This window comes from Desulfatitalea alkaliphila, assembly GCF_022968795.1.
Taxonomy (GTDB): Bacteria; Desulfobacterota; Desulfobacteria; order Desulfobacterales; family Desulfosarcinaceae; genus Desulfatitalea; species Desulfatitalea alkaliphila.
The window spans coordinates 1-57,075 of sequence record NZ_JALJRB010000022.1 but is presented as its reverse complement, the minus strand read 5'-3'; the positions used below and the strand labels follow the sequence as shown (position 1 = coordinate 57,075).

The 57,075-nt window shown below is 60.4% G+C and carries 57 protein-coding genes, 1 tRNA gene and 1 riboswitch (1 of these 59 only partly in view); of the genes, 20 read left to right on the top strand and 38 right to left on the bottom strand.

Annotated elements, in window-relative coordinates; translation table 11 throughout:
• The 17 genes from MRX98_RS16690 to MRX98_RS16605 all read right to left on the bottom strand — a co-directional run.
• Positions 1-713: the 5' portion of a hypothetical protein gene (locus tag MRX98_RS16690; protein ID WP_246912644.1), read on the bottom strand. It extends 508 nt beyond the left edge of the window; the window shows 713 of its 1,221 coding nt (coding positions 1-713); it begins with the start codon at positions 711-713; its stop codon lies beyond the left edge, outside the window.
• Complete coding sequence (locus tag MRX98_RS16685) at positions 710-1,273, bottom strand: DUF3341 domain-containing protein (protein ID WP_246912641.1); 564 nt, start codon at positions 1,271-1,273, stop codon at positions 710-712. The genes MRX98_RS16690 and MRX98_RS16685 overlap by 4 nt, the downstream gene beginning before the upstream one ends.
• Positions 1,263-2,576 carry an NrfD/PsrC family molybdoenzyme membrane anchor subunit gene (gene nrfD / locus MRX98_RS16680; RefSeq protein WP_246912639.1) on the bottom strand — a complete coding sequence of 438 codons (1,314 nt, stop codon included), beginning with the start codon at positions 2,574-2,576 and terminating at the stop codon, positions 1,263-1,265. The genes MRX98_RS16685 and nrfD overlap by 11 nt, the downstream gene beginning before the upstream one ends.
• 81 nt (positions 2,577-2,657) lie before the next feature.
• Entirely contained in the window at positions 2,658-5,591 is a 2,934-nt protein-coding gene (locus tag MRX98_RS16675) for a 4Fe-4S dicluster domain-containing protein (protein WP_246912637.1), read from the bottom strand.
• Positions 5,581-5,835 carry a hypothetical protein gene (locus tag MRX98_RS16670; RefSeq protein ID WP_246912635.1) on the bottom strand — a complete coding sequence of 85 codons (255 nt, stop codon included), beginning with the start codon at positions 5,833-5,835 and terminating at the stop codon, positions 5,581-5,583. The genes MRX98_RS16675 and MRX98_RS16670 overlap by 11 nt, the downstream gene beginning before the upstream one ends.
• A 77-nt stretch (positions 5,836-5,912) precedes the next feature.
• A complete protein-coding gene (locus MRX98_RS16665) occupies positions 5,913-7,202 on the bottom strand; it encodes an N-acetylmuramoyl-L-alanine amidase (RefSeq protein WP_246912633.1) in 1,290 nt (429 codons plus the stop codon).
• A 124-nt stretch (positions 7,203-7,326) separates the two neighbouring features.
• Complete coding sequence (locus MRX98_RS16660) at positions 7,327-7,824, bottom strand: GNAT family N-acetyltransferase (RefSeq protein WP_246912631.1); 498 nt, start codon at positions 7,822-7,824, stop codon at positions 7,327-7,329.
• Positions 7,825-8,110: 286 nt separating this feature from the next.
• Positions 8,111-8,746: a peroxiredoxin-like family protein gene (locus tag MRX98_RS22085; RefSeq protein WP_263657639.1), complete on the bottom strand. Its 636-nt coding sequence runs from the start codon at positions 8,744-8,746 to the stop codon at positions 8,111-8,113.
• Between the two features lie 55 nt (positions 8,747-8,801).
• Positions 8,802-8,978, bottom strand: coding sequence for a hypothetical protein (locus MRX98_RS16645; protein ID WP_246912623.1), 177 nt, complete (start codon positions 8,976-8,978; stop codon positions 8,802-8,804).
• Positions 8,979-9,022: 44 nt separating this feature from the next.
• A complete protein-coding gene (locus tag MRX98_RS16640) occupies positions 9,023-10,399 on the bottom strand; it encodes a sensor histidine kinase (RefSeq protein ID WP_246912621.1) in 1,377 nt (458 codons plus the stop codon).
• 199 nt (positions 10,400-10,598) lie between these two features.
• Positions 10,599-11,291: a response regulator gene (locus MRX98_RS16635; protein ID WP_246912599.1), complete on the bottom strand. Its 693-nt coding sequence runs from the start codon at positions 11,289-11,291 to the stop codon at positions 10,599-10,601.
• A gap of 23 nt (positions 11,292-11,314) precedes the next feature.
• A complete protein-coding gene (locus MRX98_RS16630; protein WP_281432397.1) occupies positions 11,315-11,626 on the bottom strand; it encodes a response regulator in 312 nt (103 codons plus the stop codon).
• Positions 11,627-11,728: 102 nt separating this feature from the next.
• Complete coding sequence (locus MRX98_RS16625) at positions 11,729-12,121, bottom strand: hypothetical protein (RefSeq protein ID WP_246912587.1); 393 nt, start codon at positions 12,119-12,121, stop codon at positions 11,729-11,731.
• 60 nt (positions 12,122-12,181) lie between these two features.
• Complete coding sequence (locus MRX98_RS16620) at positions 12,182-12,526, bottom strand: hypothetical protein (RefSeq protein ID WP_246912584.1); 345 nt, start codon at positions 12,524-12,526, stop codon at positions 12,182-12,184.
• Between the two features lie 152 nt (positions 12,527-12,678).
• The gene (locus tag MRX98_RS16615; protein WP_246912581.1) at positions 12,679-14,424 is read right to left on the bottom strand and encodes a sensor domain-containing diguanylate cyclase; all 1,746 of its coding nucleotides are present in this window, start codon (positions 14,422-14,424) and stop codon (positions 12,679-12,681) included.
• Between the two features lie 150 nt (positions 14,425-14,574).
• On the bottom strand, positions 14,575-15,213 hold the full coding sequence (gene trhA / locus MRX98_RS16610; RefSeq protein ID WP_246912579.1) for a PAQR family membrane homeostasis protein TrhA: 639 nt from the start codon (positions 15,211-15,213) through the stop codon (positions 14,575-14,577).
• Between the two features lie 270 nt (positions 15,214-15,483).
• Positions 15,484-16,623 carry a (Fe-S)-binding protein gene (locus tag MRX98_RS16605; protein ID WP_246912577.1) on the bottom strand — a complete coding sequence of 380 codons (1,140 nt, stop codon included), beginning with the start codon at positions 16,621-16,623 and terminating at the stop codon, positions 15,484-15,486.
• 737 nt (positions 16,624-17,360) lie between these two features.
• Here MRX98_RS16605 and MRX98_RS16600 point away from each other — a divergent pair.
• A complete protein-coding gene (locus MRX98_RS16600) occupies positions 17,361-17,687 on the top strand; it encodes a hypothetical protein (RefSeq protein WP_246912574.1) in 327 nt (108 codons plus the stop codon).
• A 90-nt stretch (positions 17,688-17,777) separates the two neighbouring features.
• Here MRX98_RS16600 and MRX98_RS16595 read toward each other — a convergent pair whose 3' ends face one another.
• The 14 genes from MRX98_RS16595 to MRX98_RS16530 form a co-directional block, all read right to left on the bottom strand.
• Entirely contained in the window at positions 17,778-18,233 is a 456-nt protein-coding gene (locus tag MRX98_RS16595; protein WP_246912572.1) for a VOC family protein, read from the bottom strand.
• Positions 18,230-19,051 carry a 4Fe-4S double cluster binding domain-containing protein gene (locus MRX98_RS16590; RefSeq protein ID WP_246912561.1) on the bottom strand — a complete coding sequence of 274 codons (822 nt, stop codon included), beginning with the start codon at positions 19,049-19,051 and terminating at the stop codon, positions 18,230-18,232. Before MRX98_RS16590 ends, MRX98_RS16595 begins: the two co-directional genes overlap by 4 nt.
• Before the next feature lie 132 nt (positions 19,052-19,183).
• Positions 19,184-19,936: a class I SAM-dependent methyltransferase gene (locus tag MRX98_RS16585; protein ID WP_246912557.1), complete on the bottom strand. Its 753-nt coding sequence runs from the start codon at positions 19,934-19,936 to the stop codon at positions 19,184-19,186.
• A gap of 118 nt (positions 19,937-20,054) precedes the next feature.
• Positions 20,055-20,474, bottom strand: a complete 420-nt coding sequence (locus tag MRX98_RS16580; protein WP_246912555.1) for a type II toxin-antitoxin system VapC family toxin — start codon at positions 20,472-20,474, stop codon at positions 20,055-20,057.
• Positions 20,475-20,714, bottom strand: coding sequence for a type II toxin-antitoxin system Phd/YefM family antitoxin (locus MRX98_RS16575; protein ID WP_246912554.1), 240 nt, complete (start codon positions 20,712-20,714; stop codon positions 20,475-20,477).
• Positions 20,715-20,919: 205 nt separating this feature from the next.
• Positions 20,920-21,324, bottom strand: coding sequence for a dihydrofolate reductase family protein (locus MRX98_RS16570; RefSeq protein ID WP_246912552.1), 405 nt, complete (start codon positions 21,322-21,324; stop codon positions 20,920-20,922).
• A 137-nt stretch (positions 21,325-21,461) separates the two neighbouring features.
• Positions 21,462-21,737: a Txe/YoeB family addiction module toxin gene (locus MRX98_RS16565; protein ID WP_246912550.1), complete on the bottom strand. Its 276-nt coding sequence runs from the start codon at positions 21,735-21,737 to the stop codon at positions 21,462-21,464.
• Between the two features lie 10 nt (positions 21,738-21,747).
• Positions 21,748-22,026 carry a type II toxin-antitoxin system Phd/YefM family antitoxin gene (locus MRX98_RS16560; RefSeq protein ID WP_246912737.1) on the bottom strand — a complete coding sequence of 93 codons (279 nt, stop codon included), beginning with the start codon at positions 22,024-22,026 and terminating at the stop codon, positions 21,748-21,750.
• Between the two features lie 147 nt (positions 22,027-22,173).
• On the bottom strand, positions 22,174-22,674 hold the full coding sequence (locus tag MRX98_RS16555; protein WP_246912548.1) for a hypothetical protein: 501 nt from the start codon (positions 22,672-22,674) through the stop codon (positions 22,174-22,176).
• A gap of 95 nt (positions 22,675-22,769) precedes the next feature.
• Complete coding sequence (locus MRX98_RS16550) at positions 22,770-23,642, bottom strand: rhomboid family intramembrane serine protease (protein ID WP_246912547.1); 873 nt, start codon at positions 23,640-23,642, stop codon at positions 22,770-22,772.
• Between the two features lie 76 nt (positions 23,643-23,718).
• Positions 23,719-27,318, bottom strand: coding sequence for a DUF3683 domain-containing protein (locus MRX98_RS16545; protein WP_246912545.1), 3,600 nt, complete (start codon positions 27,316-27,318; stop codon positions 23,719-23,721).
• 460 nt (positions 27,319-27,778) lie between these two features.
• A complete protein-coding gene (locus MRX98_RS16540; protein ID WP_246912543.1) occupies positions 27,779-29,209 on the bottom strand; it encodes a DegQ family serine endoprotease in 1,431 nt (476 codons plus the stop codon).
• Positions 29,210-29,367: 158 nt separating this feature from the next.
• Complete coding sequence (locus MRX98_RS22200) at positions 29,368-30,762, bottom strand: sensor histidine kinase (RefSeq protein ID WP_246912539.1); 1,395 nt, start codon at positions 30,760-30,762, stop codon at positions 29,368-29,370.
• A gap of 1 nt (position 30,763) precedes the next feature.
• The gene (locus MRX98_RS16530; protein WP_246912536.1) at positions 30,764-31,441 is read right to left on the bottom strand and encodes a winged helix-turn-helix domain-containing protein; all 678 of its coding nucleotides are present in this window, start codon (positions 31,439-31,441) and stop codon (positions 30,764-30,766) included.
• Between the two features lie 250 nt (positions 31,442-31,691).
• Here MRX98_RS16530 and MRX98_RS16525 point away from each other — a divergent pair, with 250 nt between their 5' ends.
• The 3 genes from MRX98_RS16525 to MRX98_RS16515 all read left to right on the top strand — a co-directional run bounded on the left by MRX98_RS16525 (position 31,692) and on the right by MRX98_RS16515 (position 34,431).
• Entirely contained in the window at positions 31,692-32,090 is a 399-nt protein-coding gene (locus tag MRX98_RS16525; protein WP_246912533.1) for a GatB/YqeY domain-containing protein, read from the top strand.
• A 142-nt stretch (positions 32,091-32,232) separates the two neighbouring features.
• Positions 32,233-33,078, top strand: coding sequence for a poly(ethylene terephthalate) hydrolase family protein (locus MRX98_RS16520; protein ID WP_246912531.1), 846 nt, complete (start codon positions 32,233-32,235; stop codon positions 33,076-33,078).
• Between the two features lie 282 nt (positions 33,079-33,360).
• Positions 33,361-34,431 carry an NAD(P)H-dependent oxidoreductase gene (locus MRX98_RS16515; RefSeq protein WP_246912529.1) on the top strand — a complete coding sequence of 357 codons (1,071 nt, stop codon included), beginning with the start codon at positions 33,361-33,363 and terminating at the stop codon, positions 34,429-34,431.
• On the opposite strand, the gene MRX98_RS16510 is transcribed toward MRX98_RS16515, so the two are convergent.
• Together MRX98_RS16510 and MRX98_RS16505 are read right to left on the bottom strand one after the other, a co-directional pair.
• The gene (locus MRX98_RS16510; RefSeq protein WP_246912527.1) at positions 34,423-35,946 is read right to left on the bottom strand and encodes a B12-binding domain-containing radical SAM protein; all 1,524 of its coding nucleotides are present in this window, start codon (positions 35,944-35,946) and stop codon (positions 34,423-34,425) included. The genes MRX98_RS16515 and MRX98_RS16510 overlap by 9 nt on opposite strands.
• Before the next feature lie 264 nt (positions 35,947-36,210).
• On the bottom strand, positions 36,211-37,515 hold the full coding sequence (locus MRX98_RS16505; protein WP_246912525.1) for an MFS transporter: 1,305 nt from the start codon (positions 37,513-37,515) through the stop codon (positions 36,211-36,213).
• 193 nt (positions 37,516-37,708) lie between these two features.
• Between MRX98_RS16505 and MRX98_RS16500 the strand changes: the two genes are divergently transcribed.
• Positions 37,709-38,170: a chemotaxis protein CheX gene (locus MRX98_RS16500; RefSeq protein ID WP_246912517.1), complete on the top strand. Its 462-nt coding sequence runs from the start codon at positions 37,709-37,711 to the stop codon at positions 38,168-38,170.
• An 83-nt stretch (positions 38,171-38,253) separates the two neighbouring features.
• Here MRX98_RS16500 and alaS read toward each other — a convergent pair whose 3' ends face one another.
• The 5 genes from alaS to MRX98_RS16475 all read right to left on the bottom strand — a co-directional run bounded on the left by alaS (position 38,254) and on the right by MRX98_RS16475 (position 45,234).
• Positions 38,254-40,890 carry an alanine--tRNA ligase gene (alaS, locus tag MRX98_RS16495; RefSeq protein WP_246912515.1) on the bottom strand — a complete coding sequence of 879 codons (2,637 nt, stop codon included), beginning with the start codon at positions 40,888-40,890 and terminating at the stop codon, positions 38,254-38,256.
• A 49-nt stretch (positions 40,891-40,939) separates the two neighbouring features.
• On the bottom strand, positions 40,940-41,980 hold the full coding sequence (gene recA / locus MRX98_RS16490) for a recombinase RecA (protein ID WP_246912513.1): 1,041 nt from the start codon (positions 41,978-41,980) through the stop codon (positions 40,940-40,942).
• An 83-nt stretch (positions 41,981-42,063) separates the two neighbouring features.
• Positions 42,064-42,645, bottom strand: a complete 582-nt coding sequence (gene thpR, locus MRX98_RS16485) for an RNA 2',3'-cyclic phosphodiesterase (RefSeq protein WP_246912508.1) — start codon at positions 42,643-42,645, stop codon at positions 42,064-42,066.
• 30 nt (positions 42,646-42,675) lie between these two features.
• Positions 42,676-43,851, bottom strand: coding sequence for a homocysteine biosynthesis protein (locus MRX98_RS16480; protein WP_246912504.1), 1,176 nt, complete (start codon positions 43,849-43,851; stop codon positions 42,676-42,678).
• Positions 43,852-43,863: 12 nt separating this feature from the next.
• Positions 43,864-45,234 (bottom strand): M23 family metallopeptidase, encoded by a 1,371-nt coding sequence (locus tag MRX98_RS16475; protein ID WP_246912501.1) that lies wholly within the window; start codon positions 45,232-45,234, stop codon positions 43,864-43,866.
• Positions 45,235-45,361: 127 nt separating this feature from the next.
• On the opposite strand from MRX98_RS16475, the gene kdsA reads away from it, so the two are divergent.
• The 15 genes from kdsA (at position 45,362) to MRX98_RS16400 (ending at position 56,900) form a co-directional block, all read left to right on the top strand.
• A complete protein-coding gene (kdsA, locus tag MRX98_RS16470) occupies positions 45,362-46,195 on the top strand; it encodes a 3-deoxy-8-phosphooctulonate synthase (RefSeq protein ID WP_246912498.1) in 834 nt (277 codons plus the stop codon).
• A gap of 4 nt (positions 46,196-46,199) precedes the next feature.
• Positions 46,200-46,724, top strand: a complete 525-nt coding sequence (locus tag MRX98_RS16465; protein ID WP_246912495.1) for a KdsC family phosphatase — start codon at positions 46,200-46,202, stop codon at positions 46,722-46,724.
• A complete protein-coding gene (gene lptC / locus MRX98_RS16460) occupies positions 46,717-47,292 on the top strand; it encodes an LPS export ABC transporter periplasmic protein LptC (RefSeq protein ID WP_246912492.1) in 576 nt (191 codons plus the stop codon). Before MRX98_RS16465 ends, lptC begins: the two co-directional genes overlap by 8 nt.
• A complete protein-coding gene (gene lptA / locus MRX98_RS16455) occupies positions 47,270-47,812 on the top strand; it encodes a lipopolysaccharide transport periplasmic protein LptA (protein WP_246912490.1) in 543 nt (180 codons plus the stop codon). The genes lptC and lptA overlap by 23 nt, the downstream gene beginning before the upstream one ends.
• Positions 47,813-47,870: 58 nt before the next feature.
• The gene (lptB, locus tag MRX98_RS16450) at positions 47,871-48,593 is read left to right on the top strand and encodes an LPS export ABC transporter ATP-binding protein (protein ID WP_246912488.1); all 723 of its coding nucleotides are present in this window, start codon (positions 47,871-47,873) and stop codon (positions 48,591-48,593) included.
• 2 nt (positions 48,594-48,595) lie between these two features.
• Positions 48,596-50,032, top strand: a complete 1,437-nt coding sequence (rpoN, locus tag MRX98_RS16445; RefSeq protein WP_246912486.1) for an RNA polymerase factor sigma-54 — start codon at positions 48,596-48,598, stop codon at positions 50,030-50,032.
• Between the two features lie 120 nt (positions 50,033-50,152).
• Positions 50,153-50,689, top strand: a complete 537-nt coding sequence (gene hpf, locus MRX98_RS16440; protein ID WP_246912484.1) for a ribosome hibernation-promoting factor, HPF/YfiA family — start codon at positions 50,153-50,155, stop codon at positions 50,687-50,689.
• 209 nt (positions 50,690-50,898) lie between these two features.
• Entirely contained in the window at positions 50,899-51,357 is a 459-nt protein-coding gene (locus tag MRX98_RS16435) for a PTS sugar transporter subunit IIA (protein WP_246912475.1), read from the top strand.
• A gap of 85 nt (positions 51,358-51,442) precedes the next feature.
• Positions 51,443-52,315 carry an RNase adapter RapZ gene (rapZ, locus tag MRX98_RS16430; protein WP_246912473.1) on the top strand — a complete coding sequence of 291 codons (873 nt, stop codon included), beginning with the start codon at positions 51,443-51,445 and terminating at the stop codon, positions 52,313-52,315.
• Positions 52,316-52,444: 129 nt separating this feature from the next.
• Positions 52,445-52,864, top strand: coding sequence for a PTS sugar transporter subunit IIA (locus MRX98_RS16425; RefSeq protein ID WP_246912470.1), 420 nt, complete (start codon positions 52,445-52,447; stop codon positions 52,862-52,864).
• Between the two features lie 199 nt (positions 52,865-53,063).
• Complete coding sequence (gap, locus tag MRX98_RS16420) at positions 53,064-54,068, top strand: type I glyceraldehyde-3-phosphate dehydrogenase (RefSeq protein ID WP_246912458.1); 1,005 nt, start codon at positions 53,064-53,066, stop codon at positions 54,066-54,068.
• 118 nt (positions 54,069-54,186) lie between these two features.
• Positions 54,187-54,948, top strand: coding sequence for a triose-phosphate isomerase (gene tpiA, locus MRX98_RS16415; RefSeq protein ID WP_246912449.1), 762 nt, complete (start codon positions 54,187-54,189; stop codon positions 54,946-54,948).
• A gap of 14 nt (positions 54,949-54,962) precedes the next feature.
• Positions 54,963-55,334 (top strand): preprotein translocase subunit SecG, encoded by a 372-nt coding sequence (secG, locus tag MRX98_RS16410; RefSeq protein WP_246912440.1) that lies wholly within the window; start codon positions 54,963-54,965, stop codon positions 55,332-55,334.
• Positions 55,335-55,410: 76 nt separating this feature from the next.
• A tRNA-Leu gene (locus tag MRX98_RS16405) sits at positions 55,411-55,496 on the top strand.
• A 592-nt stretch (positions 55,497-56,088) separates the two neighbouring features.
• Positions 56,089-56,189, top strand: a riboswitch (cyclic di-GMP riboswitch).
• A gap of 84 nt (positions 56,190-56,273) precedes the next feature.
• Entirely contained in the window at positions 56,274-56,900 is a 627-nt protein-coding gene (locus tag MRX98_RS16400; protein ID WP_246912438.1) for a PEP-CTERM sorting domain-containing protein, read from the top strand.
• The last annotated feature ends 175 nt before the right edge of the window (positions 56,901-57,075 follow it).

Here is a 57,075-nt window from a genome sequence, read left to right as displayed (position 1 = left end):
AAGGCGCCGAAGCCCACATAGATCGCCTTGACAAAGCTGTAGGCCCCGAAAAGGGTGGAAAACCAGTGCGGGTCCATGCTCATCACCAGGTCGAACCCCAAAATGGACAAAACGATGGCAAAGGCCAGCATGTAGAGGAATGCCGCAACGGTCATGCGCCTCCGATACAGCGCACTGTCCGGCGGCTGCCGCTGCCACCGCCGCAGCAGAAACAGGGCCAGCGGACCGCTGGCGCCACGGGCGCTGATCTTGAACCAGAGGGCGTGGTAAAGATAGTAGAACCCCAGGCCGTAAAGGACCAGCAGGCCCACCGCATTGCGTGAGAAAAGAAACGGCAGGTTGAGCCACGGCTCCTTGCCGTGCAGATCCTGCCCGACCCATGGGAAGAGGTGGCCGTGGCCGATGAACAGCACCAGAAACAGCACGAAGGAGACCGGAAAGAAGGCGCTGAAAGCCTCGGCCAGATCGGACAGTGGTCCGCTCCAGCGGGCGTGCACCGCGTGCATCAGGGTGGAGAAGAGCACCGCCCCGTGAGCGATGGCCGAGAAAAGCAGGAAGCTGATCAGGTAGGTCTGCCAGGCCCTTGCCGGTTGGCTGCCGACGGCCTGCAGGATGAAGGCGGCCGCGCCGGCGCCCACCATCAAGGTACAGAAATAAGCGATGGCCGTCGGCCGTTTGCGCAAGGATGCGGGGCTCGTCACGGAAGGGCTCATGATGGGGCACCTCCCGTTACCGGCGCAGCGCTTTCGGCGACGCCGCCACTCGGATCGGTGGTCGCCAATTCGGCGCCCTTGGCCTCGAAAAACCGCTCCAAACCGCCACGTTCAGCGGCCCCGCAACTGGCCAGCACACCGAACTTATGGCCCGAAAAACGCGGGTCGTAACGGTCCGGCATGCGCAATCGCGGCAGGCGCGCCTGGGAAATCAATCCCAGCACATTGCCGAACACGGCGAAAAGAATGGTGAACTCGAAACCCACGACGATGAACGGGATCCAGGCCACGATGGGTTTGCCGCTGACAATCAGGTCCCAGCGGGTGGCGGTGAAGGCGGCCAGCAAAAACCCGCACAGGAAACCGATAATGCCGCCGACCAGGGTGAACCAGCCCACCTTGCTTTTGGGCAGGTCCAGGGCATCGGCGATGATGTGGCTCGGAATCGGGCTGTGCACCCGCTCCAGGGTGTAGCCGGTGTTGCGCAACCCGCGAATGGCCGAAGCGGTCTGCGCTTCTGTGTCGAACAGGGCCATGAGGGACACCCGATCAGTGGTCATGGGCGCCTCCGGCATGCACGGTTTCCTTCATCTCGGTCATGGAGACCGAGGGCATGTGTTTGACGAAGAGCACGAACAGAAAGAAGAAGAGGCAGAAGCTGCCGAACATGATGCCGAACTCGATCAGTGTGGGCCGGTACAACCCCCAGGCATGGGGCAGAAAGTCGTGGGCCACCGAGCCGACGATGATCACGAACCGCTCGTACCACATGCCGATGTTGACTAGAATGGAAATGGAGAAGAGCCATACGATGCGGGTGCGCACCTTCTTGAACAGCAGCAGCAGGGGCACCACCGTGTTGCACACCACCATGATCCAGTATTCCACGGCGTAGTCCCCGAAGGCGCGCCAGCGAAAGGCCTCCATCTCCGCCGGTACCCGGCTGTACCAGGCGATGAACATCTCCGTGCCGTAGGCAAACCCCACGATCAGGCCGGTGAAGACGATGGTCTTGGCCACGCTTTCCAGCACGTGCAGGGTAATGATCTGCTCATAGTGGAAGATCCGGCGCAGGGGGATCATCAGGGTGAGCACCATGGCCAAACCCGAGTGGATGGCGCCGGCCACGAAGTAGGGGGCGAAAATGGTGGTGTGCCAGCCGGGAATCACTGCCAGGGCGAAATCCCATGAAACCACGCTGTGCACCGAGATCACCAGCGGCGTGGCCAGCGCGGCGAAGAAGAGATAGCCGCGGGCGTAATGGCGCCACTGCTCGTGCTCGCCGGTCCAGCCCATGGAGAGCACGGTGAAGATCTTGCGCCGCACGCCGCGGGCGCGGTCGCGCACCGTGGCCAGATCGGGCAGCAAACCGGTGTACCAGAACAGGGAACTGACGATCAGATAGGTGCTGATGGCCACCACGTCGAACATCAGGGGCGACTGGAAGTTGGGCCACAAGGTGCGCTGGTTGGGCAGGGGAAGCATGTAGTAGACCATCCAGACCCGACCCAGGTGGATGAAGGGGTAGAGGCCGGCCACGCAAACGGCGAAAACGGTCATGGTCTCGGCGGCCCGGGCGATGGGATTGCGCCACCCGGCCCGGAACAGATACAAAATGGCGGAAATTAAAGTGCCCGAGTGGGCGATCCCCACCCAGAAGACGAAATTGATCAGGTAGGTGCCCCAGTGCACCGGGTTGTTCTGCCCGCCGACGCCGATGCCCACCAGAATCTGATAGCCCCAGCAGGCGGCCCCCACCAGCACGCCGGCGAACAGCAGCGCGATCACCATCCAGTAGGTGCGATCCGGCGGCCGCAAGGTATCCAGCACGGTGTTGTCGATGGATCGATAGGTCAGCGCCACGGGTACCCTTTCCGCATAGCGATCAATTTCAAAAACCCGTCAATCAAACAAGTTCCTCAACCAACGCTTCCCGAATCAAAATCAAAGCGCTTGCACCACTTTCTTCAGATAAATCACCGCCGGCTTGGTGTTCAAATACCCCATCACCTGATAGGCCCGCGGGCTGTCCACCATTTTGCGCACCGTGCTCTCCGGGTCCATCAAATTGCCGAACCAGAGGGCCTGCGTGGGGCAGGTCTGCACGCAGGCCGGCACCACCTCGCCGTCGCGGATCTCGCGCTTTTCGTTCTTGGCCCGGGTGCGGGCCGTCTTGATCCGCTGCACGCAAAAGGAACACTTCTCCATCACTCCCGCGCTGCGCACCGTCACATCGGGGTTGAGCTGCAGGTTCAGCGGCTCGGGGAACGGCCAGGTGAACCAGTTGAACCGCCGCACCTTGTAGGGGCAGTTCTGGCCGCAGTAGCGGGTGCCGATGCAGCGGTTGTAGATCTGGTTGTTGAGACCTTCCACCGAGTGGTGCGGGGCGTAGACCGGGCAGACCGACTCGCAGGGGGCGTTGTCGCAGTGCTGGCAAAGCATGGGCAGGAAGATCAACCGGGTCGGATCCTGTTCGTCCTGGTAGCGCTCGATGCGGATCCAGGCCATCTCCCGCCCGGCGATCACCTGCTCCTCGCCCACGACACCCACGCTGTTCTCCGCATAACAGGCCGCCACGCAGGCGCTGCAGCCGACACAGCGGTCCAGATCGACCACCATGGCCCAACGATAGGTGTGGTGGTCGTGGGGCGGGTAGAAATCGCGCTTGGGATCGTATCCTTCGGGCAGGGGCAGGGTCAGCGGGAAGCTGTCCATGTCCAGGTATTTGCTTTTCGGCGGCGGTATGTCCGCCCTTTCCAGCGGAACGCTCACGGCGATTTTGCGGCCGTGCTGGAAGCGGCTGCCCGACACCGATGCCAGCGCCTTGCCGGGCCCCGCCGCCGTGAGACGCACGATGGGCGCGGCCCCGTCGGGCGCTCCCGACAAGGGGTCGCGCCCGTCGCCCAACAGGGCGATGGGGTTGACCCCCTGGCCCCGGGCGTAACGGCCCATGTGGGTGTGCCCCTGCCCCGCGGGCACCACGACGCCGACCGGAGAAACCCCCGGATGGCTGTAGGCGTGCACCTGCACTTGCCCCCCATCGGTGGCGATGGCGATCCGGTCCCCTTCCCTGGCACCCAAATCGGACAGGGTGCGGGGGTGGACCATGGCCACCGTCTGCCAGGCCACCTGGCACACGGGATCGGGAATCTCCGGCATCCAGGGCCGATCGGCCGTGCGCCCGTCCAGAAAGCGCAGGGAAGGCGCCACCAGCAGCACCGGGTCTTGTGCCGGCGCCGGCAACCGGTCCAGTGAGCGCCGCAGCCGGTCCACGGCTTGGCGGTCCACCCGCGGCGCATCGGCGAGCGAGGCCTCGATGTCGAAGCGCCCCCCTTGTTGCAGAATGGCAAGCCAGGCCGCTTCGGTATCGGCCGCCGCCGCTGCCTGCACCGTCCGGGCCGTCAATTGGCGGTATTCGGTGGCCGGTCGTTCCTCGATGGGCAACAGGTCCAGCCACAGGTCTCCCAAACCCGGCGCGGCGCTGATGCGCCCCATGGTGGGTTGCAAGGTGGTGATGGTGCGGCTGGTGGCCTCGTAGGCGTCCCAGGTTTCCAGGGCGTTTTGCACCGGCACCACCAGATCGGCACGGGCCGCCGTCTCGTCCATCGTGTTGCCGAAGACCACCGTGAACCGGTCGCCATGCGCCAGAAGGTCGCCCAGGCGATCGCCGCCCGGCAAAGCGAAAACCGGGTTGACGTTGTTGAGCAGCACCAGCGCTGTATCGTTATCGGCCATGGCCTCGAAGGCGTTCAGCACCGTGTCGCGGCGGTCGGCCACCTCCACCCGGTAACGGTCGCCGCGATCGATCAAGGAGAGCGCGGGATCCAATACCAGATTGAGAAAGAGCGCCGCCATCTCGGCCGCGGCAGCCGAGGCACCCCAAACGCCGGCGCCCGTGCCCAGCACCAACGGGCGTTCGGCAGCCAGCAAGCGATCCGCGACCGCCGCCAATGCTTCTTCGGGCACGCCCGTCAGCCGCGCCACCGCATCCGGCGTGTAATCCGCGGCCAGCGCGGCCAAATCCCCGCGCCACGCCACACGGCCGGTGTCCGCGGCCAGCACCATGCGCAGCAAGCCCATGATCACCGCCGCCTCGCCGCCCGGACGGCACCCGACCCAGCGGTCCGCGTTGGCGCCGGTGAGCGACTGGAAGGGACTCACCTCGATGAAAAACCCCTTGCGCCCTTCCCGCCAACGGTGCATCTCCTTGAACTTGCGCGCATACGCCACCGGCGACAGCCATGTCTCCAGGAAATCGGCCCCGAAGCCCAGCAGCAGATCGGCCCGCTCCATGTGCAACACCGGCAGCATGGGCGCTCCCAGGACCTGCGCATAGGCGAATTTGAGCGCCTCGTAGGCCCGGGGCTCGAACACCAGCGGCGACCCGGCGCCGTAGTGGGCCAGCACTGTTTCGAACAGCGCCATCTGGGTGCGCCCCACCGTTTCCGTGACCATGGCGATCCGTCCGGGGCCTGTGGCGGCGGCAGCCGTCATCTTCTCCCGGAGCAGAGATGCGGCCTGCGCAAAAGAGATCTCCCGCCAATCGTTGCCGTCGCGGAGCCGGGGCCGGTGCAGCCGATCAGGGTGGTAAAGCCCCTGCAACGCCGCCTGGCCGCGCATGCACAGCGCCCTGCGATTGACCGGGTGCAGCGGATTGCCCTCCAGCTTGATCACCCGCCCCTCCCGGTTGGCCGCCAGTACGCCGCAGCCGGCCGGGCACTCGCGGCAGGCGGTGGCATAGAGCGTCGCCTGTCCGGTGACCATGTCCTCGTTGGCGCGGACCATGGCATGGAGGCGGTCCTCACCCTTGGCGGAACAACCGACGGCGAAAGCGGCGGTGCCGATGGATGACAGCTTCAGGAAGGTTCTACGGTGCATGGCCGACACTCGTTCCGGTGGTCTTCCCTTTGCCGGTGATGCGATATGCCGCATCCGGCGCCCCATCCGGCAACCGCCGGACGGGTTGTGGTGGCTGAAAATGCGCAGCAGGCATCGACGTTCGTGAAGAACCGCCCGCTGCAAAAACGATCCACGAGGCTAATGTTGCGTGGAAAAAGATGTTATCTGAAAATAGCAAAGAGACTTTCGAATTGTCAATCGCGGATCCAAGGTGCGGTTCCAAGGTGGCGATCCTTCCCGGCGGCATTCCGCAACCGGGAGGCGTCCGCAAGGCTGTCGCTCCCGCGCCGTCCGTCCGGATCACCAATCGGCCGGGCGGCCGCGGGTGTCGATGTGCACCACGCCGGCGGCGGAGGCGCCGATGCCGCCGACAAAGCGCGGGTCGCTGTCGCGGAGATGCGCCGCCACCCGGCGCCAGATCTCCGGGGTGCCCGTTCGGCATACGAAATCGATGGCATCGAAATGCAAATGGCGGCTGTCGGCCGCACCGCCCACGCAGCGGTTGTACGCCGGCGACCGGTAACAGGAAGTGATCCGGATCGGAGCGCCCAGCTCCGCGCGGATGGCATCGACCATCAAGGCCGTGTGGATGATGTTCCGCCACAGGTGGGGCGGCGGATAGGTGTTCAAGCCGCGGCAACGTCCCGACTGATGCGCCTTGCCCATGAAAAGAAATTCGTCAGCGGTGAAATGGCGCAACCGCAGCCCGTCGATGAACTGCACGAAGTCGGACAGATGGGGCCATTGCGCCTCGTTGGCGATCAATGCCAGGGGTGGCCCGGTGTTCTCCACGAAGGCCCTGGAGAAGGTGCCGGCGGGAATACCGGGCGCCTCCTCGACATCGGCCGCCTCCGGCTCCGTCAACGCTCCGATCGCCCCCTGGACATCGTCCAGGCCGAGCAACGCCTCCACCGTGGGTTGTCCGGGCGCTTCCAGGGCGGCCAGCTCGATGGCGTCGCCGGCCTCCACCCGATCCTGCGGCACACTGCTGACCGCCGGCCCGACAAAGGCCGCGATGCCATCGGCCAGGGCGCGGGCGATCCGGTCGCGGTAGGTGGGGTCCTGCAACCGGCGTTCCTCGTCGGCCCGATCCAGGAAACTCACCTCTACCAGGCACCCGGCCGTGGCCGGATCATGACGATCCGGGCGCAGCACCCCCAGGGACATGGGTTTGATCCGCGACGGGCTGTAGGCGCGGTTGCGGTCGGTCAAACCGGTGGCCCCAAGAACTGCGTCCTGCACCGCCAGGCTGAGCGCCGCTGAACGGGGCGAGTGGTGCGTGTGCACCAGGGTCTCCGTGCCTTGGGCGTTGTGCCCGCTGGAGGCGTTCAAATGGATCGAAACGAATGCATCGGCACGAAACCCCTTGGCCGCCGCCGCCCTTTCGCGCAACCGCAAATTGACATCCGCCGCGCGGGTCAACCGCACATCGTGGCCCGCCGCCTGCAACAGATCGCCGCAACGCTGCCCCAGGTCCAGCGCCAGGTGCTTCTCCAAAGTACCGGCCGGCCCCACCGCGTTGTTCCACGACGAATCACCGGCAATCGTCCGGTCGCCGCCATGACCGGGATCCAATACCACTCGCGCCATCTTCGCCTCCTGTCTCCCCCCGGGATGTTCGCGGTTTGCACCGCGAATGAAAAGGCGAGCAACAAGGAATCGGTGAAAAGGTCGTCAGCGCAATAACCGCGCCTTTGCACATGGCCATGCACATCTACTGCGTCAAGGCACACTCGAATCGCTGTTCGTTCACCTCGGTGCCCCACTGAATGCCCCTGTGCTGCTCAACAAGGTTGAAACCCCATTTCTCGTAAAGATGCCTGGCGGGACCGAGCCCCTCGAAGGTCCAGAGGTAAACTTTCTTGTACCCCTTGCCGCGGCAAAAACGCAAGGCGCTGTCCATGAGCCGGTTACCCCAGCCCTTGCCCCGAAGGGCATCCGACATGATGAACCACCGCAGGTGCGCGCCTTCGCCGTCGGCATGAATGCCGTCGATGGCGAGAGCCCCTTCGATGCGACCGTCCGCCGCAATGGTCCAGAAACCGTCCCGGCCCGCATCATAACGTTGCAGAAATGCCGCCAGCTCGGTCGCGACCTTTGCTTCGAAGAAAAGACCGAATCCCCAATGCGCATGGTAATAGCCGCCGTGAAGCTCGGCAACCCGTCCGAGGGAACCCGGCACATAACCATCGTTGATCTCGATCCGCGCCATGCAATACCTCCGCGCAACAGCTCCGCACGTTAGGAGGGGTTGCGAATTGCTCCATGCTTCGGTGTGTACGTAAACCGCAGTTCGGTAATGGCGTTACCCATAAATTTAGCATCGAACGAAGCGTTTGTGCAAATAAAAGCATTTTCAGCGTTTGCACCCTGCGGGACAGCGACAGGGCGGAATGCGCCCCCTGTTTCTTCCGGGTATCGGGCGCGATTGACGGCTTTGTCTCGCCCGGGAGAAACAGGGAACCACACCCGATCGCCCCCCTCCGCAGGTGCGGCTGTCAGGGAGCGGTTGCAGCCGCCAGAACAGCATTGAGATCGGCCTGTTTGCCGGCAGCCGGGTTGCGATGCTGAAACAGCAACTGTTGTCCAGGGCCCAGGACAAACAAGCCGCCTTGCTGCCACAGGTCACCGGCGCTGCCGCCCTGGCGGAAGCCTCGGGTCATGGCCTTGAGCCCGCGCCCCACGGATGCCGGCCCCAGCGTTTTCCAAAATCCCCGTTCCAGCCCGAAGGCTTTGTACACCGACAAGGAGGGATCGACGTACATCTCCCCCGGGAATTTGAATTTTGCCATGAACTCCCGGGCCTGCTCCGGCGTGCCGCTACCGATGGCCGCCAGGGCCACCCCGGCCTCATCGAGTTCGGCCACGATTTCGGTCAGGTCAGCCACCTGCTGACGGGCGAACATTCACCCATAATGTCGCAGGAATACCAGCACCACCCGACGCTCTTCCCAGAGGGAAGCGACGGCCAAAGCCTCATTGTCCAAGTTGTTCACCGTCAGGTCCGCGGTCATCGGGCCCAACACCTCAGTGGCATTGTCTTGCATGGCTCCTCCCCCATTAGCGATACATCCGGTCAACAGCACCATCCACATCAGTAAAACCGAAACACTTATGATGATGGAAATTTTCATTCCACGATGCTCCTTGTAATTACGGTACGGTTGGACGATGATTTGCCGCTGCGCATCAGAATTGGCGGCTGTGCTTGAGATAGCGGTGAATGCTGAACGCGACATAAGACAACAGGATGGTGCTTGCGGGCGCAAAGGAGCACAGGGTTCTGTAACCGAGCATGGACACGTCGATGGCCCCGCCGATGGGCAGCAGGGTCAAACCCGCGCAAACAGCCATCAACATTGACATGCGGTGAAGCTTCTTCCTTCTTGTCGCCGGCATTTTCAACCTCCTTAAGATCTGTTGCGCTTGTGCAGCCAAAAATAGAACCCGGAATCGCTTCCGTTTCCTCGGTATTGAATCTCTCCTTGGTGCAACGCCATGATTTTGCGCGCAATGGCCAATCCCAATCCGGCTCGGCCGCTTTCACTGTTGCGCGCAGGATCGACCCGGTAGAGCGGCTCGAAAATCCGTTCCCGGTGTTCAGCGGAAACCCCGGGCCCGGTGTCGGTGACAAAAAAGCAGATTTGCTCCCCCTCCTGCCGTGCGCCCACGGTGATGCGGCCACCGTCCGGGGTGTGATCAAAGGCATTGTCCAAAAGGTTGCAGAAAACCTGGCTCAGCAGATCGAAATCCCCCTGCACGTCCGGTGTTTGTCCATCGACGGCCAAAGCGAGCGTCACCTGACGCGCACCGGCCATGGGGTGGTACAGGGCGCACGCATGGCGGGCCAGGGCGGCGGGTGAGACCGGCCCGGCAGAGAGCGCAAATCCCGGCAGATGCATGCGGGAGTAGGCCGCCATGCGGACCACCAAGCGATCCAGGGCTTCGACCTCCGTTTCAATGACCTGCAGAAAGCGCGCGGCCTTATCGCCGGTGGATGCACCGTGCAACAGCTCGGTGCCCAACCGGATCCGGGCCAGCGGCGAGCGCAGCTCGTGGGACATGTCCGCAAGCAATTGCCTGCCGGAACGCATCATTTCATCCACCGAAAGGCTCATTTTCCGAAAAACGGCGAACAGGCGGCCGATTTCATCCTTGCGTCGGGAAGGCGGCGCTTGCTCGAAATCGCCGGCCGCGATTTTTTCCAGGCTACCGGTCAACCGGGAAAGCGGGCGTGTGATGCTTCTGGAAAGCGGATAAACCGCCGCGACCAACAAACAGCCGATGACCAGCAGCCCGCCCATGAAGGCAAGGTGGTGCCGGTCGCCGGACAACACTCGGCCGGCATACAGGTAAACCGGCGCTGCGCCGTCATTGTTCACGGGCCGGACATATAGGATCGCCCGGCCGAAATGACCGCTTTGCACAAAACGTCCCTTTTCCCGGACATCGGCCATCCAGTCCGAGACCGGAAGCAAAGATCCATCCGCCAGTCCATTGGACAGGACCAGGGGCTCACCATCCTCATTCAAAAGCGCCGTCTGCACGCCCAGTTCCTTGGAAATGATTGCCAGTAAAGGGGCACATTCATCTGCCGCCTGCCCGCCGTCCAGGCGGGATTGCACCAATGCGGCAATGAAATCGGTCTGGCCTTGGAGCATGGCATGGACGTCCCGGGCCACGGTCCGCCCCACGGTCACATAGAACCACAGGACCACGGCGATCATGCCGATGCCGATGAGCATCAGAAAGTTGAGCGCAATCCGGGTATACAATTTGTTGGTCATCGATAATCCCTTTTTGGGCGCCGAATTCAGATTTTACCCCCCTGAGCTGCAAACGCTTCCGGGGGGGCAGGCACAGCTATACCAGACCGGCGCCCGGAGAATGTGTCCGGAAATGTAAAGAAACGAAACAAATGTTACAGGGGGATATGCGGACCGAGCCATGGCCCGAACATTTCTTAATAAAATCAGGCGGGAAAAGTTATCCGACCCATTTGTATCCCTTGCCCCGGACGGTCAGTATGTAGCGGGGCCGGGCGGGATCGTCCTCGATTTTTTTGCGGATACGGCTGATATGTACATCGATGGAGCGGTCAAACACCTCATAGTTGCGTCCGCTCACGGCGTTTAACAGCCCCTCCCGGTCAACCGGGGTACCGGCCCGTGCCGCTAACGCCGCCAAAAGATCCATTTCCAAACCGGTCACGTCCATTTCCCGACCGGATTTGTGCAGTCGCCGGCCGGCAAAATCAATTTCCACATCCCCGACAACGATCCTGTCGGCATGTGCCGCCGTGCCTTCGGATACCGCCGCCCGACGCAGGATCGCCTTGATGCGGGCGATCAGCTCGCGGGGATTAAACGGCTTGTGCATATAATCATCCGCCCCCAGTTCCAGGCCGATGATCCGATCGGCTGCTTCCTCCCGGGCCGTGAGCATGATCACCGGCGTGCGGGAAACGGCCCGGATCTGTTTCAGGGTTTCAAAACCATCCATGTCCGGCAGCATGATGTCAAGCACGATGATATCGATGGCGCCTCGGCTGCTTAGTGCCGCCACCCCTTCCCGGCCGGTCAGCGCCGCCGTCACGGCTAAATGGTTGTCGCGGAAATATTCGCCCAAAAGGGACTGAAGGGTTTTATCATCATCTATCACCAAAACGTGCGTAGTCACATCAGCCCCCACTTCCGGCCATTTCACGAATCTGCATCCAACGCCTGCCGGATGGTGCGGGCCAGGTCCGCATAGAGAACAGGTTTCATGAGCACGGCGCTGACGCCGATGGCCTCCATTGCCCGGGCGTTGATCCAGCCACTGAATCCGCTGCATACAATTATGGGAATATCCGGCCGGATCGCTTTGATCTGTCGTGCCATGACATCCCCGGTCATCTTCGGCATGGTCATGTCGGTCCGGAAGACACAAACCGGTGCATGCTCCAGGCAATATTCGGCCAGCCTGTGTGTCCGGCATCCTTCGCTTCCGTGATTCCCATCGTCACTCGCCATACAGCGCCCCGCCGATTCAAAACCGGTTTCCCTTTCACACCCCAGGTAAAAGAGCCTTCACCCGGCATAAAAGAACCATCATTTTCGCGCAAACCCTGAGATTCAAAATTTTCGCGAAGCCTCGGTTAAAAGGGTCTGCCCCGTCTCACTGAACCAACAATCAAGAAACACCTGGATGGAAGCCTCCCGGTGCTTTTCGTATCTCGCCCTGATCCGTTCCACCTTGCTTGCCTTGATGGCGGCAAACGCCTGGCTCGGGTGGCTCAATAGGCCGGCAATCTTCTCAATGGCCTGGTGTTCAATGTCATCCGTCGGGAAAAGGTCATCGATCAGATCAAGACTGATCGGATTGGTGGCGCCATTGGCCATCCGCAGGATGGCGATCTTTTCATGGTAGGATTTAACCACGATGGACATGGGCGTTCCTCCGGCGGTGATGCGAAGTCTGAAGTGTGGAATCGGCGCACAGGCAATGCCCCTGGCATTGAACCGCAACAGCCTGTCCAAAGGATGCCAGTATGTCGAATCGTCTCGCCATTTGCGCCAATGCGTATTTCATTCGATCAGGTGTTTCGACCGCAACAAGTTTTCAACCGCCTCTCCATTCTCAACCGTGAAACCGATATTCACCCACTGACTTTTCAATCTTGCGATGAATATTCGATCTCTCTTTGAACGATCAGTGTCTTTCGGAAACCAGACCTTGAAGTTGCCAGTCCCATGAATGCGCCATTTCCCATTGTTCAGGGTAGGTTCCAAGACGGTGATACATTGGATATCACCTATTTTCACCTGCTTCATCTTCCCAGTGGGAAAGTAGTAGTTGTAAAGAAAGATATCTTCTTCCGTGATTGCGATCAGTTTGTCTGAATAAAGTAAATCAGCGTCCATGAAAGTCATGATACTTGCCCGAAACAAAAAGCGTTATAAGGATGCGCGCCGGTATTCTCCATGTACTATCTTCCACTGATCTTGTCATATCCGGATATATACTAGAATCGCAGCATCATGGCAATTGATATGCGGCTGGTGGCTTGCAACTGGGCAGACGATCAGCGACCATCGTCCACCACGATACAGTCGCGCCCCGCCGCTTTGGCCCGGTACAACGCCTCGTCGGCCATTTGGATGAAGGCATGGGGCGTCAACCCGGCCCGGTAGCCGGCGATGCCCACACTCAGGGTCGCCGAAAAACTTTCGCCGTCGGACGTCGCGAACACCTGTGCCCCGAAGGAGAGCCGGATCCTTTCCGCCACATTGCCGGCGCCGGCCACATCCGTGTGCAGCATCAAAACGCCGAACTCCTCGCCGCCGATCCGGCATGGGAAATCGGATGTTCTCACCCGCCGGCGGATGATCGCACCCAGCACCCGGAGCACCTCATCCCCCGCAAGATGGCCATGGCGGTCATTGACCCCCTTGAAATGATCGATATCCATAAACACCAGGCAGAGCGAATCGCCGGTCCCCTGGGCGAACTCCGTGGCGTGCTGCAGCATGTCGTCGAAGTGACGGCGGTTGAACAGGCCCGTCAGTTCATCGGTGATGCTGATCCTGGACAGCTCCTTTTCCCTCTCCTGCAAGGTTCTGTGCTGGCTTTGCAAGCGACTGAAACGGTCGGCCAAAGCAAAGGAGAAGAGCACCGATTCCAAGGCGGCCGCCACCAGGACGCTGTAGACGGTGTAGATGCTGTGCTCGATCACCCCGAAGCCGCGCAGGGCGAATATCAATACGCTGACCAGCAGAACGCTGACCGCCAGCAGATAATACCGGGATATCCAGTGCCCGTTGCGGTAGCTCACGGCCACGGTGGCGAACAGCAGAAAGGGCAGCAGCACCCCCCCCGCGTAAGCCAGCAAATTGGCCTGGTAGACCTTCGCCCCGAGCGCGAAGAGCGCGCCGAACAAGCAACCCGCCCAAACCACCCGGTACAGCATCTTGAGGCCCGGCGCCGTGCGGGGAACGGCGAGAAACGACCAGGAGAACATCAGATAGCTGGCCATGGCCAAAAAACAGAGCAGCACCACGTGCGCGGTCAAAAAATCGGCCGCCGGAACACTGATCAGCTTGAACACCCCGATGATGGCCCCCTGGTAGGTCATCATGGCGATCAGATAGAAGACGTACCAGAGATAGTTGGCATTCCTGAGCATCACGAAGAGGATCAGGTTGTAGAACACCATGGCGCCCATGACGCCGAAAACGAAGGCCAGGAACAAGACGGTGCGCAGCTTGAGCGGTTCGAAGCGTGCGCTGTCCGTCAACACCATTTGAAAGTTGCTGGTGAAGGGCCCCTGGATGCGGACGTAAGCATCCCGGTCCGGGGCGACATCGGCCGGCAGATTGAACAGCGGGAACACGAACCCCGTATCATCGCGCGCCGGACCCTGATCGATACCGCCCTTGAGCACCGTCCAGGCATCGGGATCGGCCCCGGCTATCGGCAAATAGACACGAATGTCGCCGAAAGAGGCATAGGTCAGCGCGAGCAGCAGGTCCTTGCCCTCGATGGGCGCTTCGGGCCAAACGTCCACGATCCGGAACCGGATCCAGTTGGCGTTGCGGGATAGGCCGAAACCGAAATGCCGCGCATCGTTGGCGCTGAATTGATCCCGAAAGGCGGCGGACGCAATTTCATCGAAGGAGCGGGACCCTGTGGCGTCCACATAAACTTGGGCCCGAGGCCCCACATGCACCGTCCGGTCGCCACCTTCCGCGCCCTGGAACGCCCCGGCCGCCGTGATGGCGACGCCCCAGGCCGCCACTAAAAGGCCTATCCGCCGGCCCCACCTGTTCACCGTTCACCCCCTGCCCAGGCTACCGGGCTGCGCTGTATACCCACCAAGAAACGGTTACAATTCTAATACCGCCGAACGCACGAACTGACCGAACCGCCGCGCGGGTGTCGTCGCCATCGCCTGATGCCACGCATTTCCCTGATCGCGCCGTCACGACAGCAGCTGCAGCACCGCGAAAAAATGGCAAATGCTGCCGGCCAGAACAAACAGGTGCCAAACGGCATGGCTGAATCTCAGTTGACGGGAGACGTAGAACACGATGCCGAAGGAATAAGCAAGCCCGCCGGCCACGAGGAAAAGCAGACTGGTGCCGTTCAAGCTTTTGATCAAAGGTTGTACCGCGATGACAATCACCCAACCCATGGCGACATACATCACGGTGGAAAGCCTACCCAGCCGGTGGAACCAGAAGATCTTGAGCACAATGCCCGACAAGGCGATGCTCCACACCAGCCCAAAAATCGTCCAGCCCCATGGACCGCGCATGGCCGTCAAGGTGATGGGTGTGTAGGTGCCGGCAATCAGCAGGAAAATGGAAGCGTGGTCCACCACCCGGAACGTTTCCTTGCAGTGTCCCCTGGGCAGGCTGTGATAAAGGGTGGAGGAAAAATAGAGCAAAACCAGTGTGGCACCGTAAATACTGAAGCTGGTAATGTGCCAGGCGTTGCCGTGATTACCGGCCAGAATGACCAAGTTGATCAACCCCGCGATGGCCAGCCCGAAACCCGCACCGTGCACCAAGGTATTGACGCTCTCTTCCACGGGTGTCTGTTCCCGTCGTTCCTTCATCGCCCCACCATGCCTTCGAAATCAATGTTGCCGCTCGCAAATAGCGCTCAATAACAGGCGCCTGGATTTTCGGCGCGCACCGGAATCCTTTTGATATGTTTTTGCGACGGCGTCAAGTGCGGGGACGGTGTCACGGTGTCCTGCAAACCGCCGACCGGCAGACCCCGCACCCGTGCATCCCTGCATCCTGGAGGCCCCCTGCTGTCCACGATGAACCGCACGCCGGTGGTGCCGGCTGCCGGCTGCCGCACCTGCTCGATTAAAGAACACCTATTGGGCTTTGGCGGGCGGGTCATCCCCGAATGCCCACAGAAAATCGCTGATGGCGAACCGCACCTTGAGCTCCTGATTGGCCGCCTTGGCCGCACCGCTGATCCCCGCCCAGCATCCGGGGCAGTTGACGCCGACTGCGCGCATCCCGGTGGCCAGGATCTCGTCCAGCTTCTTTTGGCCCTGGATGCCGACCAGGCTTTGGTCGTAATTGTTGCGAATGCCGCAGGCAAACCCGCAGCATAACGCATTTTCATGATGATCGGCCAACTCCACGGTCTTCATGCCCGCCGCCTGGTAAAGGCCGCGGATCGCGGTGTAAAACCCGCTGCCCAACTCGCTACCGTAGCAGGAATCAGAAATGGCGATCTCTTTATCGAACCGGCGTGCCATGGCCAATTCACCTGCCGACAGTTTTTCCCACAACCATTCATACAGGGAGATCACCGCGAAAGGCAGTTGAACACCGTGATCCTTGGGCCAGACGTTGCCCAGGTAGTTGCTGCACGACCCACAATAGCACACCAGCCGTTCACACTCGAGCCGTTCGAGCGTGCGCTGCGTGCGCCCCACCAGTTCGCTGAAATAGTCGTAATCGCCGAACCGGTGGGGAATTTCGCCGCAGCAGGCTTCGCGAGGCCCGAACTTGGGCAGCGTCGCCAGGGTTTTGGAATGTTCCAGACGCTGGGGGATGGTGCGACCGAAACAGCCGATGAACAGCACCTCCTTGGCACGCGGCGGCACGGCCGACCAACGGTCCAGAATGGCCTGGTCTTCGGACGGGGCGGCCTTGTATTGGTCGAAAAAGTAGCCCGATTCGCCCTTGCCGGTCATCATGTAATCCAAAGCCTTGGGCCGCGGCCGGCCGCTTTGGCGGTTTTCTGCAGTCATGCGCTCCATAATCAGGTTGTAGGGCCGCAAGCCCTGTGGGCAGAAGCTGTTGCAACTGTAACAGAAGGTGCACTCGTCGAGGACCCGTTGAGGCCGCTCGCCATCGAGCAGACGCCCCATCTCCAGTTTGGACTCCGCCTTGCCCATTTTCATCACCGGGCAGCGCTGGAGGCACACCCCGCAATTGACGCAGCCGCGGTCGTCGCGACCCTCCGGGACAAATCCATCGATATAACTCTTAGCCACCATCGTTCCACTCCTATCCTTAATATGTTTTCCTTGCCATGATTAGAATTCGACGATTCCAACGGAAAAGGAACCTATTCAAGAAGCACATCGGCCGACGGCCGACCGAACACCAATAAAACTTTGTGGTTATGCACGAAGCTCAAGTGAGATAAGAAGCGGGTATAAGCAGTATCGAAATCGGGATCGGGATCGAAATCGATTCAGATCCGTTTTGCGCCTCGTTTCGCTTCGATTTCGATCGTGGCGCGACGATAGCGATTTCGATTTCCAATGGGATGAGCCCCAACTTTGGATTTGTGCATCACGCAATTCATATACCACCTGCCCGATGACCCTGCCAAGACCGTATTGGCTTTTTTAAGAGATTTAAAATGGTTGCCGCCGCCGCCATCCTATTGGCAATGAAAATCTGTCCGGCTGCGCTAATGGAACCTTGTCGCACCCTTCGTTGGGGCTTCGAATTTCCGTCGCCGATCATTCATCCTCCTAAAGATAGCCTCAAGAACGGCCGATAATTGCTCAAACGGTTTCCGCGACGGCCCAAAATCGTCGGGACAATCAAGCATCTGTGTTCAACAATTACCGCCATTTGATAGAGGCTGCCATGCTGTTACGAGTGCCATCACCCCTGATCCCTACTACTCTCGCAATCTTGTTGATCAACCTGATCCTTATCGGATGTACCGGTTCCAGCCATAGGGCAAATGGGCTGGGAAAGACGACAACGGTACAGAACGATGTCGTATCCATATGAATGGGAACCACGCCTTTACCGCCGGATGATTTTCGATAACCTGCAATACTACCTATCTTATGGAAACCAGGCAGATCTGCGCCGCGCGCGCTACTGGTGTGACAGATGGTCTGAAAATGATTTTGAAGTGCTTTCGACAACAGATGGATATGTAGGAACAGCGTATTATGTTGAAGTTCTGGCCGAAGCTGTTGTCGCATTGGGATGTTGGGCCTCTGAGAATTCGCTTAAAGCCTACGTACTTGAAAAAGTTTACACTGATTTCGGCCATCGCGTGAGCGGTGAATCTTTTCCCTCGGCCCTGGATTAGCGATGAACAACGCAGGGTCCAGCGGGGGGGCGGCACCCGTCCCCGCTCACCTTGATACATGGTTTCCTGCTGCGTCAAGAGGTACGCTTATTAACCTGCTGCCTTATCGCCGGTGTAGTTTATCTGCCAATGAATACCGAATTTGTCGATGCACGCGCCGTACTTCTCCGCCCAGAACATTTCATTCAGAGGCATCACAACCCTTCCGCCCTCGGATAGCTTGCCGAAAAGCCTTTCAGCTTCGGTAACACTGTCGGCCTCAAGCGTGATCTGGACATTGTTGCCGACGATCAGCTTCTCCGGCATGTTTGAGGTGATGTCCGTTCCCATCAACGTGGCTTGTTCCGTCATTGGCAGGGAAACGTGCCCGACGAGATCCTTCTCATCCTCTTTTAACGGCGGCATATCCTCCATGCCTGCCATCGGCGGAAAATCTCTAAAGCGCATGACGCCGCCCATAAATTCGCCGCCGAAGATGGATTTATAGAAATTAAAGGCCTCTTCGGTATTGCCCTCGAAATTGAGATATATATTGACTGCTTTCATGATCGTTTCTCCTTGCAAATGCCGCCGGCCATTGACTTCCCGCCCTTCCCTACCGGGCAAACGAACTCACACTTTCTACAATATTTAATCACAGTTTGATCGGCGTGGCTGCTTTGTGAGCTGTCGGCCACATCCTTTTCCATTCTGACATTGCACAAATCTCTATTGTAGGTGCCATCCCGTCCCGGCAAAGAACCCGAAAAATCGATCGAATCGAAAATTGCGGCTTTTTGACCCATGGCCTTTTCAGGACATACCTTTCTGCAATACACCTTACATTCGGCACAGGGATCAAAGGCGATTGGACCGGTCGGCGGTATCTCGGCATCCAGAAACAGCGCCCTGAGTCTGATTCTGGGACCGTTCGACGGCGTTATCAGCATATTGTTCCTGCCGATACACCCCAACCCGGCAAGCACCGCTGCATCCTTGAGAAAAACACCCCCTTTTTCAACATAGTAATGCAGTTTTTGGGTTTTCACTTGCAGGCTGTCCTCGATCAGCCGGCTGGTTCGCTTGATGATATCCATCAGGATGCGGTTGCCCGGTGTACCTCTGCCGTCCCACCAATCAAGCTCCGGCTTATCTTGCGGATGCGAAAGACCGATCACGAGCACGGATCGAACGGTATCCGGCCAGGTGAACAAAGGATCCTTTGGCAAAGCGTCCTCTTTTACAGTACCGACGCCTGAATAATCGCCCATTTTTTGATATATCGTGTGCGACGCCGACACTTTAAGGGCGTCCATGCTTGCTATGCCGGCAAGCGTCGCCCCGTTTTCCAGGGCGGCCTCAATGATATGCTTTCCGATGGACATTACTTATACGCTCCTTTGTTGAACACGAATTTGGATGCCACTATTTCCAAACCGCCACACCCCCTCGCTGCGAACCGATTTCGAAACCCTGAAGCGGTGCCGAACTTTACGACGGCCATGCTCTATTTGCCATCATAACTTCTTGCCGATGAAAGTTTTCAACGGATAGGCGCCATCGCCAAGAACATACTTTCCGTAGGTATCGTCGAGCGCTTCCTGTTGGAATGACAGGCCCGCATGCGCGAACGTTTTCTCCCATGCTGCTTGTGAAAACAGACCTAGCATATGGCACTCCGTGTGAACGGTCAACTCCCCCTTCACGCGGATGAGGTAAACCAGTGTCGCTTCGTAGGTATCAGGGCGATACCGGTTGATGTAGTTGTTTTCCAGCAAAGTGACATGCAGGCCTTCCCGCTCCCCGGCATAGGCAAAATTATTGTCCTGGAATATTTCCCGTATCTTGCCGACCACGAGCAGGATTCCGTCCGGCTTCAGATGCGCAACGGCGGTTTCAATGGCCATGCGCAGTTCCGGCAACGAAGTCATGTAATCGATGCTGTCGGGGATCACCACGGCATCGTAGGCCACACCCAGCCGCAACGTTCGCATGTCGCCTTCAATGTATTGGATCTCCGGATGCCTGATCCGTGCCTTATCCAGCATGCCCCGGCTGATATCCACACCCGTCACGGCAAAGTGGCGCTTGAAAAAGCTGTCGTATCCGCCCGCCCCACACCCCATGTGCAGCAAAGTACGCACGCCTTGCGTGGCATTGCGCTTGATCCGGTCGACATAGATCGCGACCTCCGCTTCGTAATCCGCAGGATCCGCCAGCAGGTCTTCGGTCCACGCGAGTTCGTTGTATGCAATCCAGGATGACGCCACGGATTCCCCCTTGATGGCTGTGAAGGAAGGGTCGATGAAGCTATTGAAGCTACTGCATCGTGAATCGTATATTCCCGCCTTTCCACCCGATAGAAGAAACAATCGGCAATTCATGTCATTAACCCTTCAATATTGAAACTTTACTTCTTTTTGCAGCCGCCAATATATTCTTATCAAGCGTGGCAATCGGTAACCCTTTTCTCATTGCAAGATCCAAATAGGAAGCATCGTAGCTTGAAAGGTCGTGCTTACGGGCTAATGCAAAAATGTCTTTCATCATTCTTTCAGGTGACTCTTGATCGACAATTATTGGAAGTTCACCAAGCAGGGCAATGAACCGCGTGGTATCCGCCTCACTAATTCGTCTTTTTCGTTCAGCCACTAATAACACATTGGTAACTTCCAGGGGCCAAATGGATGGAACGAACGCGGTGCCGCTTTCAAGTTTATTTAATATTATATCCGTGTATTGACTGTCTTCATCCAAAAAGCACCACGTCATGACCACTGAATTGTCAACAACAAAATCATCGCCCATTTATCGTCTTCCTTCTTCAATCATATCTCGAATGGAAAGCCCTTCAAGGGTGTGCTTATCACGAAATTTTCGTAATTCGGCGATAACCATGCTTGGTTCAGTTTTTCTTAAAGACACCGGTGGCTGCAGAACAGCAACCGGCACACCATGTTTTGTAATGGTTATCCGTTCGCCTTTGATGACACGCTCAAGCAATTTGGGCAAATGCGTTTTGGCTTCATATGCACCGATTGTTTCCATGATAGACCTCCCAAAACGTTTTAGACTAGTTTTAGACCAGTCTATTGCAACGGATTCCACCTGTCAAGTCGTGATTTTTCTTTTATCAGAGCAACTGAATGTGCGGAACACCAAGCTGGGACGTGAAGGGACATCCATAAATTATAGTACAGGGTAGGACCGTGGCCGGCGATCCTGGGGTGAACGAGGAACTTGTACTCGTCGATCAGATCCAGAGCCGGTCCAGCTCGGCCGCGAGCTTGCCGCTACCAAGGAGTACGCCGGATGGGGTTGCGTCCTTAAGCTTCTGCAAACTCGTGCGCAAATCACCGGCGATGTGGTGGCTGTTGGTCCAGGGGAAGTCCGTTCGCGTCGACGACACCACGTACTTCGACTTGGCCTCCAGCTTGACCGCCCACTCGCGCATTGCCGGCGGTGCTTCCTCGTCGCCGCGAGCGACCGCCGGCCAGTAGCTCTCCATCATTTCGTAGGTGACGCGCCCCCACAGCATCGCCCCTCCCTCGTCCAAAAGGCGGGTAAAGAAAGCGTGTGTCTCGTCGTCGGCGATTCCCTCCCGGTGATCGACGCAACCGTTCAGGGTGACGTTGAGACTGAAGGTCAAGAGTCCCATGGCGACCATACTCCGAATTGGGCGTACCGACAGACTGTCAGTTGTCGACGCATACCCCGCAACGGCCAACCGCGGAATTATGCGGCGCGCCCTTTGGATCCGCACCAATGAGATGTCGGCAGCCGCTTTCCGGGATATTAATAATGATAACGTGCTTGCACGAAATCAATTCGTTCGTGCCCGACAACATACACAAGTCGATGTTCTTGGGTGATCCTTCGAGACCAAACGCCTGATCCAAGAAATTTGAGAGGTTCAGGTTTGCCTATACCTTGAAAAGGATCCCGCATAATCGCTTCAATAAGCTGGAACATCCGAAGCGCGGTCTTGCGGTCCGCTTCCACCCAGCACCTTAAATCCTCAATAAATTCTGGCTGGAACACAGATTCCTGTTTTGTGTTGGTTTTTGACATTTTTGAATGCCTACTCAAAACCAACCTCGGTTCGAAGCTTAGCAATCGTTTGTGGGGTGCCCGATTTTTTCCGAACCCTATCTATTGCTGAAAGTAGCCGTTTTGCATTATTGGGTGATCGGAGCAGGTGTGCCGTTTCGAGTATGCCCGCTAACTCGTCAGCTGATATCATCGCGACATCCTCACCACTGCGCCGCTGAATGATAACTACCTCCCGATTATTAGTAACTTGGTCTAATAACGATGCAAGGCTTGCCCGTGCTTGAGTATAAGTAGTTTGAATAACCATCATAACCTCCCGATAATATGTACAGACATACAGTACATATCTCGAGCCCAAATGTCAAGATGGCATCCCACACTGCCAACGACAGGTTTCATGGGGCGCGGCGGCTCTTTGCCGCGATCCCGTGCAAACCTTTGTTAGGTGCTCTTTTCATCCTTCAATCCACCACGTCGAAGGCTGGGCCAGGGGTATTGCGGGACATGAATCGGCGAACTTTGCAGCACACAGTGCAATCTCCGACAACCACATGACATGAAAATGGATACGTCGCGTTTCACCGAGCATGTTGACATAACTGATTTTTGCACTGTGTGATCCGGTCATTGGTAAAGACGCACTGTTTTTTCCAGCTCTATATTCGTGAACGTAGCTTGACCGCACCTCTTCGTAGAACAAGCTTGCGTAGCTATTCTTTCTTATCTGCTTTAAACTCAGTGAAGGACATAATTGCACAAGATCACTTTCCGCCTTGTCAAATTCGTGACCTATCACCAACGAGTTGCATACATCCAAATATTTTCTTCCCACTGCGTTAGCTTCAGCGATAGCACCGTTCGTTTTGAGAAATTCAATCAGCATTGGGACGCTGATGGTCGCCGGGGACGGACTGACAGGTGTGCGATCTGTGAGCAGTTGCCGGTATGTCTGCAATGGAAATGAATCTCCATTGCCGCGGGCGGAGTGGGCTATCGATGGGGGCAAACTGATTGAATTGCCGCGCGGCTGGCGTTGACTGCCGGGGGAGACTACCTCAGCAGCGGCCAGAGGATCGAGATGCCCATGATGAAAATCGCTGCCCAAAGGCACGTGGGTTGTTGGCTTGGCGGCAGCTCGGTGCGCGACTCGATCCAGAGGAGGGTCTGGTAGAGGATTTGGATGGCGAAGCCGCAGACGAAGCCGAAGAGGTGGGCCATGACGTCCACCCGGCCGGCGCCGGTGCCGAGCATGGCCAGCAGGGCGATGCCGCCGGCCATGGGCAGCCAGGCCTTGACGCGTTGGCCGGGCTGCTGGATTTTGCGCCAGAATTGGTGGGCGGCCAGCAGGCCGACGGCGCTGAAGACGGCGGTGGAGGCGCCGATGGACATGTGCAGGGCTTGGTGCAGGTGGGCGTTGAGGCCATTGCCGAGCATGGCGCTGAACAGGATCAACAACCATCCGAGGCCGTAGCCGTTGATGCTGCAGACCACGGCGCCGAAGAGGGTGATGCCGGCCATGTTGCCGACGAGGTGCACGGCGTCGCTGTGCAGCAGCAGGGCGGTGGCGGTGCGGTAGATTTCGCCGGATAGAATTTTAGCGGCGGAGGCGCCGTAGCGTTCGATGAAGTGGTGCTGGTTCGGGCTGACGAGCATGTGGAGCAACAACAGGAGCAGGGCAACGATGGCACCGTCCGCGAATTGGATGCGGGCGGTTTCGGATGAGGCGTCGGGCAGCGGTTGGCGGTTCTCGGCTTCGTATTTTTCGATGTGCAGGCGGGCGGCGGCTTCATCGGCTTCATCGACCCAGATGGCCCGGCCCGCTTCTTCCTGGTGGATTTGATGCGCGATGCCGACGGCGGACAGCACCAGGCTGTAGGTGTCGCCCTGCTCGCGGGTGAGGTTTTGCTGAATGGGCAGCAGCATCGTGTATCCCGTTGGTTGGGCAGCCGGCGGCGCCGGTTGTCCGCCCTGCCGTCCGTGACGAACGACAGGGGGGGGTTCATATGCGAATCAATTCCCCTTCTGCCAACTGTGCGATGACGGTGTTGCGCCAATTGTCACCGCCGCCGGCTTGGGCCAGGGCCACGGCCAGGTGTTGCGGCCGGGCATTGCGTTGGCGGCCGAGGCCGTTGAGGCAGGCCGGGCAGTTGGTCAGCAGGTGGTGTTCGGGGTGTTGCGCCTGCAGGGGGGCCAGGGCGGCGTGCTTGCGGGCCAGCATGGCGGCGGCGATGTCCGGTCGGCTGAGGGCCAGGGTGCCGGCTTCGGAGCAACAGTGGTCCACGGTGTTGACGCCCCGGGGTGCGATGGCGCCCAGCAGTTTGGCGCCGCGGCCTTCGAGGGAATCGTGGCACGGCGGGTGGTAGAGACAGGCGCGCTTCAGGGTGACCTTTAATCTGCGGGCCAGGGCCAGTTCGGCGGCATCGGCCAGGGGCGCGCTGAAAATTTCGGCTACGCCGGTGCGCTGCAGGGCTTCGCGGCAGGTGCCGCAGGTGACGGCGCAGGCGTCGAAGGTCAGGTGGCCGAGCATGGCGCGGATCTGGTTGAACACGATGGTGTTGCGCAGTTCCAGGCGGCCGGTTTGGTCGGTGCGGGCGTTGGCGCGGGCCGGGTAGCCGCAGCAGATGTGGGCGGGGGGCAGTACGACGCGCAGACCCGCCTGGGTCAGCAGGTGGACGGCGGCAAGGGCGATGTCGCTGTGCAGGCGCTCCGAGCCGCAGCCGGGGAAGTAGAACACGGTGCCGAGCGGGGTTGTCGGCGGCGCGATCAGCAGGGCATCGTCGGCCGCTGTTCGCCGGGCGTGGTAATGGCTCAGCGGGTGCCGGGCGATGGCGGGCACGGGGGCGTACAGGGGCGCCAGCAGGGGGTGTCGCCGCCACTGGTTGCCCACCAGCCGCGTGCCGGCCCGCTGCAGGGCGCCACCGCCGCGCAGCAGCACCCGGCGCGCCGCGCTGTTGACCAGGGGCGAACGGGTACCCAGGTAGCTCAGCACCAGCCGGGTGGGCAGCGGGGTGGTTTTGGCACCGTGGGCGGCCAGCACTTCCCGCTCCAGGACGGTCACTTCGGCGGAGTCGATGTCCACGGGACAGGGGACCTGACATTTGTGACACAGGGTGCAGTGGTCGGCAAGCTCCGGCAGCCGGCGCAGGGGTTTGAGGTCGGCGATGCGGTGCCGCTGGGCTTCGTAGAGCAGTGCTTCGATGATGCCGGTCAGGGCCATGTTCTTGTTGCGCGGGTGGTAGAACAGGTTGCCGGCCGGGTCGAAGACGCAGCAGGGGGTTTTGCAGCGGCCGCAGCGCACGCACTTGGATATCTTCTCGGCCAACTGCTCCAGGCGGCCGTGGCGTAGGATGCGGGCCTCCATTTCCAGCAGGTTGAACGAGGGGGTGTAGACCCGGTCGGCCACGCCGCGGTCGGTCAGCTTGCCTGGGTTGATCAGGTCGTCGGGGTCGGCGCTCTGTTGATAGGCCCGGAAGGCGGCCATGATCTCGGCGTCCAGGTGTTTGATCTTGGTGAAGCCGATGCCGTGCTCGCCGCTGACCACGCCGCCCAGGGCCACGGCCTTTTCCATGATCAGGTCGGCGGTTTCGGCGGCCCGGCGCATCATTTCGCGGTCGTTGGAGAAGACCGGAATGTTGACGTGTACGTTGCCGTCGCCGGCGTGCATGTGGGTGGCCACCACGATGCGGCGGCTGCGGATTTCGGCGGCGTCCTGTTGAATTTCGCCCAACACCTTGCGGTAGCCGCGCAGCAGTTCGGCCAAGGATGTCTGGATGGTATGCAGGTGGGTTTCGTTGCCCAAGTGGCTGCGTCCGGCCAGTTGGATCTGCTCCAGGGCGCCCTGCAGCAGTTGGCGCGCCCGCGGCAGCTTGGCCGAAAGCCATTCGGGGTCCTCGATGGGCACGGCCTTTTCCAGGTGGGTGAGCAGTTGCCAGACCACCTCCTCCTGGTTGGCGCGCTCCTCTTCCACGTTGAGGTGGTCGACGAAGGCGGCGAACTCCGCCAAGGCCCGGATGGGCAGCACGATGTCCTCATTGAGCTTGAAGGCATTGGTACGCGCGGCGATGGCCCCCAACCGCTTGCGGTCGCGCCAGTAGCGTTCGGCCTCGGCCGCGTCCCGGGCAACGGCCAGGAAGGTGTTGGGATAGTCTTGCAGCAGCGCCGCGAGCCGCGCCACGCCGTTGTCCGCCTGCGCGGCGCTGTGGCCCACGATGTCGATCAACAGCACCGCCTTGGGGCGCGCGCTGCGCGGGGCCTTGGCCTTGTACTGGATGGCCCGCACATACTCTTCGTCGAAGTGCTCCAGGGCGCTGAGCGCTTCCTGGTCGCGCCCGGCAAAGGCGGTGCAGATGCCGTCGATCACTTCGGCGGCCTCTTCCATGTCTTCGCCGAAAAATTCCAGGCAGACGGTGCGCTGCTCGGGATAGGCGCGGTGCAGCAAAAACAGGGCCGAGGTGATGATGCCGTCGGTGCCCTCCTTCTGCACGCCGGGCAGCCCTTCCAAGGTCTTGTTGGTGATGTCCTTGCCCAGGCCGGGTTTGCGCAACTGCCAGCCGTGGATGGGGATCTGCTTGAGGGTCTCGCCGGTGGCGGCATCGCTGACGGTGAAGGCGATGGTTTCACGGGGGTCGATGCGCCGGCCGTTGGGGTTGTCGCGCTGCACCGACAGCAAACGGCCGTCGGCCGTGGCGATGTTGAAGGCCAGCAGGTTGTCGATGGCCGTGCCCCACAGCACGGCCCGCTTGCCGCCGGCGTTTTCGGCGATGTTGCCGCCGATGGTGCAGGCCCAGGAGGAGGTGGGATCGGTGGCGAACACCAGCCCGCCCGCGGCGGCGGCCTGCATGGCGGCTTCGGTGATCACGCCGGCCTGCAACGCGATAATGGATAGTGTCAAGGACGTGCCGTCGGCCTGCCCATAGCGCTGCTCGGTGATGGGGCCGATGCGGTTGAGCTTTTCCGTGTTGATGATCACACAATCAGGCGCCACGGGCACCGCGCCGCCGGTGAGCCCCGTGCCGCCGCCCCGGGGGATGGCCTTGAGGCCCAGCGCGGCGATGGCCCGCAACAGCCGCGGCACCTGGCTTTCCTGATCCGGGCACACCACGGCCACGGGCAGATGCAGGCGCCAGTCGGTGGCGTCGGTGGCGTGCACCGACAGGGAGAAGGGATCACAGAAGACATTGGCCGTACCGACGATTGCGCCCAGCCGGCGGCGGATGCGCTCCCGCTGCCGGGCACAGCCGTCCAGCTCCCGTGCCAGTTCATCCAGCTTGCGCCGGCACATGTCCAACACCAGCGCCAGGTCGGGTTCCTGTCGGCCGCGATCGGCGATCAGGGCCAGCTCCTGGCGGGCGGTTGTCAGAAACCGGCGGCGCCGGTCACGGTCGTCGACCAGCTCCTGATAGAGAAATGGATTGCGATGATGGATGAACAGATCCCCCACGAAGCGCATCAGCAACCGCCAGGAGCGACCGGTGCGCCGCTTGAAGACCAACCGCTCCAGGGGCGCCAGCACTTCGTTGCCGAACAGCAGCGCCAGCACGCGCCGGTCGTCGGCGGATGTGTAGTTGAAGGGGATTTCCCGTGACGTGGGGTTGCTCATCGGTTCCTGCGCAACGGACGAGGGTGAACGACGACATGCCAAAAGCCGAAACGCCCCACCGGCACCGGGGCGTCGAGGCAATATAGACCCAAATCCGGATTTTGTCATCCGAATTCAGGGTTGTTTTCAGGGCAATCGCACGTAGAAATCAAGTGGAAAGGATATTGATCAGGTCGCCATTGTCCCACGGCGCATGCCCCCTGGCGCGCAGTTTTAAGTTTTAAGTGTTAAGTTTTAAGTTAATAAATTCTATCGTTTAGATGTGTTTGCAGGGGGAACAGGGGTGCCAATCGCGTCACCCATGCCAAAACTGGATAGGATTTCCCTGGGTTTGTTTTAAAGGGGGGCGGCCGGCGGCCTTGCGGCCGCCGGCCTTTTACGTGTGCAGGGGGGGACCTGCACACGGGTGGGGCACTCACGCAGGGGGGAACTGCGCGGGTGGGGGGGGAATTTAAGAACCTCAGGGCATGATGCGTACCACCCGCAGCCCTTCATTGCGGCGCAGCACCAGCATCAGCAGCGGCTCGTTCTTGTCTGCCTTTTTCATGATCGCCTGGTACGATTTGAGGTCTTCCACCTTCTGGCGGTTGATGCCCTTGATGATGTCGCCCGCGCGCACACCGGCATTTTCCGCCCGGCCGCCGTTTTCCACATCCATCACCAGCACACCGGATTCTTCCTTGTCCAGGCCGAACTGCTGGGCCCGTTCCGGGGTGAGTTCGGCCACTTGCAGGCCGAGGGCGTCGCTTTCTCGCTGTTCCACGGCGGCGCGCACTTGCTGATCCTCCCGCTTGGCCACGACGGCGGTCAGCGTGCGCTGCCGACCGTCCCGCACCAGGGTGATCTTGGTCTTTTCACCGACGGGGGTGTTGGCGATGATGGCCGAAAGCTCGCGCCCGGTGGCCACCGGCTGATCGTTGATGGAGGTGATGATGTCGTTCTGACGCACACCCGCCTTGTCGGCCGGGTCGCCTTCGAACACCTGGGTCACCAGGACCCCTTTGCGTTGTTCGAGGCCGTAGTACTCCGCCAGCTCGGGGGTCACATCCTGAATGGCCACGCCCAGCCAGCCGCGGGTCACCTCTCCCTTGTCCTTGAGTTGATTGACGATGGTTTTGGCCATGTTGATGGGAATGGCGAAGCCGATGCCCTGCCCGCTGGCCACGATGGCGGTGTTGATGCCCACCACCCGTCCCTGCAGGTCGAGCAGCGGCCCGCCGCTGTTGCCGGGGTTGATGGAGGCATCGGTCTGGATGAAATCGTCATAGGGACCGGCACCGATAACCCGCTTTTTGGCGCTGACGATGCCGGCGGTGACGGTCTGCTCCAACCCGAAGGGGCTGCCGATGGCCACCACCCAGGAGCCGACCTTGATTTCTTCCGAGTCGCCCAGCACCAGAGGCATGAGTTCCTTGGCGCCCTTGATTTTGATCAGCGCCAGGTCGGTGTTGGGATCTCGCCCCACCACTTCCGCTTCATATTCTTCGCCGTTGGAGAGGCGCACTTTGATCTGGTCGGCATCCTCGATCACGTGGTTGTTGGTGACGATGTATCCCTCGGCGTCGATCAGAAAGCCGGAACCCAGGCTGCGCTGGCGGTAATCCCGCTGGGGCTGATCGGAAAAGGGGCCGAAGAAATCTTCGAAGGGATGGCGCCGATTGCCGCCGAAGGGGTCGCCGAAAAAGTGGCGGAAAACACGGCCGCCGTCCTTGACGGTGCGTTCGGTGCGAATGTTGACGACGCCGGGTCGGGCCATTTCAGCCAGCTCCGAGAAATTGGCCGGCACCATGATCACGGGTTCGACGCTGTCGCGGGCGGCGCTGTAGCCCGCCGGTAACAGCAAGGCGAAACTCAATAGAACGGTCAGGCAGATATAAAGTGTCTTGCGCATCGCTGGTCCTCCTGTCGGCTGCGAAATCAGCAGGTTGTGTTTGATTGCACGCATAATAACGCACCAAGATGACGACAACATGATGGCAATATTGCCATTTGGTAATCTTGCGGGTCGTGGGCAAGGTAAAGAGGGGTGCCGGGCGACGCGCAGCCCGGTCAGGGATTGGCGGCCGGCGGCAGGTGGACGGTGAAGGTGCTGCCCCGGCCCGGTTCGCTTTCCAGGGTGATGCGGCCGCCATGGGCTTGGGCCACTGTGAGCGCCAGGCTCAGCCCCAGGCCGGCGCCGGCGTGGCAACGGCTGCGGTCCCCGCGGTAGAAACGGTCGAACACCCGCGGCTGCTCTTCGGAGGGGATTCCCTCACCGGTGTCCGTCACCGTCAGCCGGATCTCCCCGTGGGGACCGTGCAGCGCCAGGTCCACGGTCACAGTGCCGCCGCTGTCCGTGTATTTAATAGCGTTGTCGATCAAGTTGGCCAGCATTCTCTGAAGCATGGGGCCGTCGCCGTCGATCCGGCAAGGGGTGCCGGCGGCGCATTCCAAGGCGATTTGCTTGTCCTCGGCCAGGGCCTGAAAAAGGTCGCAGGCCACCTTGACCAACTGGTCCAGATCCACTGGCGCCAGGACCGGCGGGGCGGTGCCCGATTCGGTGCGGGCGATGGTCAGCATGGTGTTGATCATATCCAGCAACCGGTCACACTCCTCTATGGTATTGGCGGCCATCCGGGCGTAGCTCTCCAGGTCGGGATCGTGGGTCAGGGTCACCTCCGCCAGTCCGCGAATGCGGGTGATGGGGCTGCGCAAATCGTGGGCGATGTTGTCGTTCATTTGGCGCATTCCGGTCACCAGGCGGCGGATGCGATCCAGCATCTGATTGAAAGTCACGGCCAACTGGTCGATCTCTGCGTAGCGGTGCTGCACGGGCACGCGGGTGTCCAGGTCGCTTTCGGAGATCTGACGCGCCGTGCGGGTCACCGAGCCCACCCCCGACAAGGCGCGACGGGCCATGAACCATCCGGTTCCCACCCCCAGGACCAGCAAGCCGCCCATGGTGAAGAGAAAGATGCGCACAAAGGTTTGCAGCAGCCGGTCGTCTTCTTCCAGGGAGGCCCCCAACTGCAGGATGATGTTGTCCCCCAGACGCATGTACAGCACGCGCACGCGGAAGGACTGTTCGCCGGGCGTTTGGGTGGCGAACCAGTGGGGATGGCCCAGGAAAAGGGCGTCCACGGCGTCGCGCCGAATGCCCACCGGGCCCCAGTGGCGCATATCGGAAGAGGAGAAGACCAGACCGCTGGGATAGAGCAGCCGGAAGAACATCTGCTTCTCGCCGGCGGCCTGGGCCTGCAATGTGGCGGCCCGTTGCAGCATGGCGTCGCCTTCCCGGGCGTGGATGCGGGCCAGTTGATTGGCGTGGGTGAGCAGATCGGCATCGGTGCGCTGGTTGACCGCCTTGACCATCAATACATAAAACAGCACGAAAATCACCAGGGCGGACATAACGAAGATGGCCGCGTACCACAGGGTCAGGCGGAAGGCCAGGGTGCGTCCCACGCTAAGCCTCCTGCCGCAGCACGTAACCGACGCCGCGTACGGTGTGCAGCAGCTTGGTGGAAAAACCCCGGTCGATCTTGTCCCGCAGGCGGCAAACGCGAGCCTCCACCACGTTGGTCTGGGGATCGAAATTGTAGTGCCACACGTGCTCCATGATCATGGTCTTGGAGACCACCTTGCCCGCATTGCGCATCAAATAGGCCAACAGGGCATACTCCAGCGGCTGCAGCTCGATGCGCCGGCCGTCGCGGGTCACTTCCCGCGTGACCAGATCGAGGGTCAGGTCGCCCAGGGTCAGACGATTGGACTCCGCCGTGCCCGCCGCGCGCCGCATCAAAGCCTGCACTCGGGCCAGCAGCTCGGAAAAGGCGAAGGGCTTGGGCAGATAGTCATCGCTGCCGGTTTCCAGCCCCTTGACCCGGTCGTCGACCGAATCCTTGGCGCTGAGAATGATGACCGGTGTTTTGATTTTGGCCCGGCGCAGGCGGGCGATCACCTCCAGGCCGTCCAGTCCCGGCAGCATCAGGTCCGCGATGATGACATTGTAGGGTTCGCCCAACCCCAGGTCCAGGCCCTGTCGGCCGTCGACGGCGTGGTCCACGGTGAATCCGGCCGCCGTCATCCCTTTGATGATGAAGGCCGCGATTTTTCGATCGTCTTCGATAAGCAGCAGGCGCATGGCATTGCAATCGCTGTTTGGTGTTGCGGCGGAGGAGACGTGCCGATGATCGGTTCGGCCTGAGTTTTGGCTTGGGCGCCCTCCCCACCAGTTTCGGCAGCTATTATAATGCCCTTGGTGCGGCAGGGCAATGCGTGCCGCACCCTGTTTTTGCTTGCTTGATGCAGGGGGTGGTGTTAAGTCGCGATTGCATGAGGTTATGCCGCAGCAGTGCATTTATTTCCTTGAACCGGTGGAGAAGGAGAACGTCATGGGACTCCAGGAACAGATAAAGAAGGATTTGACGGCGGCCATGAAGGCCAAGGACGAGGAGAAGAAGAGCATTTTGCGGGTGATCATGGGTGAATTCGGCCGCCAGGCGGGCAAGGAGCTGCCCGACGCCGAGGTGATCAAGATCATCAAGAAGCTGGTCAAATCCGAAAAAGAGGTGCTGGCCCAATCGGGCGGGGACGAGACCAACCGCTTTGTCGAGGTGGCCGAAAGCTACCTGCCGCGCATGGCCACCGAGGATGAAATCGCCGCCTGGATCCGGGACAACATCGATTTTTCCCAATTCAAGAACAAGATGCAGGCCATGAGCCCCATCATGGCCCACTTCGGCGCCTCGGCCGAAGGCAACACGGTGAAAAAGATCCTTCAGGAAATGTAATGGCGGTCGACCCGGCCACCTTTCGAAAAGCGGGCAAATAGGGATATCCCTCGGCAAAATATAGGATAGTCCCCGTTGCACGCCCGAGGTGGCTTTGTTAGACTCCGTCATGGTTACTCCATAATGGATCCATTGGAGGGATATGATGAAGTCGCTTCGCAAGGTCCTTTTTTCAAACACCACCGTCTACGTTGCCATCGCCTGCCTATTTTTGATGCTTTCGGCATGTGAGCCCCGATGGGGCGATTCTGGTTGTGATCCCACTGTTACGCCGTCGATGCCCATCGCCGAGCAGTACGCGGAGCAGGGATCGTACAGCACCACAACGACCCGCGTCAGTGGTTTTCGCATCTACCACCCGCACCATATGGACGGCTACCACCCCATCATCACCTGGGGCAACGGCACCGGCGCCCCCACCATGGGTTACACCGGGTTCCTGAACCATCTTGCCTCCTGGGGGTTCGTGGTGATCGCCTCGGACAGTTCCATGACCGGCAGCGGCGAAGAGATGCGCGCCGGGGTGGATTACCTGCTGCAACAGCACCAGGATCCCACCAGCCCCTTTTACGGCATGCTGGACACCACCAAGGTCGGGACCACGGGCCACTCCCAGGGCGGCGGCGGGGCCATCAACGCCGCCACGGACCCCCGGGTCACCTGCTCGGCCCCCCTGGCGCCGTCCCCCGGCGATATCCGCAATGTCCGCGGCCCCATTTTTCTGGTGGCGGGCGCCAACGACACCCTGGTGTCCCCCTCCCTGGTGCGCAGCACCAGTTTCAATCGCGCCACGGCACCCACCTTTTTCGGCATCGCCAAGGGCATGGACCACATGAGCTTCACCGGCAACCTGGGGTTGGCTCGCGGCTATGTCACCGCCTGGTTCATGTACCACCTGCAAAACGACATCTACGCAGGCGAGGCGTTCATCGGCCGCTGTGAAATCTGCAACGACACCAATTGGGACGTGTCCCAAAAGCATTTCTAATCCGTCGCCGCCAACGACACCCGCTCCAAACCCGCCAAGCGGTCCCGGTTCATCCGGGGCCGCTTGGTTTTTGATGCAAACGGACAATCGTTCCACCGTGATGTGACGTTGGCGCGGCAAGTCCTGTTGCGCGTACCGTGGCGGATCCCCCGACGGACCGTTTGCCTGTTTGACATTTCCCACGGGGTCGGTGTACTGGCTTTGCAGCGGTGATCGACCCGAATTTGTAGAGGCGTTCACCCAGGCTCCTGCCAACCAAGCCAAAGGACAGGGAGTATGCCCATGAACATTTTGGCCCTCAACGCCAGTCCGCGAACAGGCATTGAAAGCAAAACCGAAATCATGCTGGAACATCTGACGGCCGGCATGCGCGAAGCGGGCGCCGCCGTGGAGGTCGTCCACCTGCGCGACAAACGGATCGAACACTGCACCGGCTGTTTCACTTGCTGGACCCGCACCCCCGGCCAATGCGTGCTCAAGGACGACATGAGCGCCGAGCTGCTGCCCAAGCTGCAGGCGGCCGATGTGGCGGTCTACGCTTCGCCGCTGTACTTCCACACGGTCAATGCCCGCATGGCCTGCTTCCGGGAACGCACCTTGCCAATGGTGCAACCGTACTTCGTCCAGAACGCGGAGGGCATTACCTATCATCCGTTGCGGGTGCCCATGCCCGCGGAGGTGTTGCTCAGCGTCTGCGGCTTTCCGGACCTGTCGGAGTTCGAGGCCCTGGCCGATTTCATGGCGCGCACCCGCCATCCCGACGTGGCCCACGTGGCCGACATTTTCCGGACCGCCGCCGAAACCATGATGAACTCCTTTCTGCATGCCAAAAAAGAGGACATCCTGGCGGCCACCGCCCAGGCCGGCCGGGAGATCGTCACCACCATGGCGGTGGCGCCGGAAACCATGGCGCGCATCACCCAGCCCCTGATCGACACCCATCTGTTCAGCGTCATGGGCAATCTGTTCTGGAAAAGCTGCATCACCGAACAGCTCACCCCCAGGGCCTTTCGCCGCCGGAAATGCGTGCCCCGCCCCGACTCCCTGGAAACCTTCATGTTGATCATGCCCTACGGCATCAACGCCCGGTCCGTCGGCAAAGAGGCGGCGACGCTGCAGTTCCGCTTCAGCGGCGCGGTGACGGGCGACTGCCATTTTCTGATCCGGGACGGCAGCGTGGGGGCCAAGCCCGGTCATCGTCCCGATGCGGATATCACCATTGAAACGCCCTTCGACACATGGATGAACATTCTGACGGGCAAGGCGGACGGCCAACAACTGTTTCTGGAACAACAGTACCAAGTCAGCGGCGATCTGGATCTGATGCTCCGCCTGTTCGCCAAATCATCCTGAAGCGGCGGCAAAAAAGGGGGCGTGGTTGGAAGTGAAGATGGGCGGATCGCGGCGTAGAATGGGCTGAACGGCCGGATGGCGCTTGAATCTGCGATCCAGAAAGCGGCGCACCTTGGCCCGATCCCAGCCGCGGGGATGAACGAAATCGCCGTAAAAGGCCAGGTCCCCCGGATAGAAGTCGCTTACCGTTAAATCCGCCGCATCGGGGCTTGCCAGGGGCAGATTGAAGATGGCCAGGTTCAAAAACGAAATAGCCGTCGCATGGGCCGCCACGAAGTCCAGGGTCCGCAAGGCGGCGGCCTCGTCTTCGGCCGGCGTGCCGAACAACAAGTAGACATAGGTTGCGATGCCGGCCCGCCGCAGATTGTCCAGCACCCGGACGGCGGTGGGCAGCGCCACCCCCTTTTGCAACCGGTCCAGCACCCCCTGATCCCCCGACTCCAGGCCGAGCTTGAGCATCACGCATCCGGCCGCCGCCAGCCGGCGGCAAGCTTCCGGATCATCCAATGGGTGGCCGATGCGTGCGAAACCGTACCAGGGAGCGCCGGGGGGATGCGCGGCCAAGGCTTTCAGCAACGCCGGCGACAGGGCATTGTCCAGCAAATGGATCAATACCGGACGGGTGACGGCCGTCAAATGACGGAGCTGCCCGACCGCCAGCGAATGGGGCAATGGCCGAAAGGGTCGCTGTTCGGCCCGCTCGGGACAAAAGGCACACCGACGCCACCAGCAACCATCGCCGGCGCTGAAAGGCAAAATGAAGCCGGGGCTCAGATAGGGCTGTGCCGCCAGATCGTTGTAATCCGGCAGCCGGCGGCCGCATTCCCGCAACATCCTGTCACCGTGACCCATGGACTGCAGCAGATGGGCCTCACCGGGCCCTTCTACCATCTGCTCCACCCACTCATCGACACCGGACGGCACCCGGCCGCCCCGCAACCAGGAGGTTACCAAGCCGCCGCCGATGACGATGCGCGCGGCCCCGAGACGGCGACGCAGCAGCCCGATCAGCGCGAAGGCGCACAGCGCCTGGGAAAGAAAATTGATGGAGATGCCCACCACCGCCGGCTGCAAATCCGCCACCCGCGGCAGCAATTGCGCCTCGTAGTAAGCGAAATAGGGGTTGCGCTCGGGGTTGCGGGCCGCCCGGCGCAAATCCCGGCTGCGCAAGGGGGACCATCGCGCGTCCCGGTAGTCCGCCAACCCCGCCCGAACGTCCGACACCCGGCCTTCGCTGTCCAACAAGTGCCCCAGATCCGCCACCGCCCGGCGATACCGATCCGCCTGCCGCCCGATATCCGCGGACCGCAACACGGTCAAATGGTCGTCCAAATGGCGCTGGGCCCGTCGGGACCAGGTGTCATCGCCCACCCGCAGATGGCCCAACCGGAAGTACAACCCCTCCAGGTTGGCGTCGATCACGGCACATCCCACCCCGTCGGCCCGCAAAACCCCCGCCAACCGCGCCACCCCCGCCGGAGGCTCGCCAGGCTTGACAACCGGGGGATGAATCAAAACCACCCCCCCACCCCGCGCTAATCCCGCAACAACCATCCCCATCCAATCAACAAAAGATCTTCACCAAAAACATCTCTTCCCAACCAACAAGCCTGCATCCAAAAAAAAGTATCTGGTTATGCACAAAAAAAGGTTAAGGCTTGCCCCATTCGAAATCGAAATCGAAATCTTTCAACCAGCCATCACAAAACCCATCCAATCGCCCACCCCAACCCCCTATAATCGATAGCATTCCTTAACTTAAAACTTAAAACTTTAAACTTAAAACTGTCTACAATTTGTCTCCCTGGTAAAAGCGAGCAGTACTAACGAAAGAAGCATCCACGCCAGCATAATGCCAAAGCCGGTCTGGTAGCAGGACAAATCGTAGAGCCGGATGCCGTCCGCCGTCGCGCCCTGCCAGTTGCGGTCCAGTATCGCGCCCACGACAGGTTGCAGCACCATGGGGCCGATCATGACCCCCATGTTAATCACCCCGGAGATGGTGCCGGCAAGATGGGCGGGCACCGACTCCTTGGCGAAGGCGAAGCTGATGATCATGGTGCCGGAAAAGAATCCGGCCACGACCAGGGCGGTCAACAGGATGGGAAAAGGCAAACCGGGCACCAGCAGGGCCACCGTCCAAGCGCCCAAGGCCACGGCCACACCGCCCAGGTAAACCGCTTTGCGCCGTGCAAGACGGTCGGAGAGCCAGCCGAACAAAAGCCCCCCCAGGGCCATGGTGATCAACACCGTGGAGGTGAGCAAGGCGGCGCGGGCGGCCGACATGGGATAGTGGGTGCTCAGGTAGGGCACCCCCCAGAGGCCGGCGAAGGTGAGCACTGTCCCCACCACGCCGGCGGGAATGACAAAGAGCAGCCAGGTGTTGCGATAGCCAAACACCTGGACGACCCCGGCCAGCATGCCGGTACCAGCGCCACCGCCGGCGGCGGAACCGGGTGGTATCCAATCTGCGAACCCCTTTTCGTGGGGGTGATCCTTGACCAGCAGCCGCAACACCACGGCCACCAGCAGTGTCACACCCGCCATCACCAGCATGATGGTCCGCCATTCGAAGTGGTCCATCAGCAGCCGCAGGGGGGTGCCGGCGGACACCGCACCCACCATGCCGCAACACAGAGTGACGCCGGAAACCATGGCGAATTGGTGGGGCGGAAACCAACTGTTGGTCAGTTTGAGCAGGCCCACGAAGGCCACCGCCACCGAACCACCGATGAGCAGCCGCCCCAGTCCGGCCCACACCACGGTGGGCGCCAGGGCGAAAAGGGCCGTGCCGAGGGCTGCCACCAGGGCGCCGGTGCTCAACAACCGCCGCGGCCCCCAGCGGTCGGCCAGCACCCCCGTGGGTATCTGCATGGCCACGTAGCTGTAAAAATAGTAGGCTGAAAGATTGCCCAGGGCACCGGCCCCGATGTCGAAATCGCGCATCAGCTCGCCGGTCATCACGGCCGGCGCCACCCGCTGAAAAAAGGCGAGCAGATAGAAGAATGCCCCCAGGCCCCAGACGAACCAGGCCCAATGCAACGGCGGTGGTGATGGTAATGAAGGTGAATGGTTTCGGTTCATGGCCCTTTGTGCCTTGCGGTTTGAAAAGGCGCACTATAACGCGAAAAAAGGAGCGCGCAAAGGCATAAAAAGGGGCCGAATCGAGTAAAGTTTCCCGAATTTGTGCCGATGATGGGGTAGGCATGGGCGGGCATGAGCACCGCAGGCGGCGGGATAGATCCGCGCCGTTCAATCACGACAAGCTGGAGGCAGAATGGATCCCAACTATATCAAACCCTTCGTGGTCGCCGTGAAACGGGTGTTCGAGACCATGATATCCGTACCCTTTTCATTGGGCAAGCCGGTCCTTAAAAAGGGCAACGAAGTGCCCCACGAAATCAGCAGCATCATCGGCCTCTCCGGCAACGTCAGCGGCTGCGTCGTGATCAGCCTCTCCCAGGCCGTGGCATTTCAATTGGTAGAAGCCCTGATCGGCGAACCGGTCAGCGAGCTGGACGAAGTGTGCACCGACGCCATCGGCGAGATCGCCAACATGATCGCCGGCAACGCCAAGACCGATTTCCCGAGCAACAACAACAGCATCTCCGTGCCCAGCGTGGTGGTGGGCAAGCACAAAGTGAGCTACCCCTCGGGCATCCCCATCATCAACATTCCCTGCACCACCGACAAAGGCGAAATGATCATCGAAGTGGCCCTGAAGGTCAAAGGCGACTGATCGGGGCGTAATCTCCATGGTGACCGGGGCCGGCGCGATAACCGCCGCACTCCCCGGCGCACACCATGGATGGAGGCGCGACGTCAGGCTTTGCCCATTTCCGCCACCACCTCGTAGGTCTTCTCCAGCGCCGCATCCAGATGCTCGGGTTGGGGGCCGCCGGCCTGGGCCATGTCGGGGCGGCCGCCGCCGCCGCCGCCCACCACCGCCGACAGGGCCTTGACGATCTTGCCCGCCGGATAGCGTTTTTCCAGATCCTTGGTCACCACGACGATCAACAGGGCCTTGCTTTCCAGGGCGCTGCCCAGCACCACGATGCCCGAGCCGATGCGGTCGCGGAAGCGGTCGGCCAGGTCGCGCATGGCCGCCGGCTTGTCCACGGCCACCTTTTTGACCAGCACCTTCACGTCGTTGACCAGGCGCGGCGCATCTTCGCCCGACTGGGCCTTGGCGTCGGCCAGGCCGGCCTTGAGCTGTTCGACCTCCTTTTCCAGGCGCTTCTGGCCGGACAGCATTTGCTGCACCCGGTCCACCGCCTCCTCGGGTCGCACCCGCAGCAGGTGGGCCGCCTCCTGTATGCGGCGCACCGCCTGCTGCACCTGGCGCAGGGCGGCTTCGCCGGTCAGCGCTTCGATGCGGCGCACGCCGGCGGCCACGCTGGTTTCGCCGATGATCTTGAACAGGCCGATGTTGCCGCTGGCTTCGGTGTGGGTGCCGCCGCACAGCTCCTTGCTGAAATCGGCCATGGAGACCACCCGCACCCGGTCGCCGTACTTCTCCTCGAACAGGGCCATGGCCCCCGAGCGCATGGCCTGCTCGGCGTCCATTTCTTCGGTGTGCACCGGCAAATTGGCCCGGATCTCTTCGTTGACCAGGGTTTCGATGCGTTCCAGCTCTTCGGCGGAGACGTGGCTGAAGTGGGTGAAGTCGAAGCGCAGCCGGTCGGGGGCCACCAGGGAGCCGGCCTGTTTGACGTGCTCGCCGAGCACCCGGCGCAGGGCGGTGTGCAGCAGATGGGTGGCGGTGTGGTTGCAGGCCGTGGCGCGCCGTTTGGCGCCGTCCACGGTCAGGGTGACGGTCTGCTCTTTGCCGATGCGGCCCTTGGCCACCCTGCCCTTGTGAATGATCAATCCGGTGGGGTCCTTGACGGTGTTCTCCACCGTCACCTCCAAACCTTCAGCGGTGATGACGCCCTGGTCCCCCACCTGGCCGCCGGACTCGCCGTAAAAGGGGGTGGCGGCGGTCACCACTTCCACTGTTTCGCCTTCCCCGGCATCTTCCACTTCACGGCCGTCCTGCACCAGAAGCAGTACATGGGATTGCATGGAAAGGGTGTTGTAGCCGGTGAACTCCGCCTTGACCGCTTGGGCCGCCAGGGCCTTGTACGCTTCGCCCAGGGTGTCGAAGCTCACTTTGGCGCGGCTGCGCTCCCGCTGGGCCTGCATGTGGGATTCGAAGCCTTTCAGGTCGACGCCCATGCCGGTGTCGCGCACCACATCCTGCACGATGTCCACGGGAAAACCGAAGGTGTCGTAGAGTTTGAAGATCAGCTCGCCGGGGATCTCATTGGCGCCCTTGGCCTTGAGATCGGCCAACGAGTCGTTGAGCAGTCGCAGGCCGGTGTCCAGGGTTTCCATGAAGCGCTGTTCTTCGTTGAGCACAACGTTGCGGATGAAGGGGGCCGCCTCGCTCAGTTCCGGATAGGCCGGTCGCATGATGTCGAAGACCGTCTCCACTGTCCGGTGCAAAAAGGGGCGCTCCAGGCCGATGTTGCGGCCGTAGCGGATGGCCCGCCGCATGATGCGCCGCAGCACGTAGCCGCGCCCTTCGTTGGAGGGCAGTACCCCGTCGTTAATTAGAAAGGCCGCCGCCCGGCTGTGGTCGGCGATCACTTTCATGGCCACGTCCACGGCCTTCTCGCGGCCGAAGGGTTTTGCGGACAACTGCTCGCTATGGGCGATGATGGGCCGCAGCAGATCGGTTTCGAAGTTGGTGTCCACCTGCTGCAGCACCGCCGCCAGACGTTCGAGACCCATGCCGGTGTCGATGCTCGGTTTGGGCAGAGGGGTCATGTTGCCGCTTTCGTCCTGGTAATACTGCATGAAAACCAGGTTCCAGATTTCCAGGAAACGGTCGCACTCGCAGTCCACGCCGCAATCCGGCCGGCCGCAGCCGTAGGCTTCGCCCCGGTCGATGTGGACTTCGCTGCACGGCCCGCAGGGGCCGGTGTCGCCCATGGCCCAGAAATTGTCCTCCTTGCCCAGGCGCACCATGCGCTCGGCGGGTATGCCGATGGCCTTGTGCCACAGGTCGTAGGCCTCGTCGTCGTCGGTGTAGACCGACGCCCAAAGGCGTTCCGCCGGCAGGCCGTAACCGTTGGTGAGCAGGTCCCAGGCAAATTCCACGGCCTTCTCCTTGAAGTAATCGCCGAAGGAGAAATTGCCCAGCATTTCGAAGAAGGTGTGGTGGCGGGCGGTGTACCCCACGTTCTCCAAATCGTTGTGCTTGCCGCCGGCACGCACGCACTTTTGGGAGGTGACGGCACGGTTGTAGTCCCGCTTCTCCTCGCCCATGAAAATCCGCTTGAACTGCACCATGCCGGCGTTGGTGAACAGCAGCGTGGGGTCGTCCCGGGGCACCAGCGAGGAGCTGCGCACCACCCGGTGGTGGTGCTTTTCGAAGTAGTCGAGGAAACGCTTGCGGATTTCATTGCCTGTCATGTTGTCTGCTCCATTAAACCGCTGATTCGTCGTTGAGATGGGCCGCTGCTCATGCTTCCGGTTCAACCGTGGTTTCTTCTTCCGATTCCGACTTCTTCACGATCCCCATGGCCGCGCGCACCTCCTGGTCGATGGCGCTGATCAGGTCGGGGTTGTCGCCGAGGAAGGTCTTCACGTTCTCGCGCCCCTGGCCGATGCGTTCGCCTTTGTAGGAGTACCAGGCACCGCTTTTTTCGATGATGCCGGCCTCCACGCCCACATCCAGCAAATCGCCCACCTGGCTGATGCCCTCGCCGTAGGTGATGTCGAACTCCGCCTCCTTGAAGGGCGGCGCCATTTTGTTCTTCACCACCTTGACCCGGGTGCGGTTGCCCACCACGTCCTGGCCGTTTTTGATGGCGCCGATGCGCCGGATGTCCAGCCGCACCGATGCATAGAACTTCAGGGCGTTGCCGCCGGTGGTGGTCTCGGGGTTGCCGAAGACCACACCGATTTTCATGCGGATCTGGTTGATGAAGATCAGGCAGGTGTTGGTGCGTCCGATGGTGCCGGTCAACTTACGCAGGGCTTGCGACATGAGCCGTGCCTGCAGCCCCATGTGGGAATCGCCCATTTCGCCCTCGATCTCCGCCCGCGGTACCAGGGCGGCCACCGAGTCGATCACCAGCACATCGATGGCGCCGCTGCGCAGCAGCATGTCGGCGATTTCCAAAGCTTGTTCGCCGGTGTCCGGCTGGGACACCAGCAAATCGTCGCAATTGACCCCCAGCCGCTTGGCGTAGCTGGTGTCCAGGGCGTGCTCGGCGTCGATGAAGGCGGCGATGCCCCCCTTTTTCTGGGCATTGGCCACGGCGTGCAGGGCCAGGGTGGTTTTACCCGACGACTCCGGCCCGTAGATCTCCACCACGCGGCCCCGGGGAAAGCCCCCCACCCCCAGCGCCCGGTCCAGGGCGATGGAACCGGTGGAGATCACCGGCACGTCCACGATGGGACGGCTGCCCAACTTCATGATGGCGCCCTTGCCGAACTGTCGCTCGATCTGGCTCATGGCCGATTCGATGGCCTTGGTTCTGTCCACGGATACACTCATTTCCATCTCCCCCACGATTTAGAATCTATGATGTTCTATTGGTAAACCACGCCCACTTCGCAACACACCGGGGGCGACCGTCCTCACCGGGCGTCCGCACACAAGGCCGTCCCTGCCAGAGGCGTGTAAACGGCGCCACGCGGTCGCAATTCACTCCGGTAAAGTACCATCTCCTGCACCTCGAACGGCCGCGGGGCATACCCGCCTGCCGCTTGGAGACCTTGCAGCAAGCGATCCGCGTCCAAACGGGCCTTGATGCGCGCCAGGGTCAAATGGGCCTTGAAGGGCCGGCGCTCCGGCGCGAACCCCACCTCTGCCAGGCGCTCTTCCAACCGCGCCTGCATCCGCCCGAGGGCCTCGGTGGCGCCGCCCAATCCCACCCAGAGCACCTTGGGTGCCCGAATGCCGGGAAACACCCCCATTCCTTGCACCATCAGGGAAAGCGGCGGGGTCTCCCGCCCGGCGGCCTGCATGGCGTCGGTCACTTTCGCAACGCGTTGGGACGGTATCTCCCCGAGAAACTTGAGGGTCAGGTGGATGTTCGCCGGGCGCACCCACCGCAGGTCCAATCCGTGGTCCTTCAATTCGGCCTGCAAATCACCGGCCAAGCGCACCAGGTGGTCCGGCAGCGGGAACGCGATGAATGTGCGAATGGCGTCGCCCATGTTCCGATCGCAACGGTTGATCGCCCCGCCTCAGACCGCCTCCATGGGCAGGGTGAACTGCGGTTCGCCGAGCTGGAAGTTTCCGGCCCGGATCCACTCCTTCAAGGTTTCGGCGATTTCCCGGGCGCGCACCATGCTGGACAGGGGCACCGTCGGGATCGTGTGACCGTCGATGGTGATCGCGCCGCTTTTCAACTCGGCGTAGCTCACTTGTCCCAGACTGGTGGAATCACCGTTGGGGTAGGCTTCGCCGTAATCGATCACCTGGGTGAACAACGCGTCATCGGCCACCCCGGTATACCGGGCCATCTCCTCGTTGAGAATCGGGATGGGCACGCCCAACCCCACCGCCAGGGAACAACCGTACCCTTGAATGCTCACGCCCACCAGCCAACGGGGGCTCATCTGCTTCAAATCCCCCATGACCCACAAGGTGCCCGCCGGCCGCACCGGCGTGCCGTTGGGGGCCCTTTCCACCGTCGGTCGATGCTGGGTGCCGTGCCAGGTGACATAGCCCACCCCGCCGCCCAGGAAGATGCGCGTGCCCAGGCCGATGGTACGGTAGGTCGGATCGTTGAACAGCGGACTGAGGGCGCCGGCGCTGCAATAGTTGGCATTGCCCATGCGGCCTTTGAGGGTGCCCATGTAGGTGTGGATGGTTTTCTTGGTGGAATTGACCGCCACGTTGTAGTTCTGGTAGCCATTGCGCGGATTGCACAAGATGGCGTTGGGCAGATCCTGGAGGGTGACCTTCTTTTCGATGCGGCGATTGGGATAACAGTCGGTGCCGTAGGCCGTGGCTTCCAGATAGACCGTCTTGCCGGCCACCAGGTCCTGGATCACATGCCCGCCGCCGTAGCGGAACTCGCCGGGGTAAACCTTGTTGAGCGGGTCGTCGAGGCACGCCTCGGTGGCCCCCAGATAACAATCCACCGCCGCAACGCCCCCATAGGCCGGCACATTGTTCATCAGCACATGGGAGGCCTTGATGCCCGGCACGCTGTGGCCGAAATTGATCATGGCGCCCGAGGAGCACATGGGGGCGAAGGTGCCCGTGGTGACCACGTCGATCTCCCGGGCCGCAGCCACTGCGCCCTTTTCCTGCACGATGGCCGTCATCTCCTCGGCGGTCACCACCACCACCTCGCCGCTTTTGATTCGGGCGTTGATCTGGGCGAAACTTTTCTCAACCGCGTATTTGGACATTCGCTTGCTCGCTTATGGCTTGGCCACCGCCGCGATCTTGGCGGCGATGTTGTTCTCCACCCACTGGCCGTCCCACCACTCCAGGGGGTTGACGAAGGTGTGGTGCACCAGGATGCTGAAATGCAGATGATCCCCGGCCGCCAACCCGGTCTGCCCGGTCTTGCCGATGACATCCCCTTTGCCCACCATCTGATCCGGCGCGACCGCCATGTGGCTCAAGTGGGCATAGAGGCTGAACAGTCCCATGCCGTGGTCGATCATCACCGTGTTGCCGTAGATGCCCAGGAAGTCCGCGAAAGCCACCCGCCCTGCGTTGGCCGCCGGCACCGGCGCCTGGGCCAGGGAGGCCAGATCGACCCCCAGGTGGTACTGTTCGTCGATCACCCGACCTTTGTAGGTGTAGGTCCGATGATCGGCGAATCCCGCCCGGTTGGCGGCGCCGGGCAGTTGGACAAAGCCGCCCTGCCAGTGGATGCGGTTGTCGGAACGGCCGGCGATGCGCCGGATGGCATCGTTGTTGTCCACCCGCAGCTTGCGGTTGACTTCCAGAAAGATATCGAAATTGGAGGCGCCCGGGGGCACGTCCACCTGATTGAAAAAGGCCGGCATGAGTTGGTCCAGGAACCCGTCGGAAATGGGAAGGGTGTCCCGTTTGAAGCGCCGGGCGTTGATGTGGTGGGGAATGCCGGCGCGTCCCTCGTTGCCCGCCTCGTCGGTGGCGGTCAGGTGAATGGATGTGCCGGGCCCCTGTTCATGGGTCAGGGCGAAAAGGGCCAGGTGGATGGTCCGATCCTCGAAGTGGCCCGCGGCGCCTGGATAGAACTGGTCGTCGACCATTACGCCGCTCACCGGACACGGCTCGGAAAGCCTGTACACCACCAGGCCGGCGCCCCCCTGGGCCACATTGTGTTGCCGGCTGAGCACCTCGATGGCCGGCGGCCGCGTGTCGATGCGCACCGGCGTTTCGACCAGATTGAGATTGCCCTTGCCCCAGCCGCGCAGAGAGTAGTCGCGCACTTCCAACCGCAGCATCGCCGGTCCGTCGGCGATTCCCAGCTCCCGGGGATGGATGGGCACCGCCACGGTGGTCTCGCGGACCGCGCCGCCGGCCCAGATGCCCGCCGAGGGAAAGGTGCGCTCCAGGATCGCCACCTCACGGTCTTCGGTGGCCATGGCGATCCGCACGCTGCGGATCCCGCTTTTGGGATCCGCCACGGCAATCTCCAGGGTCTGCTCGGCACCCAGGGCGGTCCGATCCATGGCCGGTGTCACGGTGGGCGGTCGGCCTTCCATGCGGAAAAACAAAAAAACCGCCAGCGCCACGATCAGCAGGACAAGCAGCGCCCACGGCCAGCGTCGAGGGGTATTCTTTTTAGGATTCAATGGCTTAACAACTCCTTGATTTTGTGAATCAAGTTATGATCATTACCAGCTCCGCAGATCCGAATCAAGGCAAAGTTTAAAAGTTTCGCAGCTTGACTTTTACTAGCCGGCGGTCTAAATGAAAGCCATGCAAACTATTGTACACATAGAAAATGTGCACATCGGCCAGGGGATGCCGCTGGCCATCGTGGCCGGCCCCTGCGTGATCGAGGACGAGGACACCACACGGCGCATCGCCGAGCGGTTGAAGGACCTGGCCGCGCGTTTGCAAATGCCCCTGATCTTCAAGGCCTCCTTCGACAAAGCCAACCGCACCTCGATCCATTCGTACCGGGGGCCGGGCCTGGAAAAGGGGTTGCGCCTCCTGGAAACCATCCGCACCCAATGCGAACTGCCCGTGTTGTCGGACGTCCATGAAATCGCCCAGGTGGTCCCGGCCGCCCAGGTGCTCGATGTGCTGCAGATACCGGCTTTTCTGTGTCGCCAAACCGACTTCCTTCTGGCGGTGGCGCGCACCGGCAAACCGGTGAACATCAAAAAGGGACAATTTCTGGCGCCCTGGGACATCGCCAACATCGTGGACAAGATCGCCTCCGCCGGCAACCGCCGCATTCTGTTGACCGAACGGGGCGCCATGTTCGGCTACAACAACCTGGTGGTGGATTTCCGATCCATACCCATCATGCAGCAACAGACCGGCATGCCGGTAATTTTTGACGCGACCCACAGCGTTCAGCTGCCCGGCGGCGCCGGCAGCAGCTCCGGTGGCCAGCGGGAGCACGCGCCGGTGCTGGCCCGCGCGGCGGTGGCGGCAGGGGCCGACGCCGTCTTCATGGAGGTGCACCCGGACCCGGACAAGGCGTTGTGCGACGGTCCCAACTCCCTGCCCCTGGACACCCTGGAGCCCTTCTGGCGCCAGCTCCAAGCCATCCGCCGAATCCTGCACGACGGAGACGACTGATCCCATGCCCGCCACCGAACGGCTCGAAACCATAGAACTGTTGCTCTTGGACGTGGACGGCGTACTGACCGCCGGCGAGATCATCTACGGCGACAGCGGCGAACAGTTCAAGATTTTCAACGTCAAGGACGGCGTGGGCATCCGCATGCTCAAGGCGGCCGGCATCCAGGTGGGCATCGTCACCGGCCGCTCGGGCGAAGCCCTGCGTCATCGCTGTCGCAACCTGGGCATCGACCTGGTGTTCGACGGCGTCCGCGACAAGGCGCGCCTGCTGGATCCAATCACCACCCGCACCGGCATCGCGCCGCGGCGGATGGCCTTTGTCGGCGACGATCTGCCCGACCTTTCCATCATGACCAAGGTGGGACTGGCCGTGGCCGTGGCCGACGCCCACGAGGCCGTGCGCGCGGCCGCTCACATGACCACCCGCGCCGGCGGCGGCCGCGGTGCGGTGCGCGAAGTGTGCGACGCCCTTCTAAAGGCCCGGGGCCGCTGGGAAGAGATGGTCCAGACGCTTTTCCATGGCTGATCGCAGAAACCTGTTCAAGTGGATCCTGACCGTCACCGCCATTCTGGCCGTGGCCATTCTGATTGCGGTCTTTTTCCAATTCCGCCGCCAACAGGATCAATATGTCGTGCCCCTGCCCGACACGGCCACCCGGGCATTGATGCGGCTGGCCCAACTGCAACAGACCGCCACCAAGGACGGCCGAGTGCAATGGGAGCTGGATGCCGCCGCGGCTGAATTGGAAACCGGCAGTCAGCGCATGATTCTGACCGCGCCGGAAGTGGTGTTTCACACCGAAGAGGGAGACACGGTCCACCTGACCGCCGAACGGGGCGTGCTGAACACGCGCACCAACGATATGGAAGCCAGCGGTAATGTTCGAGTGCGCGACGACCGATATACCTTGGAGACGGAGAAACTGATCTACCGGCACGAGGAACGGCTGCTGGAATCCGATGTGCCGGTTTATATTCATGGTGGCGCAATTCGCCTGCGGGCCGACACCATGGTCTACGATTTGAACACCAACCAGGCCCATTTCGACGGGCATGTGGAGGGATTTCTCTATGAAACCCTGGCGATTCCCTGAAGCCGCGATCTGCGCCCTCATCGGGCTGGCCCTGCTCCTATTCAGCGCGGCCGGCGCCCTGGCCGAGGCGCCGGCAAGCGAGGCGACCGACGAACCCATTGAAATCACCGCCGACCGTCTCATTTCGGACAGCACTGCCCGCACCGCCGAGTTCGTCGGCAATGTGCGGGCCGTTCAAGGCCAAACCGTGATCGATGCCGACCGACTCAAGATACACTACCGCGAAAGCGGCGGCGGGCAGGAGGGGGTGGACACCGAGAGCGTGGAAAGCATCGAGGCCACGGGCCGGGTGCGCATCACCATAGACAACAGAGTTGCCGTCAGTGACAAGGCGGTCTATACTACGATTGACAAAAAACTGGTCCTGACAGGACCGGAATCCCGCATCACCAGCGGCAAGGATACCATCAGCGGCAGCCGGATCACCTTTTTCCGTGAAACGGGGCAGCTGGAGATCGTGGGCGACGACGGCAACCAGGTCAAGGCCACCATCCATTCCGAGGAAAGTGGCTTGAACTGAAGGCAGTGAATTGTTATAACGGCAAGCCCGCACGGCGCGGGCGGCCGACGGATCCAGCATGACCACACTGTCCATCGAACAACTGGCCAAGAGCTACGGCGGCCGCCGAGTGGTGAAGACCGTCAGCCTGACGGTACGTTCGGGCCAAGTGGTGGGGCTGCTGGGACCCAACGGCGCCGGCAAAACCACCACCTTCTACATGACGGTGGGCATGGTGCGGCCGGACGCGGGCAAGGTGCTGCTGGACGATCAGGACATCACCCGCTTGCCCATGTACCTGCGGGCGCGCAAAGGGTTGGGCTATCTGCCGCAGGAAGCGTCGGTGTTTCGCAAATTGACCGTGGAAGATAACATCCTGGCCATTTTGGAAACCATGCCCATCGCCAAGACCGAACGCAAGGAACGCGCCCGCGACCTGCTGGAAGAGTTGGGGATCCATCATCTGGCGAAGCAAAAGGCCGGCTCCCTGTCGGGCGGCGAACGGCGCCGCCTGGAAATCAGCCGGGCGCTGGCCACGCAACCGGCCTTCATTTTGCTGGACGAGCCTTTTGCCGGTATCGACCCGCTGGCCGTGGCCGACATAAAAAAGATCATCGGCCATTTGAAGCAGCGGGACATCGGGATCGTCATCTCCGATCATAATGTGCGGGAAACATTGGAAGCATGTGACGAAGCGTTTATTCTGGCCGAAGGCGAAGTGATCGAGTCCGGTCCGCCGGCGAAAATTGCCGCCAGCGAAATCGCCCGGCGCATCTACCTAGGGGACGAATTCAGGTTGTAACGATGGCCATTGAACTACGACAACAACTCAAACTGACCCAGCAACTGATCATGACGCCCCAGCTGCAGATGGCGATCAAGCTGTTGCAGCTATCCCGTCTGGAGTTGATGGACGCCATCCGCCAGGAGCTGGAGGAGAACCCCACCCTGGAAGAGTCCCAGGAATCGATCTCCAGGGATCAACTCGGCCAGGAGGATCAAGTTCAACCGGCCACGGTGGACAAGCCCCAGGAAGTGACCATCGACGAAAAGATCCCCGGTGACATCGACTGGAGCAACTACATCGACGAGTACAACTCGCCCGGCCGGATCCGGTTCGAGACCGAGGACCGTGACGCGCCCCAGTACGAAGCGTTCATCTCCCACAAGGAATCGTTGACCGACCATCTGCTCTGGCAACTGCTGATGGCCGACCCCAGCCCGGAAGAAGAACGCATCGGCAGCCTGATCATCGGCAACCTGGACACCGACGGTTACTTGAAAACCAGCGCCGCCGATCTGGCCGAGCAAGCCGGTGTGAGCGAAGAGGACATCGAAGAGGTGCTCTTCCTGATGCAAAGCTTCGATCCCGTCGGCGTCTGTGCCCGGGACCTCACCGAATGCCTTCTGCTGCAGGCCCGCCACCTGGGATTGAAGGACACCCTGGTGGGCAAGATCATCAGCGGCCACATCAATCACCTGGAAAACAAAAACTACAAAGCCATCTGCCGCGCCCTCAAGGTCGGTTTGGACGAGGTGATCGCCGCCGTCAACGTCATCACCCAGATGGAGCCCAAACCGGGACGCCAGTTCAGCTCCGAAGAGCCGCAGTACATCACCCCGGACATCTACGTGCACAAAACCGAGGACGGATTCGCCATCGTCATCAACGACGACGGTTTGCCCAAGTTGAAGGTGAACACCTTCTACAAGCAAGCCATCACCCGCGACAAAGACGTGGGCGGCAACGCACGCAACTACATCCAGGACAAACTACGCTCCGCCGCCTGGCTGATCCGCAGCATTCACCAACGCCAGAAAACCATCTACAAAGTGATGGAAAGCATCCTCAAGTACCAGCACGATTTTTTCGACAAGGGCATCGCGCACCTCAAGCCCATGGTACTGCGGGACGTGGCCGAGGATATCGGCATGCACGAATCGACCATCAGCCGGGTCACCACCAACAAATACGCCTACACCCCCCAGGGCATCTTCGAACTGAAATATTTTTTCAACAGCTCCATCAAGCGGGTTCACGGTGAGGCCATCGCCTCGGCCAGCGTGCAGGAAAAGATCCGCCGCCTGATCGAAAGCGAGGATGCCCGCCGCCCCTACTCCGACAGCAAGATGGCGGATCTGCTCAAGGCCGAAAACATCGACATCGCCCGGCGCACAGTGGCCAAGTACCGGGAAATGATGGGTGTTCTGCCCTCGAGCAAACGCAAGCGCTATTCCTGACAGCGGCCATGCAACTGTTGCTTTCCGGTCAATACGATTTACTGTTATAATCAAAGACAACGTGCCGACAACCGTCGACCAAACCAAACGGCAGGATCAACCCAGAAGGAGGCAGTGTCTATGCAAACATCCGTGACCTTCAAGAACCTCGACCCCTCCGACCACCTCAAATCCTACATCAGCGACAAACTCGACCGTTTCGACAAATACCTCTACAATCCCGGTGAGGCCAATGTCGTGCTGTCGGTCGAAAAATTCCGTCACATCGCCGAAGTGAACATCATCGGCGACCGGCTCAATATCGTCGGCAAGGAAGAGACCGAGGACATGTACGCGGCCATCGACATGGTGCTGGACAAACTGGAAAAACAGATCAAGAAAAACAAGCAGAAGGTAAGGGAGCGACGGTCCGGCAAAGGCAAGGCAAAGACGGCCATGGGCGAACCCACCGGTGCCGTGGTCATGGAGGATGACGGCGAACGGCGTGTCATGGTGCAAAACATCGAATACAAACCCATGGACGTGGACGAGGCCGTCATGCAGATGGATTTGGTCGACAACAACTTTCTGGTGTTCACCAACGCCCGTTCGGATCGTGTCAACGTGCTCTACCGGCGCAAGGACGGCAACTACGGGTTGATTCAACCCAATCCATGAGAACGCTTTGCAACGTGGTCATCCGTCAAGGGTGGCTTGCGGTTGGGGTCAAGCCCGCAAGTTGCTGAATACGGATGGACACTGAAACGAAAACCATCCGACCTTCATACTTCCGTCGAATGGACCAATCGGGCCTTTCCGGGCATAACGGCTGTGATCCACATCCAGCCACCGGAAAGGCCCACGCGATGAAACAACGGTGATGCGGTATGAAGCTATTGGAAGTGCTCCACCCGGAGGCCATCAACATCGATCTGCGCGCCAGGGACAAAAAGACGGTGCTCGACGAATTGGCGGCCCCCGTAGCCCGCATAACCGGCACACCCCAAGATGAGCTGGTGCGGGTGCTCATGGAACGGGAGCGCCTGGGCAGCACCGGCATCGGCGGCGGCATCGGCATCCCCCACGGCAAGCTGCAAGGATTGCCGTCCTTGCTGGTGGGCTTCGGATTGAGCCGGCACGGCGTGGCTTTCGAATCGATGGACGGGCGGCCCACCCATCTCTTTTTCCTGTTGCTCTCACCGGAAAACGAAGCGGGCCAACACTTGAAACTGTTGGCCCGCATATCGCGCCTGCTCAAGCAGGAGGAGTTCAAATCACAGCTCATGCAGGCCGCATCCACCGAAGCGGTCCTGGAAATCATCGGCGAAACGGACGAAGCGTTCTGACACCCAAACATTGAACCGGGCTTGGGAAGGCGGCGAAAAATGCCTGCACCCCGCCCCGAACCACTAACCACCACCGTCTAACGGCATGCAACCACGCACCATCATCATCGTTACCGGATCCTCCGGCTCCGGCAAAAGCACGGCCCTGGCCACCTTCGAAGACGCCGGCTTTTTCTGCGTCGACAACATGCCGGTGGGCCTGATGCCCCCTTTTCTGCAACAAGCCGCCGAGCAGGCCGCCGACAACGATGTGGCCGGATGGGCCTTCGGCATGGACCTGCGCGACAGGCACTTTCTCGACGGCCACGGCCGGATGCTCGCCGATTTGAAAAACAAAGGGTACCAGGCCAAAATCGTCTTCCTGGATGCCGACGACCAGGTGCTGCTGCGACGCTACAACCAGACCCGGCGCCACCACCCCTTGGGGCGGGACGGCAGCCTGCTGGAGGCCGTGCGCGCCGAGAAACACCAACTGCAGCCCCTGCGCAAAACCGCCGACCATGTCATCGACACCACCCACCTGAGCGTCCATGAACTCAAGTTCGCCATTTTCAATATCGCCCGGCAATACACCGCCATCACCGGCATGGCCATCAACGTCATCTCCTTCGGCTTCAAATACGGCACCCCGGCCGAAGCCGACCTCCTGATCGATGTGCGCTTTCTGAAAAACCCCTACTTCGTGCCGGAACTCAAACCCCTGGACGGCGAATCGGATCAAATTCGGGAATTTGTCTTGCAAGATCCGCAGACGGGCTTATTTTTGGAATCTTACTTGAAATTGCTCGATCAACTGATTCCCCTGTACGTCAAGGAAGGCAAGGCTTACCTCACCCTTGCCATCGGCTGCACCGGCGGAAGGCACCGTTCCGTGGTCATCGCCCAGCAGGTCTATGATCACATTCGCCTCACCCAACCCACCGTGCGCCTGATGCATCGCGACATCCGTTTCGGTTGACCGCGGCCCGTCATCACCCTTGACCTCGGGCATGAATTGTGGCTTAACGCCCCTAACCCATATACCGGAAGATATTTCCAATCGCCTCCGGGTGGACACAGGATGCAAACAAAGGACAACACAACCAAAATGATAGGAATCCTCATCGTCAGCCACAGACAACTGGGCGACGCCTTGATCGATTGCGTCGAATTCATCCTCGGGGAACCGCCCCCCGCCTTGATGGCGGTATCCATCGATCTGCGCGAAAACGCCGCCGCCCTGCGCGCCAAAATCGAAAAAGGGATCAAACAGTTGAACAGCGGCACGGGAGTGCTGATCATGACCGACATGTTCGGCGGTACGCCCTCCAACCTCAGCTACGCTTTCCTGGACGAGGGCCACATCGAGGTCATTTCGGGCGTCAATCTGCCCATGGTGATCAAAGCCATCAGCCTGCGCAAAAACAAAGGGTTGACGGAGTTGGCCCAATCCCTGGAAAATTTCGGCAAGAAGAGCATCTCCTTGGCCAGCGGCATATTGAAAGGGAACAAGCGCAGTACGGGCTGATTCCCGAACGGTTTCTTTGTCAAGTGCGATACCTGCGCCACGAGCAGTTTCAAATGTTCCGTTTGGGTGCCCGGCGAAGGCACGGGGAAAATGGCATTATTGCCATCGGCCCGCCATTGCCGTTTGAAATTCGTCAAACTCACAACTCTCGCTGCGACCTCGCGGTAGCGTCTTTACGGCGAGCAAAAAAGGAGGAACGATGTCCGTCAAAGTTGCAATCAACGGTTTCGGCAGAATCGGCCGCATGGTGTTTCGTGCGGCTCTGAAACACTCCGACGTGTCGGTGGTGGCCATCAACGATCTGACAGATGCGGCCACCATGGCCCACCTGCTCACCTACGACTCGGTACACGGCAAGCTGAGCAACAATATCCGTGCCGAGGAGAAAGCCATCGTCGTTGACGATCAACGCATCTCCTACACCGCCCACCGCGACCCCGCCGAACTGCCGTGGAAGGAGCTGGGCGTGGACATCGTCATGGAGTGCACCGGCCTGTTCCGGGATCGCGACAGTGCCGCCAAGCATCTGACCGCCGGCGCGCGCAAGGTGATCATCTCGGCCCCCGCCAAGGAGCCGGATCACACCATTGTCATGGGCGTCAACCACACCACCTATGATCCGCGCCAGCACCACGTCATCTCCAACGCCTCGTGCACCACCAACTGCCTGGCCCCCGTGGCCAAAGTACTGCTGGAGAACTTCGGCATCAAAAACGGCCTGATGACCACCATCCACTCCTATACCGGTGACCAGCGCCTGCTCGACTTTCCCCACAAGGACCTGCGCCGGGCCCGCGCCGCGGCCCTGTCCATGATCCCCACCACCACCGGCGCCGCCAAGGCAGTTGCCCTGGTGTTGCCCGAACTGGCCGGCAAGCTCAACGGCCTGGCCATCCGCGTGCCCACCCCCAACGTCTCCTTGGTGGACGTGGTGGTCAACATCGGCAAAAGCGGTGTCACCACCTCGGAAGTCAACCAGGCCTTGAAAGCCGCCGCCGAAGGCGAGATGGCCGGCATTCTGGGCTTCAGCGAACTGCCCCTGGTCTCCAGCGACTTCAACGGCAGCACCCTCTCCTCCATCGTGGATGCCGACACCACCTATGTCATCGACCAGATGGTCAAGGTGCTCTCGTGGTACGACAACGAAGCCGGCTATTCCCATCGCATGGTGGACCTGGCCGCCATGGTGGGCGCCGCCCTGTAAGGAACCGCCAAAAGCGTGTCCATCCTAAACGGAGGCCTGTCCGCCACCGTGCGCACAGCGACGGCGGACAGCCGCCGGATGCCGTTTCCGGCCGGACACCAAACAATGGAGGAACACAATGCCAACGCGCCGTCCCCTCATCGCCGGCAACTGGAAAATGCACAAAACCGGCGAAGAGGCCGTCCAGACCGTCCAACAGCTCAAATCCCTGGTGGCCGACGTCCAGGATGTCGAAGTGATGGTGGCCCCACCCTTCACCGCCCTGGCGCCGGTGGCCCAAGCCCTGGCCGGCAGCACCATCGCCCTGGGGGGCCAGAACATGCACTGGGAATCCAAGGGCGCCTTCACCGGTGAAATCGCCCCCGGCATGCTGGTGGCCGCCGGATGCCGCTACGTCATTATCGGTCATTCCGAACGGCGCCAATTCTTCGGTGAGACCGACACCACCGTCAACCAAAAAATCCGGGCCGCCCTGACCGCCGACCTGCAGCCCGTTTTCTGCATCGGCGAAAGCGAAGCCCAGCGCGAGGCAGGTCAAACATTTTCTGTACTTGACAAACAGGTCCAAAACGGTTTAGAAGGCCTATTTTCGCAGGATCTGCAATCGTTGGTCGTGGCCTACGAACCGGTCTGGGCCATCGGCACCGGCAAAACCGCCACCAAGGAACAAGCTCAGGAAGTGCATGCCCATGTGCGACAATTGATCGCCGACACCGTGGACAAGCACCTGGCCGAAACGATGCGCATCCTGTACGGCGGAAGCGTCAACCCCGGAAATGTCAAGGCGTTGATGGCCATGCCCGATGTGGATGGCGCCCTGGTCGGCGGCGCCAGCCTCGACCCAGAAACGTTTAGCCAACTGGTGCACTACCAGGGCTGAAATGGATTGAAAAAATGTCGCTATTGCTCGTTGCCGTTCACGTTTTCGTGTGTATCGCTCTGATACTCATCGTCTTGCTGCAGACAGGCAAAGGCGCCGACATGGGCGCCGCCTTCGGCGGCGGCGCCAGCCAGACCCTCTTCGGCACCACCGGCGCCTCCACCTTTCTAAGCAAGGCCACCACCGCCGCGGCCGTGGTATTCATGCTGACATCCCTGATGCTGGCCTACATGGCCGGCAACCGCAGCGAAGGGCGCCTGCTGTCCGACACGCCGCCGCCCGCCGTGCAGACCCAAACCACCACGGAAACCCCCGTGGCGGTTCCACCACCGGCCGACACCGTCGCGCCACCGCCGGAAACCCAACCACCGGCCACCGGGGAGTAACGCTGCAAGCGAAATCACAAAGAACCATGACAAGAAACACCTAAGGGAATAACGAACGCACCATGACAAAATCCTTGCCGAAGTGGTGGAACTTGGTAGACACGCTATCTTGAGGGGGTAGTGGGGCAACCCGTGCCGGTTCAAGTCCGGCCTTCGGCACCACCGAATTTGAGGCCTACTGTACCAACAGTAGGCCTCTGTTATTTATAGAATAAAGCCTCATTTCGACCCAATCCGTCTGTTATCCACAACACTTACACACTTTGACTGACGGAGGTCAAAAAATGAGGCACTCTGAGAGCGGACTCGTAACTTGATGGATTCGCAGCCAAGTAAAATGATGGATTTGCAAGGCAGATAAAGGGATGCGCTTGCGCGTCTGATTGGATTGGGTTTTTTTAGGAATGGGCAGGAAGTCTTGAATAAGCAACGAAGCGCCTGAGTTGATTATGCGACCGGACCATGACGGGCCAAAAACCCGATTAAAACATTCCAACACACCATTGGAATGCAACCGTCAGGCTGATTTGCATACCACGCGCCATCCATGAGGCTTAGGCAACTATTGAACTTCAACAATTTATAGGAACTAATTTTCTCATTATTAACAACTTTTCATACCACACGCCATAGCTTGTTAAATTTGTCACCGCCCTAACTTCTTGTTTATATATATTTAAACTCCTTGTTGAGAAAACGATCGTCAGCCGCATGATTTTTGCATGTTTACCCCTAAGTTCTAAAGGATCAACAATCGAGAAAAAGCCAAACCTGTCGCGAGATAGGGACGGAAAACCACGGGTCTCATAGGGGCAAGCGCCACAGACCTCGTCGTGAGAAAGCCGAGTTGCCTTGGATGGTGACTTGGCTTTTGTTTTTTTATCGAGATCACGTTTCAGCGCTGATCTGTGTCTACATTAAATGAAAGGGGGAAATAGGATGAAAATAAAAACTGTCTTAATACTCTTTATAATTAGTGGCTTTTTGGGAATGTCGGTTAATTGTTATGCACTTTCATACACTGAGCCTCCGGATTTGGACGGCCAATATATTGGCAGTATCGGTTTAGGGGTAAACACAGTAAGTGGAAGCATATTCGCTGATGCAACCAATTTGGTCGAAGGGTCATCACAGCTTGATCCCTCCGATTATGATCTGGACGACTTTTATTTTGTTATCGATTCCGGTTTATTCCTAAATTCTATAGACTTAACCTTTGACACTACTTACATCGACGGTGGCACTATAGGGGCTATGGGCGCATTTGCCTCATATGCTATAAAAGATGAACAAGGTGTTGATATTGCTTACAATGGTACGGTAGATGTTATGAATTCCGGCACCATTGAATTGTTCTCCGATTTGAATTTAGGGGCGGGTTTATATCTTTTTGATAACACTAACCTTAATCTATTTAGAAATGATCAATTTTCTACTAATTATACTCTGACGTTTCAAGTCGCACCAACAGCTCCAGTGCCAGAACCAGCAACCATGCTGCTCCTTGGGGCTGGCTTAATCGGCCTTGCGGGGGCAAACAGAAAAAGGTTGTTAAAGGGAAAATAAATCTCAGTCTCTCGAGGGTAGGATCTCAAAAATTAAGGATTTATAGACGGAAGCCCCCTACTACGAACCGGCCAAGGAAAGCGAGGGGGCTCCATCTTTTTTCCCTCGACGTTCTTGTCCATTTTTCCTCATTTTGCCATCATTTTTTGAGTCCGTGCTCACAGATCCATCTACA

What these genes read in the sequence shown, in the direction of transcription:
- MRX98_RS16685 (WP_246912641.1), bottom strand. Translation starts at nt 1,273, where the DNA reads ATGACCACTGATCGGGTGTCCCTCATGGCCCTGTTCGACACAGAAGCG.
- MRX98_RS16675 (WP_246912637.1), bottom strand. Translation starts at nt 5,591, where the DNA reads ATGCACCGTAGAACCTTCCTGAAGCTGTCATCCATCGGCACCGCCGCT.
- MRX98_RS16665 (WP_246912633.1), bottom strand. Translation starts at nt 7,202, where the DNA reads ATGGCGCGAGTGGTATTGGATCCCGGTCATGGCGGCGACCGGACGATT.
- MRX98_RS16660 (WP_246912631.1), bottom strand. Translation starts at nt 7,824, where the DNA reads ATGGCGCGGATCGAGATCAACGATGGTTATGTGCCGGGTTCCCTCGGA.
- MRX98_RS16645 (WP_246912623.1), bottom strand. Translation starts at nt 8,978, where the DNA reads ATGTCAATGTTGATGGCTGTTTGCGCGGGTTTGACCCTGCTGCCCATC.
- MRX98_RS16640 (WP_246912621.1), bottom strand. Translation starts at nt 10,399, where the DNA reads ATGACCAACAAATTGTATACCCGGATTGCGCTCAACTTTCTGATGCTC.
- MRX98_RS16630 (WP_281432397.1), bottom strand. Translation starts at nt 11,626, where the DNA reads ATGGCGAGTGACGATGGGAATCACGGAAGCGAAGGATGCCGGACACAC.
- MRX98_RS16620 (WP_246912584.1), bottom strand. Translation starts at nt 12,526, where the DNA reads ATGACTTTCATGGACGCTGATTTACTTTATTCAGACAAACTGATCGCA.
- trhA (WP_246912579.1), bottom strand. Translation starts at nt 15,213, where the DNA reads ATGAAGGAACGACGGGAACAGACACCCGTGGAAGAGAGCGTCAATACC.
- MRX98_RS16605 (WP_246912577.1), bottom strand. Translation starts at nt 16,623, where the DNA reads ATGGTGGCTAAGAGTTATATCGATGGATTTGTCCCGGAGGGTCGCGAC.
- MRX98_RS16600 (WP_246912574.1), top strand. Translation starts at nt 17,361, where the DNA reads ATGTCGTATCCATATGAATGGGAACCACGCCTTTACCGCCGGATGATT.
- MRX98_RS16595 (WP_246912572.1), bottom strand. Translation starts at nt 18,233, where the DNA reads ATGAAAGCAGTCAATATATATCTCAATTTCGAGGGCAATACCGAAGAG.
- MRX98_RS16590 (WP_246912561.1), bottom strand. Translation starts at nt 19,051, where the DNA reads ATGTCCATCGGAAAGCATATCATTGAGGCCGCCCTGGAAAACGGGGCG.
- MRX98_RS16580 (WP_246912555.1), bottom strand. Translation starts at nt 20,474, where the DNA reads ATGGGCGATGATTTTGTTGTTGACAATTCAGTGGTCATGACGTGGTGC.
- MRX98_RS16575 (WP_246912554.1), bottom strand. Translation starts at nt 20,714, where the DNA reads ATGGAAACAATCGGTGCATATGAAGCCAAAACGCATTTGCCCAAATTG.
- MRX98_RS16570 (WP_246912552.1), bottom strand. Translation starts at nt 21,324, where the DNA reads ATGGGACTCTTGACCTTCAGTCTCAACGTCACCCTGAACGGTTGCGTC.
- MRX98_RS16565 (WP_246912550.1), bottom strand. Translation starts at nt 21,737, where the DNA reads ATGTCAAAAACCAACACAAAACAGGAATCTGTGTTCCAGCCAGAATTT.
- MRX98_RS16560 (WP_246912737.1), bottom strand. Translation starts at nt 22,026, where the DNA reads ATGGTTATTCAAACTACTTATACTCAAGCACGGGCAAGCCTTGCATCG.
- MRX98_RS16550 (WP_246912547.1), bottom strand. Translation starts at nt 23,642, where the DNA reads ATGCTGCTGCCCATTCAGCAAAACCTCACCCGCGAGCAGGGCGACACC.
- MRX98_RS16545 (WP_246912545.1), bottom strand. Translation starts at nt 27,318, where the DNA reads ATGAGCAACCCCACGTCACGGGAAATCCCCTTCAACTACACATCCGCC.
- MRX98_RS16540 (WP_246912543.1), bottom strand. Translation starts at nt 29,209, where the DNA reads ATGCGCAAGACACTTTATATCTGCCTGACCGTTCTATTGAGTTTCGCC.
- MRX98_RS16530 (WP_246912536.1), bottom strand. Translation starts at nt 31,441, where the DNA reads ATGCGCCTGCTGCTTATCGAAGACGATCGAAAAATCGCGGCCTTCATC.
- MRX98_RS16525 (WP_246912533.1), top strand. Translation starts at nt 31,692, where the DNA reads ATGGGACTCCAGGAACAGATAAAGAAGGATTTGACGGCGGCCATGAAG.
- MRX98_RS16520 (WP_246912531.1), top strand. Translation starts at nt 32,233, where the DNA reads ATGATGAAGTCGCTTCGCAAGGTCCTTTTTTCAAACACCACCGTCTAC.
- MRX98_RS16515 (WP_246912529.1), top strand. Translation starts at nt 33,361, where the DNA reads ATGAACATTTTGGCCCTCAACGCCAGTCCGCGAACAGGCATTGAAAGC.
- MRX98_RS16505 (WP_246912525.1), bottom strand. Translation starts at nt 37,515, where the DNA reads ATGAACCGAAACCATTCACCTTCATTACCATCACCACCGCCGTTGCAT.
- MRX98_RS16500 (WP_246912517.1), top strand. Translation starts at nt 37,709, where the DNA reads ATGGATCCCAACTATATCAAACCCTTCGTGGTCGCCGTGAAACGGGTG.
- alaS (WP_246912515.1), bottom strand. Translation starts at nt 40,890, where the DNA reads ATGACAGGCAATGAAATCCGCAAGCGTTTCCTCGACTACTTCGAAAAG.
- recA (WP_246912513.1), bottom strand. Translation starts at nt 41,980, where the DNA reads ATGAGTGTATCCGTGGACAGAACCAAGGCCATCGAATCGGCCATGAGC.
- thpR (WP_246912508.1), bottom strand. Translation starts at nt 42,645, where the DNA reads ATGGGCGACGCCATTCGCACATTCATCGCGTTCCCGCTGCCGGACCAC.
- MRX98_RS16480 (WP_246912504.1), bottom strand. Translation starts at nt 43,851, where the DNA reads ATGTCCAAATACGCGGTTGAGAAAAGTTTCGCCCAGATCAACGCCCGA.
- kdsA (WP_246912498.1), top strand. Translation starts at nt 45,362, where the DNA reads ATGCAAACTATTGTACACATAGAAAATGTGCACATCGGCCAGGGGATG.
- MRX98_RS16465 (WP_246912495.1), top strand. Translation starts at nt 46,200, where the DNA reads ATGCCCGCCACCGAACGGCTCGAAACCATAGAACTGTTGCTCTTGGAC.
- lptC (WP_246912492.1), top strand. Translation starts at nt 46,717, where the DNA reads ATGGCTGATCGCAGAAACCTGTTCAAGTGGATCCTGACCGTCACCGCC.
- lptA (WP_246912490.1), top strand. Translation starts at nt 47,270, where the DNA reads ATGAAACCCTGGCGATTCCCTGAAGCCGCGATCTGCGCCCTCATCGGG.
- lptB (WP_246912488.1), top strand. Translation starts at nt 47,871, where the DNA reads ATGACCACACTGTCCATCGAACAACTGGCCAAGAGCTACGGCGGCCGC.
- rpoN (WP_246912486.1), top strand. Translation starts at nt 48,596, where the DNA reads ATGGCCATTGAACTACGACAACAACTCAAACTGACCCAGCAACTGATC.
- hpf (WP_246912484.1), top strand. Translation starts at nt 50,153, where the DNA reads ATGCAAACATCCGTGACCTTCAAGAACCTCGACCCCTCCGACCACCTC.
- MRX98_RS16435 (WP_246912475.1), top strand. Translation starts at nt 50,899, where the DNA reads ATGAAGCTATTGGAAGTGCTCCACCCGGAGGCCATCAACATCGATCTG.
- rapZ (WP_246912473.1), top strand. Translation starts at nt 51,443, where the DNA reads ATGCAACCACGCACCATCATCATCGTTACCGGATCCTCCGGCTCCGGC.
- MRX98_RS16425 (WP_246912470.1), top strand. Translation starts at nt 52,445, where the DNA reads ATGATAGGAATCCTCATCGTCAGCCACAGACAACTGGGCGACGCCTTG.
- gap (WP_246912458.1), top strand. Translation starts at nt 53,064, where the DNA reads ATGTCCGTCAAAGTTGCAATCAACGGTTTCGGCAGAATCGGCCGCATG.
- tpiA (WP_246912449.1), top strand. Translation starts at nt 54,187, where the DNA reads ATGCCAACGCGCCGTCCCCTCATCGCCGGCAACTGGAAAATGCACAAA.
- secG (WP_246912440.1), top strand. Translation starts at nt 54,963, where the DNA reads ATGTCGCTATTGCTCGTTGCCGTTCACGTTTTCGTGTGTATCGCTCTG.
- MRX98_RS16400 (WP_246912438.1), top strand. Translation starts at nt 56,274, where the DNA reads ATGAAAATAAAAACTGTCTTAATACTCTTTATAATTAGTGGCTTTTTG.